General features: G+C 64.9%; 58 protein-coding genes and 1 tRNA gene (1 of these 59 only partly in view). 40 read left to right on the top strand and 19 right to left on the bottom strand.

The window, feature by feature from the left end:
* On the top strand, positions 1-1,220 hold the 3' portion of the coding sequence (locus UNPA324_RS07715) for a chloride channel protein (protein WP_141934291.1). Its footprint begins 109 nt before the window's first position; only the last 1,220 of its 1,329 coding nucleotides appear in the window; its start codon lies off the left edge, out of view; it ends in the stop codon at positions 1,218-1,220.
* A 3-nt stretch (positions 1,221-1,223) separates the two neighbouring features.
* Here UNPA324_RS07715 and UNPA324_RS07710 read toward each other — a convergent pair whose 3' ends face one another.
* A complete protein-coding gene (locus UNPA324_RS07710; protein ID WP_141934289.1) occupies positions 1,224-2,237 on the bottom strand; it encodes a zinc-binding alcohol dehydrogenase family protein in 1,014 nt (337 codons plus the stop codon).
* A 121-nt stretch (positions 2,238-2,358) separates the two neighbouring features.
* On the opposite strand from UNPA324_RS07710, the gene UNPA324_RS07705 reads away from it, so the two are divergent.
* The 3 genes from UNPA324_RS07705 (at position 2,359) to UNPA324_RS07695 (ending at position 5,673) form a co-directional block, all read left to right on the top strand.
* On the top strand, positions 2,359-2,742 hold the full coding sequence (locus tag UNPA324_RS07705) for a winged helix-turn-helix transcriptional regulator (protein ID WP_128919628.1): 384 nt from the start codon (positions 2,359-2,361) through the stop codon (positions 2,740-2,742).
* A 193-nt stretch (positions 2,743-2,935) separates the two neighbouring features.
* Entirely contained in the window at positions 2,936-4,342 is a 1,407-nt protein-coding gene (locus UNPA324_RS07700) for a DegQ family serine endoprotease (protein WP_181769327.1), read from the top strand.
* The gene (locus tag UNPA324_RS07695; protein ID WP_141934287.1) at positions 4,339-5,673 is read left to right on the top strand and encodes a replication-associated recombination protein A; all 1,335 of its coding nucleotides are present in this window, start codon (positions 4,339-4,341) and stop codon (positions 5,671-5,673) included. The genes UNPA324_RS07700 and UNPA324_RS07695 overlap by 4 nt, the downstream gene beginning before the upstream one ends.
* A 103-nt stretch (positions 5,674-5,776) precedes the next feature.
* On the opposite strand, the gene UNPA324_RS36075 is transcribed toward UNPA324_RS07695, so the two are convergent.
* A complete protein-coding gene (locus UNPA324_RS36075) occupies positions 5,777-6,007 on the bottom strand; it encodes a hypothetical protein (RefSeq protein WP_347338756.1) in 231 nt (76 codons plus the stop codon).
* Here UNPA324_RS36075 and UNPA324_RS36070 point away from each other — a divergent pair.
* The 4 genes from UNPA324_RS36070 to UNPA324_RS07675 are packed head-to-tail and all read left to right on the top strand — an operon-like array spanning position 5,966 to position 7,873.
* Positions 5,966-6,085 (top strand): type II toxin-antitoxin system RelE/ParE family toxin, encoded by a 120-nt coding sequence (locus UNPA324_RS36070; protein ID WP_347338752.1) that lies wholly within the window; start codon positions 5,966-5,968, stop codon positions 6,083-6,085. The two genes, UNPA324_RS36075 and UNPA324_RS36070, sit on opposite strands and share 42 nt — an antisense overlap.
* On the top strand, positions 6,085-6,375 hold the full coding sequence (locus tag UNPA324_RS07685; protein ID WP_128919630.1) for a helix-turn-helix domain-containing protein: 291 nt from the start codon (positions 6,085-6,087) through the stop codon (positions 6,373-6,375). The genes UNPA324_RS36070 and UNPA324_RS07685 overlap by 1 nt, the downstream gene beginning before the upstream one ends.
* Positions 6,372-6,638 carry a helix-turn-helix transcriptional regulator gene (locus tag UNPA324_RS07680; RefSeq protein WP_141934285.1) on the top strand — a complete coding sequence of 89 codons (267 nt, stop codon included), beginning with the start codon at positions 6,372-6,374 and terminating at the stop codon, positions 6,636-6,638. Before UNPA324_RS07685 ends, UNPA324_RS07680 begins: the two co-directional genes overlap by 4 nt.
* The gene (locus UNPA324_RS07675) at positions 6,635-7,873 is read left to right on the top strand and encodes an RluA family pseudouridine synthase (protein ID WP_141934283.1); all 1,239 of its coding nucleotides are present in this window, start codon (positions 6,635-6,637) and stop codon (positions 7,871-7,873) included. The genes UNPA324_RS07680 and UNPA324_RS07675 overlap by 4 nt, the downstream gene beginning before the upstream one ends.
* A gap of 187 nt (positions 7,874-8,060) precedes the next feature.
* Here the strand turns inward: UNPA324_RS07675 and UNPA324_RS07670 are convergent, their stop codons facing one another.
* Positions 8,061-8,507, bottom strand: coding sequence for a hypothetical protein (locus UNPA324_RS07670; protein WP_141934281.1), 447 nt, complete (start codon positions 8,505-8,507; stop codon positions 8,061-8,063).
* A gap of 89 nt (positions 8,508-8,596) precedes the next feature.
* Here UNPA324_RS07670 and UNPA324_RS07665 point away from each other — a divergent pair, with 89 nt between their 5' ends.
* The 4 genes from UNPA324_RS07665 to blaOXA all read left to right on the top strand — a co-directional run bounded on the left by UNPA324_RS07665 (position 8,597) and on the right by blaOXA (position 12,233).
* Positions 8,597-9,391 carry an ATP12 family chaperone protein gene (locus tag UNPA324_RS07665; protein ID WP_141934279.1) on the top strand — a complete coding sequence of 265 codons (795 nt, stop codon included), beginning with the start codon at positions 8,597-8,599 and terminating at the stop codon, positions 9,389-9,391.
* A 68-nt stretch (positions 9,392-9,459) separates the two neighbouring features.
* On the top strand, positions 9,460-11,079 hold the full coding sequence (gene fliK, locus UNPA324_RS07660; RefSeq protein WP_181769326.1) for a flagellar hook-length control protein FliK: 1,620 nt from the start codon (positions 9,460-9,462) through the stop codon (positions 11,077-11,079).
* A complete protein-coding gene (locus UNPA324_RS07655; protein WP_063195078.1) occupies positions 11,076-11,339 on the top strand; it encodes an EscU/YscU/HrcU family type III secretion system export apparatus switch protein in 264 nt (87 codons plus the stop codon). The genes fliK and UNPA324_RS07655 overlap by 4 nt, the downstream gene beginning before the upstream one ends.
* 36 nt (positions 11,340-11,375) lie before the next feature.
* Positions 11,376-12,233 carry a class D beta-lactamase gene (gene blaOXA, locus UNPA324_RS07650; RefSeq protein WP_502705449.1) on the top strand — a complete coding sequence of 286 codons (858 nt, stop codon included), beginning with the start codon at positions 11,376-11,378 and terminating at the stop codon, positions 12,231-12,233.
* A 195-nt stretch (positions 12,234-12,428) separates the two neighbouring features.
* Here blaOXA and UNPA324_RS07645 read toward each other — a convergent pair whose 3' ends face one another.
* The 3 genes from UNPA324_RS07645 to UNPA324_RS07635 all read right to left on the bottom strand — a co-directional run bounded on the left by UNPA324_RS07645 (position 12,429) and on the right by UNPA324_RS07635 (position 14,641).
* A complete protein-coding gene (locus UNPA324_RS07645; RefSeq protein WP_141934277.1) occupies positions 12,429-13,421 on the bottom strand; it encodes a dienelactone hydrolase family protein in 993 nt (330 codons plus the stop codon).
* A gap of 79 nt (positions 13,422-13,500) precedes the next feature.
* Positions 13,501-14,094, bottom strand: coding sequence for a hypothetical protein (locus UNPA324_RS07640; protein ID WP_141934275.1), 594 nt, complete (start codon positions 14,092-14,094; stop codon positions 13,501-13,503).
* Between the two features lie 142 nt (positions 14,095-14,236).
* Positions 14,237-14,641 carry a DUF4260 domain-containing protein gene (locus UNPA324_RS07635; RefSeq protein WP_141934272.1) on the bottom strand — a complete coding sequence of 135 codons (405 nt, stop codon included), beginning with the start codon at positions 14,639-14,641 and terminating at the stop codon, positions 14,237-14,239.
* 148 nt (positions 14,642-14,789) lie between these two features.
* Here UNPA324_RS07635 and UNPA324_RS07630 point away from each other — a divergent pair, with 148 nt between their 5' ends.
* Together UNPA324_RS07630 and UNPA324_RS07625 are read left to right on the top strand one after the other, a co-directional pair.
* Positions 14,790-16,322 carry an acyl-CoA carboxylase subunit beta gene (locus UNPA324_RS07630; RefSeq protein WP_128919639.1) on the top strand — a complete coding sequence of 511 codons (1,533 nt, stop codon included), beginning with the start codon at positions 14,790-14,792 and terminating at the stop codon, positions 16,320-16,322.
* A gap of 605 nt (positions 16,323-16,927) precedes the next feature.
* Positions 16,928-17,275 (top strand): hypothetical protein, encoded by a 348-nt coding sequence (locus UNPA324_RS07625; protein ID WP_141934269.1) that lies wholly within the window; start codon positions 16,928-16,930, stop codon positions 17,273-17,275.
* Between the two features lie 129 nt (positions 17,276-17,404).
* Here the strand turns inward: UNPA324_RS07625 and UNPA324_RS07620 are convergent, their stop codons facing one another.
* On the bottom strand, positions 17,405-18,061 hold the full coding sequence (locus tag UNPA324_RS07620; RefSeq protein ID WP_141934267.1) for a glutathione S-transferase family protein: 657 nt from the start codon (positions 18,059-18,061) through the stop codon (positions 17,405-17,407).
* Positions 18,062-18,191: 130 nt separating this feature from the next.
* Between UNPA324_RS07620 and UNPA324_RS07615 the strand changes: the two genes are divergently transcribed.
* Both UNPA324_RS07615 and UNPA324_RS07610 read left to right on the top strand, forming a co-directional pair.
* Positions 18,192-18,506: a hypothetical protein gene (locus UNPA324_RS07615; RefSeq protein WP_141934264.1), complete on the top strand. Its 315-nt coding sequence runs from the start codon at positions 18,192-18,194 to the stop codon at positions 18,504-18,506.
* Positions 18,507-18,622: 116 nt separating this feature from the next.
* A complete protein-coding gene (locus UNPA324_RS07610; protein ID WP_141934262.1) occupies positions 18,623-18,907 on the top strand; it encodes a twin-arginine translocation signal domain-containing protein in 285 nt (94 codons plus the stop codon).
* 163 nt (positions 18,908-19,070) lie between these two features.
* Here the strand turns inward: UNPA324_RS07610 and UNPA324_RS07605 are convergent, their stop codons facing one another.
* A complete protein-coding gene (locus tag UNPA324_RS07605; protein ID WP_128919642.1) occupies positions 19,071-19,319 on the bottom strand; it encodes a GCG_CRPN prefix-to-repeats domain-containing protein in 249 nt (82 codons plus the stop codon).
* A 462-nt stretch (positions 19,320-19,781) separates the two neighbouring features.
* Complete coding sequence (locus UNPA324_RS07600; RefSeq protein WP_141934260.1) at positions 19,782-20,480, bottom strand: winged helix-turn-helix domain-containing protein; 699 nt, start codon at positions 20,478-20,480, stop codon at positions 19,782-19,784.
* 146 nt (positions 20,481-20,626) lie between these two features.
* Between UNPA324_RS07600 and UNPA324_RS07595 the strand changes: the two genes are divergently transcribed.
* From UNPA324_RS07595 to UNPA324_RS07585, 3 genes are all read left to right on the top strand, one after another.
* Positions 20,627-20,935 (top strand): NIPSNAP family protein, encoded by a 309-nt coding sequence (locus UNPA324_RS07595; protein WP_141934259.1) that lies wholly within the window; start codon positions 20,627-20,629, stop codon positions 20,933-20,935.
* A 48-nt stretch (positions 20,936-20,983) separates the two neighbouring features.
* Positions 20,984-21,334, top strand: a complete 351-nt coding sequence (locus tag UNPA324_RS07590; RefSeq protein ID WP_128919645.1) for an antibiotic biosynthesis monooxygenase family protein — start codon at positions 20,984-20,986, stop codon at positions 21,332-21,334.
* Positions 21,335-21,426: 92 nt separating this feature from the next.
* Positions 21,427-22,236, top strand: a complete 810-nt coding sequence (locus tag UNPA324_RS07585; protein ID WP_128919646.1) for an isocitrate lyase/PEP mutase family protein — start codon at positions 21,427-21,429, stop codon at positions 22,234-22,236.
* 197 nt (positions 22,237-22,433) lie between these two features.
* Here the strand turns inward: UNPA324_RS07585 and UNPA324_RS07580 are convergent, their stop codons facing one another.
* On the bottom strand, positions 22,434-22,823 hold the full coding sequence (locus tag UNPA324_RS07580) for a hypothetical protein (protein ID WP_128919647.1): 390 nt from the start codon (positions 22,821-22,823) through the stop codon (positions 22,434-22,436).
* A 167-nt stretch (positions 22,824-22,990) separates the two neighbouring features.
* On the opposite strand from UNPA324_RS07580, the gene UNPA324_RS07575 reads away from it, so the two are divergent.
* On the top strand, positions 22,991-23,635 hold the full coding sequence (locus UNPA324_RS07575) for a trimeric intracellular cation channel family protein (protein ID WP_128919648.1): 645 nt from the start codon (positions 22,991-22,993) through the stop codon (positions 23,633-23,635).
* A 49-nt stretch (positions 23,636-23,684) separates the two neighbouring features.
* Here UNPA324_RS07575 and UNPA324_RS07570 read toward each other — a convergent pair whose 3' ends face one another.
* Positions 23,685-24,908 (bottom strand): c-type cytochrome, encoded by a 1,224-nt coding sequence (locus UNPA324_RS07570; RefSeq protein WP_141934257.1) that lies wholly within the window; start codon positions 24,906-24,908, stop codon positions 23,685-23,687.
* Positions 24,909-25,190: 282 nt separating this feature from the next.
* Here UNPA324_RS07570 and UNPA324_RS07565 point away from each other — a divergent pair, with 282 nt between their 5' ends.
* The 10 genes from UNPA324_RS07565 to UNPA324_RS07520 all read left to right on the top strand — a co-directional run bounded on the left by UNPA324_RS07565 (position 25,191) and on the right by UNPA324_RS07520 (position 40,035).
* A complete protein-coding gene (locus UNPA324_RS07565; protein ID WP_141934255.1) occupies positions 25,191-28,682 on the top strand; it encodes an indolepyruvate ferredoxin oxidoreductase family protein in 3,492 nt (1,163 codons plus the stop codon).
* A 244-nt stretch (positions 28,683-28,926) separates the two neighbouring features.
* On the top strand, positions 28,927-29,937 hold the full coding sequence (locus UNPA324_RS07560; RefSeq protein WP_246667135.1) for a hypothetical protein: 1,011 nt from the start codon (positions 28,927-28,929) through the stop codon (positions 29,935-29,937).
* A gap of 800 nt (positions 29,938-30,737) precedes the next feature.
* The gene (locus tag UNPA324_RS07555; RefSeq protein ID WP_141934251.1) at positions 30,738-31,895 is read left to right on the top strand and encodes a thiolase family protein; all 1,158 of its coding nucleotides are present in this window, start codon (positions 30,738-30,740) and stop codon (positions 31,893-31,895) included.
* On the top strand, positions 31,895-32,284 hold the full coding sequence (locus UNPA324_RS07550) for a Zn-ribbon domain-containing OB-fold protein (protein WP_141934249.1): 390 nt from the start codon (positions 31,895-31,897) through the stop codon (positions 32,282-32,284). The genes UNPA324_RS07555 and UNPA324_RS07550 overlap by 1 nt, the downstream gene beginning before the upstream one ends.
* Before the next feature lie 142 nt (positions 32,285-32,426).
* Positions 32,427-33,287 carry a MaoC family dehydratase gene (locus UNPA324_RS07545; RefSeq protein ID WP_141934247.1) on the top strand — a complete coding sequence of 287 codons (861 nt, stop codon included), beginning with the start codon at positions 32,427-32,429 and terminating at the stop codon, positions 33,285-33,287.
* 165 nt (positions 33,288-33,452) lie between these two features.
* Complete coding sequence (locus UNPA324_RS07540) at positions 33,453-34,331, top strand: SDR family oxidoreductase (RefSeq protein ID WP_128919655.1); 879 nt, start codon at positions 33,453-33,455, stop codon at positions 34,329-34,331.
* Positions 34,332-34,460: 129 nt separating this feature from the next.
* Complete coding sequence (locus UNPA324_RS07535) at positions 34,461-35,414, top strand: dihydrodipicolinate synthase family protein (protein ID WP_141934245.1); 954 nt, start codon at positions 34,461-34,463, stop codon at positions 35,412-35,414.
* A gap of 4 nt (positions 35,415-35,418) precedes the next feature.
* Entirely contained in the window at positions 35,419-36,234 is an 816-nt protein-coding gene (locus UNPA324_RS07530; protein ID WP_141934243.1) for an NUDIX hydrolase, read from the top strand.
* A gap of 75 nt (positions 36,235-36,309) precedes the next feature.
* Positions 36,310-37,224, top strand: a complete 915-nt coding sequence (locus tag UNPA324_RS07525; RefSeq protein ID WP_141934241.1) for a DMT family transporter — start codon at positions 36,310-36,312, stop codon at positions 37,222-37,224.
* Positions 37,225-37,347: 123 nt separating this feature from the next.
* The gene (locus UNPA324_RS07520; RefSeq protein WP_141934238.1) at positions 37,348-40,035 is read left to right on the top strand and encodes a PAS domain S-box protein; all 2,688 of its coding nucleotides are present in this window, start codon (positions 37,348-37,350) and stop codon (positions 40,033-40,035) included.
* On the opposite strand, the gene UNPA324_RS07515 is transcribed toward UNPA324_RS07520, so the two are convergent.
* A complete protein-coding gene (locus UNPA324_RS07515) occupies positions 40,036-40,389 on the bottom strand; it encodes a GrlR family regulatory protein (RefSeq protein ID WP_164936279.1) in 354 nt (117 codons plus the stop codon).
* A 258-nt stretch (positions 40,390-40,647) separates the two neighbouring features.
* On the opposite strand from UNPA324_RS07515, the gene UNPA324_RS07510 reads away from it, so the two are divergent.
* Positions 40,648-41,145, top strand: a complete 498-nt coding sequence (locus UNPA324_RS07510) for a hypothetical protein (RefSeq protein ID WP_128919660.1) — start codon at positions 40,648-40,650, stop codon at positions 41,143-41,145.
* A gap of 49 nt (positions 41,146-41,194) precedes the next feature.
* On the opposite strand, the gene UNPA324_RS07505 is transcribed toward UNPA324_RS07510, so the two are convergent.
* The gene (locus tag UNPA324_RS07505) at positions 41,195-41,581 is read right to left on the bottom strand and encodes a VOC family protein (protein ID WP_128919661.1); all 387 of its coding nucleotides are present in this window, start codon (positions 41,579-41,581) and stop codon (positions 41,195-41,197) included.
* Between the two features lie 179 nt (positions 41,582-41,760).
* On the opposite strand from UNPA324_RS07505, the gene UNPA324_RS07500 reads away from it, so the two are divergent.
* The 3 genes from UNPA324_RS07500 (at position 41,761) to UNPA324_RS07490 (ending at position 43,232) form a co-directional block, all read left to right on the top strand.
* Positions 41,761-42,333, top strand: a complete 573-nt coding sequence (locus tag UNPA324_RS07500) for a hypothetical protein (RefSeq protein ID WP_181769325.1) — start codon at positions 41,761-41,763, stop codon at positions 42,331-42,333.
* Positions 42,334-42,493: 160 nt separating this feature from the next.
* Positions 42,494-43,003: a hypothetical protein gene (locus UNPA324_RS07495; protein WP_141934234.1), complete on the top strand. Its 510-nt coding sequence runs from the start codon at positions 42,494-42,496 to the stop codon at positions 43,001-43,003.
* Positions 43,004-43,155: 152 nt separating this feature from the next.
* Positions 43,156-43,232 (top strand) — tRNA-Arg (locus tag UNPA324_RS07490).
* 81 nt (positions 43,233-43,313) lie between these two features.
* Here the strand turns inward: UNPA324_RS07490 and UNPA324_RS07485 are convergent.
* Together UNPA324_RS07485 and UNPA324_RS07475 are read right to left on the bottom strand one after the other, a co-directional pair.
* Positions 43,314-44,282 (bottom strand): AraC family transcriptional regulator, encoded by a 969-nt coding sequence (locus UNPA324_RS07485; RefSeq protein WP_164936281.1) that lies wholly within the window; start codon positions 44,280-44,282, stop codon positions 43,314-43,316.
* Positions 44,283-44,734: 452 nt separating this feature from the next.
* On the bottom strand, positions 44,735-45,022 hold the full coding sequence (locus UNPA324_RS07475; RefSeq protein WP_128919665.1) for a hypothetical protein: 288 nt from the start codon (positions 45,020-45,022) through the stop codon (positions 44,735-44,737).
* A gap of 240 nt (positions 45,023-45,262) precedes the next feature.
* Between UNPA324_RS07475 and UNPA324_RS07470 the strand changes: the two genes are divergently transcribed.
* Together UNPA324_RS07470 and UNPA324_RS07465 are read left to right on the top strand one after the other, a co-directional pair.
* Positions 45,263-45,673, top strand: a complete 411-nt coding sequence (locus UNPA324_RS07470) for a DUF3775 domain-containing protein (RefSeq protein WP_128919666.1) — start codon at positions 45,263-45,265, stop codon at positions 45,671-45,673.
* Between the two features lie 39 nt (positions 45,674-45,712).
* Positions 45,713-46,174, top strand: a complete 462-nt coding sequence (locus UNPA324_RS07465; protein WP_128919667.1) for a host attachment protein — start codon at positions 45,713-45,715, stop codon at positions 46,172-46,174.
* Between the two features lie 17 nt (positions 46,175-46,191).
* Here the strand turns inward: UNPA324_RS07465 and UNPA324_RS07460 are convergent, their stop codons facing one another.
* Positions 46,192-46,455, bottom strand: coding sequence for a hypothetical protein (locus tag UNPA324_RS07460; protein ID WP_141934232.1), 264 nt, complete (start codon positions 46,453-46,455; stop codon positions 46,192-46,194).
* 290 nt (positions 46,456-46,745) lie between these two features.
* On the opposite strand from UNPA324_RS07460, the gene UNPA324_RS07455 reads away from it, so the two are divergent.
* Together UNPA324_RS07455 and UNPA324_RS07450 are read left to right on the top strand one after the other, a co-directional pair.
* A complete protein-coding gene (locus UNPA324_RS07455) occupies positions 46,746-47,192 on the top strand; it encodes a hypothetical protein (RefSeq protein WP_141934230.1) in 447 nt (148 codons plus the stop codon).
* Between the two features lie 98 nt (positions 47,193-47,290).
* The gene (locus UNPA324_RS07450; protein WP_141934227.1) at positions 47,291-48,163 is read left to right on the top strand and encodes a DMT family transporter; all 873 of its coding nucleotides are present in this window, start codon (positions 47,291-47,293) and stop codon (positions 48,161-48,163) included.
* A 57-nt stretch (positions 48,164-48,220) separates the two neighbouring features.
* On the opposite strand, the gene UNPA324_RS07445 is transcribed toward UNPA324_RS07450, so the two are convergent.
* Positions 48,221-48,526: a histone gene (locus UNPA324_RS07445; RefSeq protein WP_141934225.1), complete on the bottom strand. Its 306-nt coding sequence runs from the start codon at positions 48,524-48,526 to the stop codon at positions 48,221-48,223.
* Positions 48,527-48,594: 68 nt separating this feature from the next.
* Positions 48,595-50,040: a cryptochrome/photolyase family protein gene (locus UNPA324_RS07440; RefSeq protein WP_181769650.1), complete on the bottom strand. Its 1,446-nt coding sequence runs from the start codon at positions 50,038-50,040 to the stop codon at positions 48,595-48,597.
* Between the two features lie 115 nt (positions 50,041-50,155).
* On the opposite strand from UNPA324_RS07440, the gene UNPA324_RS07435 reads away from it, so the two are divergent.
* The gene (locus UNPA324_RS07435; protein WP_141934223.1) at positions 50,156-51,886 is read left to right on the top strand and encodes a methyl-accepting chemotaxis protein; all 1,731 of its coding nucleotides are present in this window, start codon (positions 50,156-50,158) and stop codon (positions 51,884-51,886) included.
* A 122-nt stretch (positions 51,887-52,008) separates the two neighbouring features.
* Here the strand turns inward: UNPA324_RS07435 and UNPA324_RS07430 are convergent, their stop codons facing one another.
* Positions 52,009-52,668 (bottom strand): peroxiredoxin, encoded by a 660-nt coding sequence (locus tag UNPA324_RS07430; RefSeq protein WP_128919671.1) that lies wholly within the window; start codon positions 52,666-52,668, stop codon positions 52,009-52,011.
* A gap of 393 nt (positions 52,669-53,061) precedes the next feature.
* Between UNPA324_RS07430 and UNPA324_RS07425 the strand changes: the two genes are divergently transcribed.
* On the top strand, positions 53,062-53,628 hold a 567-nt coding region (locus tag UNPA324_RS07425; RefSeq protein WP_141938740.1), incomplete at its 3' end, for a hypothetical protein.

Genomic DNA, 53,628 nt, shown 5'->3' with positions numbered 1-53,628 from the left:
CGGTGGCGCTGGCACAACTCGCCGATCTTGCGCAGCATGCCTTCGCGCTGCTGCTCGCGAAGTCCCGCTATGCCGTGCTGGCCGTGACGCCGCTCGGCTTCGTGCTCTCGGCCTATCTGACCATTCGTCTGTTCCCGAACGCGCAGGGCAGCGGCATCCCGCAGGCGATCGCCGCACGGCATCTGACCGATCAGAGCGCGCGCGAGAGCCTGGTCTCGATCCGGATAGCGATCGGAAAGACGATCCTCACTCTGCTCGGTCTGTTGTGTGGCGGCTCCGTTGGCCGGGAAGGGCCGACGGTGCAGGTCGGCGCGTCCATCATGTTCGCGCTCGGCCGCGTCTCGCCGCGCCGCCAGCCCGGGTTGATTCTGGCCGGCGCCGCCGCAGGCGTTGCCGCAGCGTTCAACACGCCGCTGGCCGGCATCGTTTTCGGCATCGAGGAGATGAGCCGCGCTTTTGAGACCCGCACGTCCAGTCTCATCATCGCGGCCGTGATTGCGGCCGGCCTGACCTCGCTGGCGCTGGCGGGCAATTACGCCTATTTCGGCAGCAGCGCGATGTCACTGGCACGTGGCACGGACTGGCTGGCCGTTCCGCTCTGTGGTGTGGCCGGCGGCCTCGCGGGCGGCCTGTTCAGCCGCATCGTTATCGCGATGGCGCGCGGGTTCAAGAATCCGCTCGGCTACGCGATCAAAGACCACCCACTCTGGTTCGCATTCGCGTGCGGCATCGCTGTCGCGATCTGCGGCCTGGTGTCCGGCGACACGATCTACGGCACGGGCTATGTGCAGGTGAAGACGGCGCTGGAGCACAGCTCGCCGTTGCCGCCGGACTTCGGCGTGCTCAAGCTCCTGGCGACGACCTTTGCTGCGATCAGCGGCATACCGGGCGGCATTTTCTCGCCGTCGCTCGCCGTGGGTGCCGGCATCGGCAGCAACATCGCCTCGTTCTTCCACGATGCGCCGCTCGGCGCGATCATGCTGCTCGGCATGGTCTCGTATTTTGCCGGCGTAGTGCAGGCACCGATCACGGCGTTCGTGATCGTAACCGAGATGACCGACAATCACGGCATGGTCGTGCCCCTGATGGCGGCCGCGCTGATTGCGCATGCAACTTCGCGAATGATCTGCGAGGAGGGCATTTATCATGCCCTGGCCAAAGGCTTTGTCGAACGGGCGACGCGTCCGCAGGGAGCGAAGGCGCCGCACGCTTCGAACTGAAGCCTACCACCCCTCCAGCACGATCTTGCCGCGCGATTTGCCGCTCTCGAGCAGCGCATGCGCGCGCTTGAGATTGGCGCCGTTGATCGTGCCGAAGGTCTGGTCGAGCGTGGTGCGCAGCACGCCCTTGTCGATGAGGTCTGAGACGTCGTTCAGCAGATGATGCTGCGCGATCATGTCCGCCGTCTGGAACGAGGAGCGCGTGAACATCGATTCCCAGTGCACCGAGATCGCCTTGCCCTTGAATGTGCTCATGATGAATTCCGGGGGATCGTCGATCAGGCCGAACTTGCCCTGCGGGGCCATGAGCTCGGCGATCGCCTTGTAGTGCTGGTCGGTGAAAGTGAGGCTCGCCACCAGCGCGACCGGCGGCACCTTGAGCTTCTCGATTTGCTCCTTCATCGGCTTGCCGTGGTCGATCACGGCATGCGCGCCGAGATCGAGGCACCATTTTTGCGATTCCGGCCGCGTCGCCGTGGCAAGCACCGTGAGGCCCGTGAGTCGGCGCGCGAGCTGGATCAGGATCGAGCCGACGCCGCCGGCGCCGCCCGTGATCAGCAGCGTGCGCGGATCGACGCTCTTGCCGGGCACCGCGCCGAGCCGGTCGAACAGCAATTCCCAAGCGGTGATGGAGGTGAGGGGAAGGGCGGCTGATTGCGCGAACGACAGGCTCTTCGGCTTGTTGCCGACGATGCGTTCGTCGACCAGGTGGAATTCGGAATTGGTGCCCTGGCGCAGGATCGAGCCGGCGTAAAACACCTCGTCGCCCGGCTTGAACAGCGTGACTTCGGGCCCGACCGCATCGACCACGCCGGCTGCGTCATAGCCCAGGATCTTGGTCTCGCCCTCGGGCGGCGCTGCGCGCTTGCGCACCTTGTAATCGACCGGATTGGCCGAGATCGCTTTTACGGCGACGCGGATGTCGCGCCCTTTGGGCTCGGGCTTTGCGGTCTCGAAATCGAACAGTGAATCCGCATCCTCGATCGGAAGCGATCTCTTGTAGCCGACGGCCTTCATGGCTTGTCTCCATCAGATGGCATGCTCGCCTGCCGTCCTAACTGTCGCCCTGGCTCCGATTTGGCAAGTACTGTAAATTCGGGGATATAGTCCCTGTTTGGATACTATTGGGAAAATACGCATGAAACGTCGCAATTTTGCCCGCCGTCCCGGCTGCTCGGTCGAGGCGACGCTGGACCTGATCGACGGCAAGTGGAAGGGCGTGATCCTCTATCACCTGCAGAGCGGCACCCAGCGCTTCGGCGAATTGCGCCGCCGGATGCCCGGCATCACCCAGCGCATGCTGACAAAGCAGCTTCGCGCGCTGGAGGAGGACAAGCTCGTCATCCGCAAGGTCTATGCCGAGGTGCCGCCGCGCGTGGAGTATTGCCTGTCCGAGTTAGGTGAGAGCCTCAAGCCTGTCATCGACATCCTGAAGGCCTGGGGCGAGAGCCATCAACGGCTTCTGCCCTGCGGGCCTGCGCCCGAAGTGGAGCCGGTCAAGAGGCGCAAGCGCGCAGCATAGGTCGGGGAACAGCCATCGCGCGAGAACGGATGCGCGGCAAGACGCAGTCATGGTTCGCGCGCGGCAAATGGTCGTTCCGCACGCGTGGCTTGCATGCTTCCGACGTCAGAGGAGGGCCGAATATTGCCGCCCGGCGCCCTTCTATTGGCGGACGAACGCGCCTATATTCCGGCGTCTTTTCCAAGAGGTAGGAATGTTTCGATCGATCTGGACCGCCGTCGTCACGGCCTTGTGCATAGCCTTTTCCGCCCAGTTCAATCCGGCTGCTGCGCAGGACCGTCGGGTCCCGTCCTCGCCGGTCGAGTTGCGGCTGTCCTATGCGCCGATCGTGCAGCGGGTTCAGCCGGCCGTGGTCAACGTCTATGCGGCAAAGGTGGTGCAGAACCGCAACCCGCTGCTGGACGACCCGATCTTCCGCCGCTTCTTCGGTGTGCCGGGCCAGCAGCAGGAGCAGGTGCAGCGCTCACTCGGCTCCGGCGTCATCGTCGATACGTCCGGCCTCGTCGTCACCAACGTCCATGTCATCGAAGGCGCCGACCAGGTGAAGGTGTCGCTGTCGGACAAGCGCGAGTTCGAGGCCGAGATCGTGCTGAAGGATTCCCGCAGCGATCTTGCGGTGCTGCGTCTGAAGGATTCGAAAGAGAAGTTTCCGGCGCTCGAATTCACCAATTCCGATGAGCTGCTGGTCGGTGACGTCGTGCTGGCGATCGGCAATCCGTTCGGCGTCGGCCAGACCGTGACCCACGGCATCATCTCGGCGCTTGCGCGCACGCAGGTTGGGATCACCGACTACCAATTCTTCATCCAGACCGATGCGGCGATCAATCCCGGCAATTCCGGCGGTGCGCTGGTCGACATGAACGGCCGGCTCGCCGGCATCAACACCGCGATCTACTCGCGCTCCGGCGGCTCGCAAGGAATCGGCTTTGCAATCCCCGCCAACATGGTGCGCGTCGTCGTCGCCTCCGCCAAGAGCGGCGGCAAGGCGGTCAAGCGGCCGTGGCTCGGCGCAAAGTTGCAGGCGGTGACGCCCGAGATTGCCGAGAGCCTCGGCCTGCGCTCGCCGACCGGTGCGCTCGTCGCGAGCGTGGTGTCGGGCGGCCCCGCGGCGAAGGCCGGCCTGAAATCTTCCGATCTCATCACCGGGATCGACGGCCAGACGGTGGATGATCCCAACGCCTTCGATTATCGCTTTGCCACCCGTCCGCTCGGCGGCACCGCGCAGATCGACGTGCAGCGCGGCGGCAAGCCGCTGAAGCTGACGGTGGCGCTGGAGACCGCGCCCGACGCGGGACGCAACGAGCTCGTCGTCACCGCGCGCTCGCCGTTCCAGGGCGCGAAGGTCTCGACCATCACGCCGGCGGTCGCCGACGAGCTGCATCTGGACGCCGACACCGAAGGTGTCGTGATCACCGATCTCGGCGGCGACAGCGCGGCCGCGAATGTCGGATTCCAGAAGGGCGACATCATCCTCGCAGTGAACAATCAGAAGATTGCCAAGACTGCGGATCTCGAGAAGATTGCTAAAGACACGCCGCGACTCTGGCGCATCACGCTGGTGCGCGGCGGCCAGCAGATCAACGTGACGCTGAGCGGATGAGTCCGAAGCGACCACAGCAGACGCCAACGCTCTTTGCCGCGGCGGGGCTCGATCAGGAGGCTCCGCATCCGCTGCCGGATCGCTTGCGCCCGCGCGCGCTATCGGAGGTCGTCGGCCAGGACCATATCCTCGGACCCGACGGCGCGCTGACGCGCATGCTGGAGACGCGCACCCTGGGCTCGTTGATATTCTGGGGCCCGCCCGGCACCGGCAAGACCACGGTGGCGCGGCTCTTGGCGGATGCGACCGACCTGCATTTCGAGCAGATCTCCGCGGTGTTCTCCGGCGTCGCCGACCTGAAGAAGGCGTTTGACGCTGCCCGCGCCCGCCGCGAGATGGGCAAGGGCACGCTCTTGTTCGTCGACGAGGTGCACAGATTCAACCGTGCCCAGCAGGATTCGTTTCTGCCCGTGATGGAAGACGGCACGGTGGTGATGGTCGGCGCCACCACCGAGAACCCGTCCTTCGAGCTGAACGCGGCGCTTTTGTCCCGCGCGCGCGTGCTGGTGTTTCGCTCGCTCGATGCGGCCGCGATCGAAAAGCTGTTCGCGCATGCCGAGGCGGTCGAGGGCAGGAAGCTGCCGCTTGATGAAGAGGCGCGCGCCGTGCTGGTGCGCATGGCCGACGGCGATGGCCGCGCCTCGCTGACGCTCGCCGAAGAGGTCTGGCGTTCGGCCCGGGCCGACGAGATCTTCAATGCCGCGCAGTTGCAGGAGATCCTGCAGCGCCGCGCCCCGATCTACGACAAGTCGGCGGACGGCCATTACAACCTGATCTCGGCGCTGCATAAGTCGGTGCGCGGCTCCGATCCCGATGCGGCGCTGTATTATCTCGCGCGGATGTTGGACGCCGGCGAAGACCCGCTGTTCCTAGCCCGCCGCGTCGTGCGCATGGCGGTCGAGGACATCGGGCTGGCCGACCCGCAGGCGCTCGTCATCGCCAACGCGGCCAAGGACGCCTTCGACTTCCTCGGCCATCCCGAAGGCGAACTCGCCATCGCGCAGGCCGTGGTCTATCTCGCCACCGCACCGAAATCGAACGCCGTCTACACCGCCTTCGGCACGGCGATGCAGGTCGCAAAGCAAGCCGGCTCGCTGCTGCCGCCCAAACACATCCTCAATTCCCCGACCAAGCTGATGAAGTCGGAGGGCTACGGCGCAGCTTACGAGTACGACCACGACGCCCCCGATGCCTTCTCCGGACAAGACTACTTTCCGGAAGCCTTGGGCCGCCAGACCTTCTACGACCCGCCGGAGCGTGGCTTCGAGCGCGAGATCAGGAAGCGGCTGGACTATTGGGCCAAGCTGCGCAAGGAGCGGGGCGGGACGTAGGTTCTGCGGCCCCAAACGAAGGCTTGCATTTGCGTGTCAAAAATGACACATGAATGCGACCGAATGATCGATCGTGCGAAGAAGCCTCCCGCCAGATTTTATGTCAGCTCGACAGGTCGAAATCCTGTTCGCGAGTGGATATTGGAATTGACTCCGGAAGATCGTCGAACTGTCGGGAAGGATATTCAGAAAGTCGAATTCGGTTGGCCGATAGGACGCCCGCATTGCGCTTCGCTTGGGAGGCGGATTGTGGGAGGTCCGGAGTGATCTCGACAGCAACCGAATTGCGCGAGTGATCTTCTGTCTGGAAGGCGGCCAGATGATCCTGCTTCATGGCCTCATCAAGAAGACGCAGAAAGTGCCAAAGCAGGATCTCGACCTTGCGCTGAAGCGCAGACGGGAGGTGACGTAATGGCGAAGAGAAAAGTGCGCGTGAGCGAAGAGACGTTCGACGAGTTTCTTGCCGAGCAAGGTATCCTTGGGGCGTGTGAGGAGCGTGCCATCAAGGAACTCATTGCCGAGCAACTCACGGAAGCAATGAAGACGCAGGGAATTACGAAGACGGCGATGGCGGAACGTATGAAGACGAGTCGTCGCCAACTCGATAGACTTCTTGATCCGACGACGCCCTCCGTGACGCTTGATACCTTGCAGCGTGCGGCGAGCGCCGTGGGACGGACGCTGAAAGTCGAATTGGTATGACATTGCCTTTATCCCGAGTGACCGCGCGCGGGACATCCATTCATCCCGGTGGGCACCTCGCCGAAGAACTGCGCGAACTCGGCATCACCGCTGACACGGCGCTGCGCCTGGGTCACTGGTTCGGCACCAGCCCGCAATTCTGGATGAACCTGCCACAGCCATATGAGCTGCGGCTGGCGGAGAAGGAGGTCGGCGCGCAGCTAGCGTCGCTGCCCCGCCGCGCCAACGCCCAGTCGACACGAAAGCTTGGAAAGACCGCATGAGCCGCCGCATCAAGAGAATGAACCCAAAGCCCCGTTCGCGGGACGAGCGCGACGACTCACGTCCGCATCAGGCACGCGGCGCGAAGAAAGCCGGCCCGCGTTCGGGCGGCAAGCCCGGCGGCAAGCCGCCGCGCTTTGCCGGTGAGCGTGCCGAGCGGCGTGCCCCCGAACGCGCCGAGCGGCGGCCGCCCAAAGCTGCACAGGAACGGCCTGTGCCCGAAAAGCCCGTCGAGGCGCTGCTGCCGACCAAGGTGCAGACCGTCAAGGTGACGGCGGACGAGAACAACATGCGGGTCGACCGTTTCCTTGAAGCGCGCTTCCCCGGTCTGTCGTTCTCCCACATCCAGCGCGTCGTCCGCAAAGGCGAGCTGCGCGTCGACGGCAAGCGTGTCGACAGCAAGGACCGGTTGGAGGAGGGACAGAGCGTCCGCATCCCGCCGCTGAAGCTCGACGCGCCCAAGGTGGTCGGCGAGCTCTCGGAGGCTGCGCAGAAGACGCTCAAGGCGCTCAAGGAGATGACGATCTTTGAGGATGACGACGTCCTCGTTCTCAACAAGCCCGCCGGCCTTGCCGTGCAGGGCGGCTCGGGCATGACGCGGCATATCGACCAGATGCTGGAGGTGATGCGCGATGCCAAGGGCCAGAAGCCGCGCCTCGTGCACCGTATCGATCGCGAGACCTCGGGCTGCTTGCTGATAGCCAAGACACGCTTTGCGGCCTCGCATCTGACCGGCGCGTTCCGCTCGCGGTCGGCGCGAAAAGTCTATTGGGCGCTGGTGCCGGGCCTGCCGAAGCCGAAGCAGGGCCGCATTTCGACCTTCCTCGCGAAGGAGGAGAGCGAGGACGATACCATCATGCGCATCGCCCAGCACGGTGACGAGGGCGCGAGCCACGCGGTGACCTACTACGCAGTGGTCGAGACCGCCGGCAACAAGCTGACCTGGGTGTCGCTGAAGCCGGTGACGGGCCGCACCCACCAGCTGCGCGCCCACATGGCCCATATCGGCCATCCCATCGTTGGCGATCCCAAATATTTCAACATCGAGAATTGGCAATTGCCGGGTGGCCTGCAGAACCGGCTGCATCTGCTCGCGCGCCGCATCGTCATTCCGCATCCGCGCGGCGGCGTGATCGACGCCACCGCGCCGCTGCCGCCGCACATGCAGCAGTCGTGGAATCTGCTCGGGCTCGATGCAAGCCGGTTTGATCCGATCGAGAACGCGCCGGAGGAGTAGGGCGCTCAGCTCGCCATATACCCGGTGTCATCGCCCGCCTTGTGCGCACTTGCGCACTGGGGCGGGCGATCCGGTATTCCGGAAGCCGGCATTTGAGAGTTCGCTCTCACGATGTCCGCCGCGGCGTACTGGATGCCCCGGTCAAGCCGGGGCATGACAGCGGTGGTTGGGTTGCCAACTCCACTCCTCACTTCCGAAACTGCTCCAGAAACATCCGCAAGCTGTCATGCGGGCTCTCGACATCCGTGATCAGCCAGCCCTCCGGTCCGTTGACCAGGATGAAGTTCAGCGTCACGGCCTTGCCGCGGTTATCGAAGTTCGCGACGACATAGGTCTTGTCATATTGCCTGCGGACGACCGTGATCGCGACCGGGCCGAGCTTCCAGCTCCGGCTCTGCACCAGGAAGTCGTAGGGCTCGATTCGCGGCGCGCTCCAGGCCCTGCGCACGGGAGGATCAAAGAACTGGCGGGCGGTCGCCGCATCCCGCGGCAGTCCGTTGGACAGCTCCGGCGCGCCGTCTCCGTAATGGGCATAGACGTTGCGGACCAGCGATTCCGGGGTGCGAAAACCGGCCTCCGCCGCGGCCGGCCAGAGCCCGGCTAACAGGGCCCCAATGCCCGCAAGTTCCCTCATGCCCGCCGCTCGCTTTATCGGCCTTAAGTCTTGGCTTAAAACCCTTATCTTAGAAGCCTAGCATCCAGCGACCGGAACCCAAAACTCACATGCGCGAATTGTTCGAAGAAGCCGCGGGGCAAACCCCGCCCGATCCGCGGGAATCGGCGCGCGCGTCCGCGCGCACGCCGCTGCGCAAGCGCTTCTACAAGGAGGCCGGTGTCACTGATGCCGAGGGCGGTTTTGCCATCACGCTCGATGGCAAGCCGATCCGCACGCCGTCTGGCCGCCAGGTGGTGATCCCTGCGCGGACGCTCGCCGGTGCCGTGGCCGCGGAATGGGCGGCCCAGGGCGAGAGCATCGACCCGGTGAGCATGCCGCTGACGCGAATTGCAAATAGCGTGATCGAGGGCGTCGTCGACCGCGTTGGGCTGGTCAGCGACGACCTCGCAAGATATTTCGAGTCCGATCTGCTGTTCTATCGCGCCGGTCATCCCGAGGGGCTGGTTGCGCGCGAGGCCGCGCATTGGGACCCTGCGGTGTTCTGGGCCGCGGAGACGCTGGGGGCGCATTTCATTTTGTCCGAGGGCGTCATGCACGTGAAGCAGCCCGACGAGGCGCTGAAGGCGGCCCGCGCCGCGCTGCCCGAGGACGCCTGGTCGGTCGCCGCGCTCCACATGGTGACGACCCTGACCGGCTCGGCACTGCTGGCCTTGGCGCTGGCCCATGGCGTGCACGATGCCGGTCAGGCCTGGGCCGCCGCCCATGTCGACGAGGACTGGAACGCCGAGCAATGGGGCGTGGACGAGGAGGCTGCCGCCCGCCGGGCCACGCGCCTGCGGGATTTCGAGGCTGCCGTGACGGTGTTGGCGGCGGTCAAGGCGCCTGTGGCCAAAGGTCCTTAACGAGAGGTTTACGACGAAGGCCTTAGGGTGGGGCGTGCTCGCTCCCGTGCTCCCTTGGGCCCCCTGAGATGCCGACGCCCGTCACTTCCATCCTTCCCGTCAGTGCCGCCAGCCCCGCGGCTGGTGCGACGACGCCCGATCTCGTGCTTCAGGCCGGCAGCGTCGTGGACGCACGCGTCGTCAGCGTGATGGCCGACAATCTGGTGCGGATCGCGATCGCCAACCTCTCGATGGACGTGATGTCGGAGGTGGCGCTGACACCGGGTCAGAATCTGCAGCTCGCAGTGTCGCAGAGCGACGGCACCATCCGCCTTGCGGTCATGAGCGGCGCAGGCGAGGCAACTCCCGATCAGGTCACGCTGACGCCCCGCGCCGCCTCGCTGGTGGAAAGCCCGCCGCTCGCGCCGTCCGCGAGCGCGCCGCGCAATACGCTCACTCCGTTGGAGCAGGTCGCCGTCACCGCAGCCTCGGCCGAGGCTGCGGCAAAGCAGGGCAGCCAGGCGCCGCTGTTCGCCAATCTGGCGGCAATCGTCACCGGCAGCGATTTGCCGGCGGGCTTGAAGCAGGCGGTGCTGGACGTGCTGGCACAGCAGACGACGCTCAACAGCGCCCTCGATGGCGGCGACATCGAATTCGCCTTCCAGAAGTCAGGACTGTTCCTCGAGGCGTCGCTGGCCGCAGGCACGACGCCGTCCTCCGGTGCCGTTCCGGATTTGAAAGCTGCGCTGCTGGTGTTGCGCCAGACGCTGGCCACGATCGAGACGGTCGCGCCGCAGAGCCAGGGCGCCACGATTCCGGCCAGCACCACGGCGATGCCGCAGGTCGCCGCCGCGCCGGCTCAGCCGGCAGGTGAGGTCGCGCAGGCCGTATCGCCGTCAATCGCCCCCGAGATTGCCCAACAGCCGCAAATGCCGCGCAATGCCAATCTCGCGGCCGCGGTGCTGGCCGACATGGCGGCCGACGCGCCTCAGACGGCGACACCCAGGACCATGTCCGCTGGCCTTGCCGCGAGTCTGCTGCAGGAGGTCACGCAAAACCTGCCGCGCCTGACCGGCAATGTCCCCGGCTCCAACAAAGTCGTGCCCGATGGCCACATCCTCGAGGCAGCGGCGCGCGCGACACCGCCACCGTTCCGCGGCGCGCTGCCATCGGCGCAGTCGATCGCCTCGCCATCGCTCGCGCCGGATACGCCGCTCTCTGCGACCGTGCATCGCCTGCTTGACGAGACCGATGCCGCGATTGCGCGGCAGACCCTGCTGCAGGTCGCATCGCTCCCCGATCGCACCGACGCCAGCGGTCACCGCGTTGATCCAAGCGTGCCGCAGTGGAATTTCGAGATTCCCTTTGCAACGCCGCAAGGCACCGCGATGGCGCAGTTCGAGATCTCGCGCGACGGTGCCGGCGAATCCGCCGATTCGGCCAAGCAGGCCTGGCGCGCGCGCTTCACGCTCAATGTCGAGCCGGCAGGCCCCGTCCACGCGCTGATCACGCTGAGCGGCGACAAGACCTTCGTGCGGATGTGGGCGGAGCGGCCGGCAACGGCGCAGCAGCTCCGCGCCGGCATCGGTGAGCTCAGCCAGGCGTTGACGAGGGCCGAGCTCAAGCCCGGCGACATCCTGGTTCGGGACGGCACGCCACCTCAACCGGCGCCGGCCCGCGCCGGCCACTTCCTGGATCGCGCCACATGAGCGACCCGTCCAAGCTCGCGATCGCGCTGCATTACGAGAAGGGTTCTGGCGCGCCGGTTGTCGTCGCCAAGGGCAAGGGCACGATCGGCGAAAAGATCGTCGAGATCGCCAAGGCCCACGACATCCCGATCGAGGAAAACGAGGTCTTGGCCGGCGCGCTGTCCAAGGTCGAGCTTGGCGAGGAGATTCCGCCGGACCTCTACAAGGCCGTCGCCGAGGTCCTGGTGTTCGTGCTGCGGCTGTCGGGCCGGGGGCGGTAGGTCCTACCTGTCATCGTTTCACCATGGAGCGGCTGCATGGTCGCGCCCGCTTTCATCACTCAACGGACATCGCCCTTGCTGACCCGCCGTTCCACCCTCGGCCTTCTTGCTGCGGCCGCCACCATGCCGCAGCGCGCGCTCGCCCACGTCGCGCCGCCGCGCAACGAGATCCGCGAAAGCCTGTCAAAGCGCTTCGCCGATCTCGGCACGTCAGGCACCTTCGTCGGCTACAAGGTCGAGGACTATCTGATCGTCGCCAGTGACAAGGAGCGCTCGGGCGAGGGCAAGCTACCAGCCTCGACGTTCAAGATTCCGAACTCGCTGATCGCGCTCGAGACCGGCGTGGTCGCTGACCCCGACAAGGACGTCTTCCCGTGGGACGGCGTGAAGCGTCCCATCGAAGCCTGGAACAAGGATCACACGCTGCGCAGTGCGATCGCGGTGAGTGCGGTGCCGGTCTATCAGGAGATCGCGCGCCGCATCGGGCAGGAGCGCATGCAGAAATATGTCGACGAGTTCGACTACGGCAACCGCGACATCGGCGGCCGCATCGACCAGTTCTGGCTCACCGGAGCCTTGCGCATCGATCCGGTCGAGCAGATCGATTTCGTCGACCGGCTGCGCCGCCGCACGTTGCCGGTCAGCAAGCGCAGCCAGGATCTGGTCGCCGACATCCTGCCGGTGACCAAGGTCGGCGATAGCGTCATCCGCGCCAAGTCCGGCCTGCTCGGCGCCGAGCGCGGCGAGCCGTCGCTCGGCTGGATGGTCGGCTGGGCCGAGAAGGGCGAGGCGCACACGGTGTTCGCGCTCAACATGGATTGCAAAGAGCCGCGCCACATCAGTGAGCGCATGCCGCTGACGCAGGCGTGCCTTGCCGAGATCGGCGCGATCTAGCGCTATCGGATAAGCCTTGAAGCCGCGAGAGCCGTCGGGCTCGTCATTGCGAGGAGCCCTTGCGACGAAGCAATCCAGAAATGTGTCTGCGGAAAGACTTCTGGATTGCTTCCGCCTTCGCCAAGGCTTCGGCGGACAAGTCGCTGCGCTCGCAATGACGGAGTATGTAGCGTCGACGCCGGAGCGCAGACGCGCCTATCCCAGCTTGAACAGCACCTGCAAGAACGCCTCCACGGCCTTGCGCGACTCCGCAGCCGTCTTCGGATTGCCGCCGACATGCGGGTTGAGCTCGACGCAGGCATCCTTGTAGGTGAAGGGCGCGTTGGTATCACCGTTCATGAGCACGCCGCCGTCACCTTCCTTGATGCGGCAGTTGCGCACGGTCTGCGCGTTGGCGGACACGGCAACAGTGGTGACGCCGAGCAGGCCGCTGTCAAAGCCGTGCGCGCTGTCAGGATATTCCGTCAACGCCACGTCGCGGCCCGCGGCCTTGAGCCGCTCGACAAAGGCCTTGCAGCTCTTGACGGGATTGTAGTCGTCGGGCGCGCCGTGGAAGATGCGGATCGGGCGCGCGGCGACCTCGGCATCGCCCTGATACGTCGTCGAGCAGTCCGGATAGAACGGGATGTAGGCCGCGAACTGGATGCCGGACTTGTTCCAGAGCTTGTTGAAGCGCTCGAGGCTCGCATAGAGGGTCGCCTGTCCGCCCCGGGAAAAGCCCATCAGCACGATGCGATCAGGATCGACGCGCGGGTGTTTCGCCAGGATCTCCAGCGAGCGGTAGATGTCGACGATCAGATTGAGCCGGCCGAGCAGCGCCTGGTTTGGTCCCACCACCGTCAGCCCGCGGCCGGTGAAGCCGTCGATCACGAAGGTGGAGATGCCCATGGCGTTGAAGGCGTGCACCCAGGCCTCGGTGGTGGCGCCGACGCCGCTGGAGCCGTGCATCAGCACCACGACGGGGAGTTTGCCGGTGCCTTGCGCGACGCGGAATTCGCCCGCCACCGTCACCGCCTTGCCGGCCGCCGCATCGCCGCTGAGGAATTGCTGGTCGGTGAGGGTGAGCGAGGGGATTGGGTAGATCTCGGCACGGGTGGCGACTTCCCTCGGCAGGGATTGCGCATGGGCGAGCACAGTGGAAACGCAGAGCGCAATGAGCGCCATGGCGGCGCGAAATGCCGTCGGCATCAGATCCTCCCTTATGACTTTGAGGGAGTAGAACAACGGAGCCGCGCGCTGTCAATTTGACGCAGGCTGTCGGCTCGTCTCAGGCGGTGTCCGTCTTCTTTGCCGTCAGCGCCTGGTCGATCGCAAAGCCGCCGATCTCGCTCATCGCCTGCGAGATCACGTCACCCCTGTAGGCAAAGCCGCTGGAGAGATAATCGAACTGCGTCCGCGCCAGCCGCAGTACCTCGATCGGCACCGAGACCGCGGTCTCGTTGAAACTGTCGACGGAGGCGCGCAAGCTGTCCAGCTCGGTCGTCAGCTTGACGATATGGCTCTCGGCATTCTGCATCAGGCCGATCAGCTTGCCGCGCTCGGCATCGAAGGCGGCGCGCTCGGCTGCGGATGCCGCGGTGACCTCGGCAAGCTGCGCCCGCAGCGCCTCGCTCTGGCTGACCATGGCATCGGAGGCGAGCTCGGCGGCCTCGCGCAGCTCGGCGTTGCGCGTGCTCTCGATCTGCTGCTCGTGATAGAGCCGCTCGGCCGACATCGCCCGCCGTGCCAGCGACTCGATCAGCCTGGCCGCGCGCAGCAGCATCTCGCCGTTCCGCCCCGACACCATGCTGGCCATCCGCCGCAGGAAGTCGATGGTTTCGGACGATGCGTTCGGCGGCAGGGGGACGACCGTCGCGGACATGTGTGATGCCTAGGCCAAGGCGTGGTGACCGCCGCCGTACCGACTGGGCTCACGCAACATTCGGCGCCTGATCGCAAGCGCGAAGCAAGCCTGAATCGGCAGGCCGGGTCAACCGGGCGGAGCTGCAAATGTGCGGGCAGGATCAGGCGTCCTTCTGTCGGCCGATCCGCCCCAGATGGGTGAAGCCGAACCCCGCGGAATATTTCAGGCCGTAGCCGAGCGCCCGGTCGATGCCGATATGGGCCAGCCAGATCAGGGCGATCGAGAGGGTGAGGGGCGAGGCGAGGCCGAAGCCCAGCGTCAGGAGCGCCACCGGCGCCATGTAGCTGTGGGCGGCGTTGTAGACCAGCACGCCGAACCGGGGGCCGGAGAGATAGGCGAGGAAGCTCAGATCGGGGACGAAGAACAGCAGGGCAAAGACCAGCCAGGAGCCATCCCAGGCCCAGTACAGCACCACCATGCCGACGAACAGGGTGAGGCCTTCCAGCCGTAGCAGGATGTTGACGCCGCCCGTCACTGAGCCTGTCCCGGCTATTCCTTCGGTCATCGCTGCCTCCCAACAAAACTTTGGAATTCCTTACGCTTTCCCGCTGCTTCAGGGCAGCCCTGCGGCGCGGAAAGGCGCTTTCCGGCTTGCAAAATGCCGTGTTAGAACCCCCGGCAATCGCATTTAGGCTAAGAACTGGCGGGAGCAAATGAAACACATCCTGGACGCCCTTGAAGATCGTCGTGCCGGTGCCAAGCTCGGCGGCGGGGAGAAGCGCATCGAGGCGCAGCACGCCCGCGGCAAGCTGACCGCGCGCGAGCGCATCGAGCTGTTGCTCGACAAGGGATCGTTCGAGGAATTCGACATGTTCGTCGAGCACCGCTCCACCGAGTTCGGGATGGAGAAGACAAAGGTACCCGGCGACGGCGTCGTCACCGGCTGGGGCACCGTCAACGGCCGCAAGACATTCGTCTTCGCCAAGGATTTCACCGTGTTTGGAGGCTCGCTGTCCGAGACCCACGCGCTGAAGATCACGAAGCTCCAGGACATGGCGATGAAGGCGAGGGCGCCCATCATCGGCCTCTATGACGCGGGCGGCGCGCGCATCCAGGAAGGCGTCGCCGCGCTCGCCGGCTATTCCTACGTGTTCCGCCGCAACGTGCTCGCCTCCGGCGTGATCCCGCAGATCTCCGTCATCATGGGCCCCTGCGCCGGCGGCGACGTCTATTCGCCTGCGATGACCGACTTCATCTTCATGGTGAAGAACACCAGCTACATGTTCGTCACCGGCCCCGATGTGGTGAAGACCGTGACCAACGAGGTCGTCACGGCGGAAGAGCTCGGCGGCGCCTCGGTGCACGCCACGCGCTCCTCGATCGCCGACGGCGCCTTCGAGAACGACGTCGAGACGCTGCTGCAGATGCGACGCCTGATCGACTTCCTGCCGTCCAACAACACCGACGGCGTGCCGGAATGGCCGAGCTTCGACGACATCGGCCGGGTCGACATGTCCCTGGACACGCTGGTCCCCGACAATCCGAACAAGCCCTACGACATGAAGGAGCTGATCCTGAAGGTCGTGGACGAGGGCGACTTCTTCGAGATCGCGGAAGCCTTCGCCAAGAACATCGTCACCGGGTTTGGCCGCATCGCGGGCCGCACGGTGGGCTTCGTCGCCAATCAGCCGATGGTGCTGGCCGGCGTCCTCGACTCGGACGCCTCGCGCAAGGCGGCGCGCTTCGTCCGCTTCTGCGACGCCTTCAACATCCCGATCGTCACCTTCGTTGACGTGCCGGGCTTCCTGCCGGGCACCGCACAGGAATATGGCGGCCTGATCAAGCACGGCGCAAAGCTCTTGTTCGCCTACTCGCAGTGCACCGTGCCGCTGGTGACCATCATCACCCGCAAGGCCTATGGCGGCGCCTTCGACGTCATGGCCTCCAAGGAAATTGGCGCCGACATGAACTACGCCTGGCCGACTGCCCAGATCGCGGTGATGGGCGCCAAGGGCGCGGTCGAGATCATCTTCCGCTCCGACATCGGCGATCCCGACAAGATCGCGGCGCGCACCAAGGAATACGAAGACCGCTTCCTGTCCCCCTTCATCGCCGCCGAGCGCGGCTACATCGACGACGTCATCATGCCGCACTCGACAAGGAAGCGGATCGCAAGGGCGCTGGCGATGCTGAAGGACAAGAAGGTGGAAGCGCCGGCGAAGAAGCACGACAATTTGCCGTTGTGAGGGAAGGGAACGTCGATGGCACTTTGGCGTCGACGCTCGAGATTATGGCAGAGCGCCCGTCGATCGCGCGAGCTGATCTTGGGCGTGTTGTCCGCGGTCCTGACGATGGGCATATCGTGTTTCGCACAGGGCAGCGAGACGACCGTTACCGCTCGGGGGGCAGAAGAGACCGTTATCGAAGGCTACGCCGACGCCGACAATACGTGCGCGCCGGTCGAGCTTCCCCGGCTCCTGCTCGTGAAGACACCAGAACATGGGAGCGTCTGTTATCGTATTGAGGATTTCGAGGTGGCGGGCGACTCTGGAAGCGATCGATCTTGTGTCGGGCGCTGGGTCCGCGGCATCAGCGTTTTCTACTCGGCTCGGGCTGATTACAGCGGGCCCGATAATCTCCGATACGAAGCGATCACCGATCGAAGGCAGGACCGAGTCGCTGTTCGCTTGAAGGTCCTGCCCGGCCCTACAGACGATTCCCACGCAGCGACCAACCCTGGTGGTTCTTCGGGCGAGCAAGCTATGTCGATTGGGCCAATCCCTGCTTGCGTTGTGCCGGTGTCCTAGGCAGCTGAATTTCGTTTATCCCTCGATCTGCTCACTCAAATCCAATGACTGAAGACGATCCGGCCGACGAAATCTCCGACATCGAAGATCGGATCGAGGCTCTGGCCGAGATCGCCGAGCGCTGCCGCAAGTACATCCTGGCGTCCAAGATCGCGATCGGGGGCGGGGCGGCGCTGCTGTTGGTGACGATCCTCGGTCTGTTCGGTTTCGGTCAGACTGCCGCGCTTGGATCCATCGCCCTGGTGCTGGGCGGGATCGTGTCGCTCGGCTCGAACGTCTCGACGCTGCGGCAGACGGACGATGCCATCAGTGCTGCGGAGGCGCGCCGTGCGGCGTTGATCGGCAACATCGATCTTCGCGTCGTTGCCGATGCGCCGCGGAAGCTGGTGTGACGCGCGCGCGTCTTGGATGCGTAGGGTGGGTTAGCGTTAGCGTAACCCACCTTTTTCTTTCCGCGGCGGCAGAATTGGTGGGTTACGTCCAGCGGACTGCGCTTTGCGCAGCTGCAAGGCTAACCCACCCTACGAGGTCCCGCGCGTCTTATCCGCCGCAGCGAAATGCGCCAGCTGGTCCGCGTGCGCCTTAGCGAACGCCGGGCGGCCGGTGGCGCGCGCGACGTAGGCGCGGCAGGCGGGACTGTCCGCCAGCCCGTCGAAACCATCAACGACCCGCAGCACGTCCGACATCAGGATGTCGGCCACGGAGAAGGCGCCGGCTAGCCATTCGTGGCTGGCCAACACCGGCTCGAGATGCCTCAGCCGAAGCTTGAGGAAGTCGTCCACGAATTTCCACGCCGCCGTGTCGGTCGGATGTCCCATGAACTTCGACATTCCCCAAGGTAGGCTCGCCATCTCCACCGAGTTGAGCGCCGCGAACACCCATTCCGTCGTCTCGGCGCGGCCGCGCGGATCGGATGGCATCAGCTTATCGCTGCGCTCGCCGAGATGCAGCAGGATGGCGCCGCTCTCGAAGATCGAGAGGTCGCCGTCGGTCAGCCACGGCACCTGGCCAAAAGGCTGGTGCGCGAAATGCGCAGGCCCCCGGTCGCCGAACGGAGCGCTCGCGACGCGATAGGGCAGCGCGGCCTCTTCGAGCGCCCAGCGCACGCGAACGTCGCGCACGAAACCCCTGGGCTTCTCGGGAACCCAATCGAAGGTGGTCAGCGTGAGGTCGGCCATCGTGCATCTCCTCGTCCCGGGTCAGAGCAGAGGACGAGCGACGGGCGCGCGTTCCGACATCGGGTCCAGCTCTTTTTGTCGCCGGCGACTTGAGCGGTTAGTCTCGCGCCAAGCAACAGGAGGAAACCCGATGCCGTCAGCCTTCTTCGTCGTCCGCGCCGCCGTCTCCGATGCCGAAAAGCGCGCCGCGTTCGACAGATGGTATGAGACGGAACATCTGCCCGACGCCGTGAAGGCATTCGGTGTGAGCAAGGCGTCGCGGTTCTGGAGCCTCGACGATCCCTCGCTGGACCAGGCGATGTATCAGTTCGACGACGATGCCAAGCTCATGGCGATGCTGAAGGGTGACGCGCTGCAAGAGCTCGTCGCCGATTTCAACCGCGACTGGCCGGAGGTAAAGCGCTCGCGCGAGACGATGGTGCTGACGCAGGAGTTTTCGACGTAGAGCACATCGAACCGTCGCTTCGCAGCGAATCTGAACACCTGATTCAGCCTTGGTTCATGTCGTGGCCGCGACACTTCCTCTGGCATCACGGGCACGATGATTGAAGAGGAAGAGCCATGGAGCGCCGGAACTTTTTGAAACTTGCATTGGGACTGACGGCGGGCGCCGCCGCCTTCGCCGCGACCGCGCAGGCCGCGCCGCTGTCACCGCAGCCGCTCGGTGATCCCGCTCGCATGCCGCAAGGCAATCCCGACGCTCATCCGGCCGTCACCAGCAGCGAGGAAGCCGCCAAGCTGACGCCCGAGCAGGTGCACTGGCATGGCTATCACCGCCACTGGGGCTGGCGACGCCGTCATTGGCGCCGGCATTACCGGCGCTGGCACCGCCGCCATTACTGGTAAGCTCGCCGCAGCGAGTGAATTGGACGGGGATCGCAGCCGGCGGTCCCCGTTTCGATTCCGAGGTGCTCCAATTTTTCGTGGCGGACGAATAGCCGCCAGCGCCCCCGAAACGAAAATGGCCGCGCAGGCTAATCCCGCGCAGCCATCTTGCGATGCGAAGAGATCAGAACGGGCGGCAGCGGCCGGCGTACCAGTGGAAGCCATAGGGGCACACGCGCGCACGGGGCACGACGACAACCGGCGGAGCCACCACCACGGGGCCGGGGCGCACCACGACCGCGCCGCGCATCGGGCGGCAATTGCCATAGCGACCGCGATAGAAACCGGGGCCGCAGCCCTCAGCGGCGCTGGCCGCCTCGCTGAAACCGACGACCGCGCTGGCAAGCATGGCAGCGGCGAACAGGTATTTCATTTGATCTTCCTTCTTGTCCTTGGGGCAAATCTTTGGGGGGGCGGCGCTCGCGGCGCACAATGAATCAAAAAACGCGATTCGACATGTCAAATCTTGCAACACATCGGCACGGCGCGTTCCCAACCTGCCAATCATGACCTGAATGCGGTATGAACGTTCCCCGCATGCGGCCTGGCACGACAGAAGCTGGCGCTGGCGGCCGGAAACATCCAGCACCGGCTCCACATTGGGCCGTTACATATGGGGCAATTTCTGTGCGGCCATCCTTCGAGACGCCCGCCGTTGGCGGGCCCTCAGGATGAGGACCGGGTGTGCTGCGGTGATTTCAACGATCACCGATGCTACTTAGTCTCATCCTGAGGAGACCGCGAAGCGGTCGTCTCGAAGGACGAGGCGCGCGCCCAGGTCGTGCAAAATGCCGTATGGATGGCCTGCAGCTCCCATGCCGCTGCGAGCGCGCGGTCAGTCCTTTCCGTTGCCGAACAGCGCGGCAAACTGCTTCTCGCCGGTGCGGGTGAAGTTCACGACGCGGCTGCCGGGGGTGGCGTCGCGTGCCGCCCATTTCAACTCGGCGAAGCGCTGCATCATGGCGGCGCCCAGCGTGCCGGCGAGGTGATGCCGCCGCTCGCTCCAGTCGAGGCAGGCCTTGCAGACCGGGCGGCGCGGATGGGCGAGCATGTCGGGCGAGATCTGCAGATGTTTGGCGAGAAAGCGCTCGCCCTCGGCCGTCAGCTCGATATCCTGCTTCTTCTGCCTGACCAGATTCCGCTCGCGCAAGGAATCGAGCATCTGCACGCCGAGATCGCCGGCGAGATGGTCGTAGCAGATCCGCGCGCGCCGCAACGCCGGATCCTTTGGTCCGGTGCGCACCCGCATATGGCCGGTGCGCGCCGCAAGACCGGCGAGGCCTTCGAGCACGCCGGCGACGTCGTCGTCGGTGAGGCGATAATAGCGGTAGCGGCCCTGCTTCTCCGGCTCGACCAGGCCGCCGGCCTCGAGCTTTGCCAGATGTGAGCTCGCAGTCTGTGGCGTGATGCCGGCCTCCTGCGCCAGCTCGCTCGCGGTCAGCGCGCGGCCGTTCATCAGCGCGGTGAGCATGTTGGCGCGGGCGGGGTCGCCGACCAGCGAAGCGACCATGGCGATGTCGGGTCCTGATTTCATGCTTCGATGTTAGCCGAAGCATCGTGGTCGGGCAAGGCTGTAGCGTGCTTCTGCAAACACGTCATTGCGAGCGACGCGAAGCGATCCAGATGCTTCAGCGGCGACGGTGTTGCTTGCGCCTTTCGCAGGAAAATTGGGAGTCCACCATGTCCGTCACCGTCTTCATCCGCTACCAGCTCGATCCCTTCAAGCGCGCGCAGTTCGAGGAATATTCGAGACGCTGGCTCACCATCATCCCCAAGTGCGGTGGTGATCTGATCGGCTATTTCATGCCGCACGAGGGCACCAACAACATTGCGTTTGCGCTGATCTCCTTCGAGAGTCTCGCCGCCTATGAAGCCTATCGCGCCCGGCTGCGGCAGGATGCCGAAGGCATGGCCAATTTCCATTTCGCCGAGGACCACAAATTCATCCTCGCCGAAGAGCGCACCTTCCTGCGCCAAGTGGCCTTATAAGTGGTCTCTTAAGTGGTATTGTAGGCCAAATAGCAGCAGGAGATGCCCATGATCGCCGTGATCTTCGAGGTCTGGCCCAAGCCGGAACACCGCCAGGATTATTTCGACCTCGCAGCCGACCTGAAGCCGATCCTGCAAACCATCGACGGCTTCATCTCGGTCGAGCGCTTCGAGAGCCTGACCGAGAAGGGCAAGATCCTGTCGGTGTCGTTCTGGCGGGACGAGGCGGCCGTTGCGGCCTGGCGCAACACGATGGAGCACCGCCGCACCCAGGCCAAGGGCCGCGCAAAGATCTTCGCCGATTATCATCTGCGCATCGCCAGTGTCGTCAGGGACTACAGCATGAATGATCGCGAGCAGGCGCCGAAGGACAGCCGGGCGGTGCACGACGCGCACTAGCGCTGCCCGGCGCGCTCTGGTGCTGCCCGGCGCGCTCTGGCGCTGCCGTGTGAGCGCGCCTATCTGTGCGCGGCCAACAAGGGAGAAGAAACATGCACGTCACGACGGCGGACAAGCGCGCCACCTTCAAGCAGATGCACGAGAGCGGGTGCTTCATCCTGCCCAATCCGGTCGACGTCGGCAGCGCCAAGGCATTGCAGCATCTCGGTTTCAAGGCGATCGCCTCGTCGAGCGCGGGCTTTGCCTGGACCATCGGCAAGGCCGACAATCACGTCACGGTCGAGGACGTCTGTCAGCATCTGGCAGCATTGAGCTCGGCCGTCGACATCCCCGTCAACGCCGATTTCGAGGGCGGCTTTGCGGTCGAGCCGGACAGGGTCGCAGACAATGTCGAGCGCTGCGTGCGCACCGGCGTTGCCGGCCTGTCGATCGAGGATTCCACCGGCGACAAGGACAATCCGATCTACGAGCGCGCGCTCGCGGTCGAGCGCATCAAGGCATCGCGCAAGGCGATCGGCGACAGCGGCACGTTGCTGGTCGGCCGCTGCGAAGCCTATTTGTGGGGCGTGACCGATCTCAAGCTGGTTATCGACCGGCTCACCGCTTATGCCGACGCCGGCGCGGACTGCCTTTATGCGCCGGGCCTGAAGTCCCGCGAGGACATCAGCGCCGTGGTGAAGGCGGTCGCACCAAAGCCGTTCAACCTGTTGATCGGTGCGCCCGGCCTGTCGTTGCAGGAAGCCGCCGACCTCGGCGTACGCCGGATCAGCGTCGGCGGCTCGCTTGCCCGCGCCGCCTGGGGCGGCTTCATGCGCGCGGCGAAAGAGATGGCGGAGAAGGGCACTTTCACCGAGCTCGGCAACTCTTATCCCGGCGGCGAGCTCAACAAGATGTTCAGCTGAGCGAACGACAACTCAGGAAACGAAGAGCGGCGAGACATGAGTCCGCCGCTCTCTCATCCTCTCCGTGTCGTGCCCCGCGCAGGCGGGCCATCCAGTACGCCGCGGCCTTTCGATTCAATCACGACTGTCTCGGAGTACTGGGTCGCCCGGTCAGGCCGGGCGATGACAGTTGTGCGTGAAGCGAAGACGGTCGCCTGTTACTTCGCGCCGTCGGACGGCGCCTGGGTATCCGGGGCCGGCTTGCTCGGCGCCGCGCCCGTGGTTACGCCCGGTCCGGTGTTGGTGCGTGGCGTCACGTCACGCATGCCGGGAGGCGCGGCCGGATTGGTGGGCTGCGTCTGTGCGGTCTGCGAGGTCGGTGGGTTGCTGGCCTGATTGGTCGTGCTGGTATTGTTCAGGCCGTAGAACACGGCACCCAGCACCAGTGCAATCGCAACGGCGAACAGCGCAATCTTGCCGCTGGAAGCGGGGCCTTCGCCAAGCTCGGGATCGGCCTGAAGGTCGGCATCCCGGCGCGCCGCGCGAAGGTACTCATCGTCGGCGAGGTTCGGGCGGTACGGATCGTTGGGAAAACGGTCGTCAGCCATCGATTGGGTCTCCTCGGTTATGACGCCCGGACAACCCGTGGATGCGAGATTCTGTTCCGCGCTCCCTAATGCTTTCGTCGCATGTTGCCCTTGTGGCGGGAATCGGGAACCTGTTCGGACGCGAACCCCAGCGTAGGTTCCATCGTCAAGCGGAGGGAACAAAGCGAATGTGGAACCTGCCGCCGAGCGATACGGTGCTGCATGTGCTGTCGTTGGTCGCCTTGGCCGCGCAGGGTATGACGGCCGCGCTGGCTGCGGGGCGGCGCAGCATGGACTGGTTAGGGGTCTGCTTCCTCGGCTGCATCACGGCGCTCGGCGGCGGCACGTTGCGCGATCTCTTCCTTGGGCACTATCCGCTGGTCTGGGTTGCCAACCCGATCTATCTCGCGCTGGCCGGCGGTGCCGCCTTCCTCACCATCCTGTTCGCGCGTCTCGTGCACCGGCTGAAAGTCGCCTTCATCGTGCTCGATGCCATCGGGCTCGTCGTCTTCACCATGGCGGGCTGCGACGTCGCCTGGCAGATGGGCGCCTCGCTGCCGATCGTCATCGTCTCGGGCATGGTGACTGGCTGCGCCGGCGGCGTGTTGCGCGACGTGCTCTGCAACGACGTGCCGCTGCTATTCCGCTCCGAGCTTTACGCCAGCGTCTCGGTGGTGACGGGCCTGTTCTACGCCACCGCATTCAGCCTCAAGCTCAACGCCGAGCTCTCGACCGTCTTGACCTTCGCACTCGGCATCAGCTTCCGCCTGCTGGCGGTGCGCTACAAATGGGAGATGCCGAAATTCGTGTTCACGGGGGATGAGGAGCGGTAGGGCTCTTCCTCGTCAGCAAGCGCGCAGCTCTATCCACGACGACAGGCGACTAAGGCTCCTTCCTTGCCTTCGCGACCTGCGCCGGCGTCACCAGCAGCCCCGCATTGCCCCAGGAATTGCGGATGTAGTTCGTCACTGCCGCGATCTCCTCATTGGACAATTGCTTGGCATAGCCCGGCATCTCGCCGGTGTTGGGTGCACGCGGCGTGGTCACGGTGTGGGCGCCGTCGAGCATGATGCGCAAGGTGGAGGACGGATTGTTGGATTGCAGCAGCGCATTGCCCGGCAGCGGCGGATAGATGCGCGGGGCACCTGTGCCGTCGGCCTCATGGCAGGCGATACAGAGTTTTGCGTAGACGGCCTGGCCGGCCTTCATCTCGGCGTCGTCAGGCGGCGTCACGATGGTCTCGCGCCGGGCTGGCGGCAGGCTCTTCAAGTAAACCGCGATCGCGCGCATATCGGCTTCGCTCATCCTGGAGGTCGAGTTGACGATGACTTCCGCCATAGGTCCGCCGGCATGGCTCCTGGCGTTGCGTCCGCTCTGCAGATATTCCGTGATCTCCGCCTCGCTCCACGATTTCAGTCCCGTGCGCGCGGCGCCATCGAGCCGGGGAGCAAACCAGCCCGCGACCTCATTGCCCGACAGTGCCTGCGCGTCCCTGTCCGCGCCAAAATAGTTCTTCGGCGTATGACAGGCGCCGCAATGACCGAGCCCGGTGACGAGGTAACCGCCTCTGTTCCAGGCCGCGCTCTTGCTCTGGTCCGGCTCGAATAGGCCGGGCTTGAAATACACGGCGTTCCAGACCCGCATCAGGCCGCGATAGCCGAACGGCCAGTGCAGCTCCGGCGGCTTGTTGCGGCTCACGACAGGCGCGAGCGTGCCGAGATAGGCGCGGATCGCCAGCGTGTCGTCCTTCGTCATTCTCGTGAAGTAGGGATAGGGGAAGGCCGGGTAATAGTTCGAGCCGTCAGGCGCGACGCCGGTGCGCACCGCGCGCACGAAGTCGGCGTCCGTCCAGGCGCCGATCCCGGTGTCGCGGTCCGGGGTCAGGTTGGGCGCATAGATCGCACCGAAGGGCGTGTCGATGCGCTTGCCGCCGGCGAAGGGCTTTGCCGGATCAGCAGTGTGGCAGCCCGCGCAGCCGCCGGCCTCGACCAGCGTCTTGCCGTAGGCGATCAGCTCCGGCGACGGCTCGGCGGCGCAGGCTGCGCTTCCAACCGCACTGCACAACGCCAAGCCCGCAACAGCCAAGCCAGTCAGAATCGTCCGCATCCAAAGCTTCTCCTGCGACCAATCGACCTCACCGACGTCGGCGGGACGTCAATTCATTTCGCCACAGTGGGGGTATGGTGACACAAATTGAAAATGCCCAGCGTGTTTCAGGCCACGAAATTGCGATTTTTACCCGGCGCTCCCTTTGGTCCAGATTTGTGATGCGGATCGTGAAATATCCGACATAGAGTGGCGCAATTGGTCGGCGCGCCCTAGCTAAAAATAACGGGAAGGCAACGGCTTAAGTCGGCATGACCGGAACAGGGCGGTAGCGAGGACAGCATGGGCATCAACCAGGGTCCGATCAGTCTCGATCAAAAATACACCCAGGAAACCGGGCACGTCTTCACCACGGGCATCCAGGCCCTGGTCCGCCTGCCCATGGCCCAGATCCGGCGCGACCGCGCTGCGGGACTGAATACCGCGGGCTTCATCTCCGGCTATCGCGGCTCGCCGCTCGGCGGCTACGACCAGCAGCTCTTTGCCGCCCGCAAGCATCTCGAACAGTACAACATCAAGTTCCAGCCCGGCGTGAACGAGGATCTGGCGGCCACCGCGGTGTGGGGCTCGCAGCAGCTCAACCTCTCGCCCGGCGCCAAATATGACGGCGTGGTCGGCATCTGGTACGGCAAGGGCCCCGGCGTCGACCGCTGCGGCGACGTGTTCCGCCACGGCAATGCCGCAGGCTCGGCCAAGAACGGCGGCGTGCTGTGCCTCGCCGGTGACGACCACGGTGCAAAATCCTCCACCGTCCCGCATCAGTCCGACCACGCCTTCATGTCGGCGCTGATGCCCTATCTCTATCCCTCGAGCATCCACGAGATGATCGAGATGGGCCTGCTCGGCATCGCGATGTCGCGCTATTCCGGCTGCTGGGTCGGCATGAAGGTGATCACGGAGACGGTGGAGACCACCGCGGAGATCGACCTCACGGACGAGATGAAGCCCTTCATCATCCCCGCCGATTTCGAGCTGCCACCCGGCGGCCTCAATTTGCGCTGGCCCGACGACCGTTTCGAGCAGGACCGCCGGCTGCAGGACTACAAGGGCTTTGCCGCCATCGCCTTTGCGCGCGCCAACAGGGTCAACCGCGTCACCATGGACTCGCCGAATGCCCGCTTCGGCATCATGGCGTCGGGCAAGAGCTATGAGGACGTCCGCCAGGCGCTGCGCGAGCTCGGGATCACCGAGGAGGTCGCGGCCAAGATCGGCATGCGCCTCTACAAGATTGGGATGCCCTGGCCGCTGGAGCCGGAAGGCGTGCATGAATTCGCCGTCGGTCTCGAAGAGATCTTCATCGTCGAGGAGCGCCGCGAGATCGTCGAGAACCAGGTCAAGCAGGTACTGTTCAACTGGCGCGATGACGTCCGTCCGCGCATCGTCGGCAAGATGGACGAGCACGACAAGCGCTTCCTGACCTTCGCCGCTGAGCTCAGCGTCGCCTCGCTCGCGACCTCGCTCACCGAGCGACTTCTCAGGCTTAATCTCAATCCTGAAATTGCGGAGATGCTCCGCGTCAAGGCCGACTGGTTCAACGGCCGCCAGGCGACCCAGATGCAGGCGGTCGCACCCGTCTCCCGCACCCCGTATTTCTGCTCCGGCTGCCCCCACAACACCTCGACGAAAGTCCCCGAAGGCAGCCGCGCGCTCGCCGGCATCGGCTGCCACTTCATGGCGCTGTGGATGGACCGCTCGACCGAGACCTTTACCCATATGGGCGGCGAGGGCGTGCCGTGGGTCGGCATCGCGCCGTTCACCAACGAGAACCACATCTTCGCCAATCTCGGCGACGGCACCTACTTCCACTCGGGCATTCTCGCAATCCGCCAGGCGGTCGCCTCCAAGGCCAACATCACCTACAAGATCCTCTACAACGACGCGGTGGCCATGACCGGCGGCCAGCGCCACGACGGCGATCTTTCGCCGCAGCAGATCACGCACCAACTCCACGCCGAAGGCATCCGCGAGATCTACCTGGTCTCGGAGGCACCTGACTCCTATCCGGCCGATACCATCGCGCCCGGCGTGAAGAAGTATCACCGCGACGAGCTCGACAACGTCATGAAGATGTGCCGCGAGTTCAAAGGCACCTCGGCGATCGTGTTCGTGCAGACCTGCGCGGCCGAGAAGCGCCGCCGCCGCAAGCGCGGGCTGATGGAGGATCCGGCGCGCCGCGTCATGATCAATCCGGCCGTCTGCGAAGGCTGCGGCGACTGTTCGGTGCAGTCGAACTGCATCTCGGTCGAGCCGTTGGAGACCGAGTTCGGCCGCAAGCGCGCCATCAACCAGTCCTCCTGCAACAAGGATTATTCCTGCCTGAAAGGCTTCTGCCCGTCCTTCGTCACCGTGGACGGCGGCAAGCCGCGCCACCGTGCGCCGGCGGAGCTCGCCGACATCGGCGAACTTCCCGAGCCCGCGTCGCGCCCGACGCTCGACAAGCCTTACAACATTGCGGTCGGCGGCGTCGGCGGCACCGGCGTGCTCACCATCGGCGCGCTGCTCGGCATGGCCGCCCATATCGAGGGCAAGGCTTCGATGATCCTCGACATGTCCGGCCTCGCACAAAAGGGCGGGGCGGTGCTCAGCCACGTCCGCCTGTCGGATCATCCGGCGGAGGTGACCTGCTCGCGCATCGTCACCGGCACGGCCGATCTGGTGCTTGCCGCGGACGAGGTGGTCGCAGTCGCCAAGGACACGATCTCGCTCTGCGACTCCAGCCGCACGCGCGGCATCATCAACAGCCACGTGATCCCGACCGCCGACTTCGTGCTCAACCGCGACTTCAACTTCCAGACCCGCAAGCTGAACGCGGTGCTGGAGACGGCGCTGCACAAGGACTCCGTGTTCTTCGATTTCACCAAGCCGGCCGAGCAGCTGCTCGGCGATGCCATCGCCACCAACATGATGATGATGGGCTATGCCTATCAGAAGGGGCTGTTCCCGCTGTCGGCGGAAGCGATCGAGAAGGCCATTGAGGTCAACGGCGTCTCGATCAAGATGAACAAGGAGGCCTTCCGCCTCGGCCGCCTCGCGGTCGCCGATCCCAAGCGCCTTGCCGACATGCTGAAGGGCACGGACGAAGTTGTTGCGCCCAAGACCCTGGATGCAATGAGCCTCGGCGAGGTCATAGAGCATCGCGCCAAGCATCTGACCGCCTATCAGAACAACCGTCTGGCCAAACGCTACCGCAAGCTGGTCGACCAGGTCCGCGACGCCGCGGTGAAGGGCGCCTATGGCGATGCGCTGCCCCGTGCGGTCGCGGTGAATTACGCCAAACTGCTGGCCTACAAGGACGAATACGAAGTCGCGCGGCTCTACACCGACGGCGCCTTCGAGCAGCAGCTTCGCGACCAGTTCGAGGGCGATTTCAAGTTCAACTTCAACCTCGCGCCGCCGATCCTGGCGAGCGGCGTCGACGCGCTCGGCCGCCCCAAGAAGCGCGCCTTCGGCCCGTGGATGCTGAACGTGCTCCGCGTGCTGGCAAAGTTCAAATTCCTGCGCGGCACCCCGCTCGACATCTTCGGTCGCAGCGCCGACCGCAAGCTCGAGCGCGACCTGATCGCCGGCTACGAGAAGGACGTCGCCACCGTGCTCGGCCTGCTGTCACCTGTTACGATCGACACCGCGGTCGAGTTGCTCTCACTGCCCGACCGCATCCGCGGCTACGGCCCGGTGAAGGAGAAGGCGGTGGCCGATGCCAAAGCCCGCTACGCCCAGCTCGCTGCCGACCTCGCGAGCCCGCCGTCGGCACCGCGGCAGATCGCGGCGGAGTAGGGCGCTTTCGTAGGGTGGGCAAAGGCGCAAAGTGTCGTGCCCACCATCTCGTCGGGTATGCACCAAAGACATGGGCAGCTTCCGCCTTCGCTCTCCGAGCTACGGCGAACAAGTCGCTTTGCCTGCCTATAAACTCCGCGCGATGCGCGTTTGACATCAGTTGTGGCGCTGCGATATCAACAACCTTCGATGGTGAGGCAGCGCGCCGGTTGATGCGGTCGTGCGCCATGCAGGGCGGCGATCGATGTCATTGCGCAATGGGCTGATCGTGTTTCTGGTCGTCGGCGTGTTGGCGTCGTTGGGGATGTACTGGAATCAGCATTCCATCGAATACGTCATGCGTGACGGCTATGCCACCACGGGCAAGATCACGTCCGCCGCAATCATCTCGTCTCGGTTTCCGTTCGTCTTCGACGGAGTCTGGCCCCGCTATGTCGACGAGAGTTTGGCGGTCGGACTGCAATGGACCGGGAAGGACGGCGTTCAGCGCGAACACAAGGGCATTGCGGTCAGCGCCGCCTATGCGGCCCGGATCATGGTCGGCAATCAGGTCAGGCTGCTGACGATCCCCATTGAGGTTATCGACGATGATTCGTCGCTTCCTGTGATTGTCGAGGATCTCGGCGACCACCTGAACCATGTCCGATCCATGTTCAAGTTCATGCTGGGAGGCACAGGAATTTGCGCCGTGCTCCTGGCGCTCGTGATCGGGTGGCAGACATGGTCGGCGCATGGACGCGGGCCGGGGCGTACCTCAGCCGCCCCCGGATCGCGGCGTCCCGTTCCGTTCAGCCTCGCGGTGCTCGCCATCGCGATGGTCGTGTTCGGCGGGTACATGATGGTCAACTCCTATGCCGAGCAAAGGACATTGAATGAAATTCTCGAACACGGCGATGAAGCGACCGCTGATCTCACGCGCGCCTACGGTGAAGTGAACAAAGCCGGCGAGGCGCCGAGCTATCTCGTCACCCTGGCGTGGACCGATGGAAACGGACAGCGGCGGACCTATGGGCCGACCCATATCAGCCCGGCCTTCTGGGGGCAGATCACGCGCAACGGCGTCCAGACCGTCCGCCAAGCCAGGATCCGATATCTTCCCGGCAGGCCTGATGCGCGGCCTCTGATCGTCGACGACGCAGCCGAACACCAGTACCAGGATGGTATCGGCGTGAAGGCAGGCGCGGTTTTTCTGGCCTTCGGCCTGCTCCTGGCCGGAGTGATCGGGCTCCGCTATCGCGCACGGCCGAGCGCGTAAGGTGGGACAAGGCGCAAAGCGGCGTGCTCATCATCTCACCACGATGAGCCAGTAATCTCGTAGGGTTGGCAAAGCGAAGCGTGCCCAGGTCTTCCGGACTGATCTCGGGGCACGGCGCGTTGCGCCTTTGCCCACCCTACGACAGCTACGACACCATCCCTAGCGTCGCCCGCCGGGCAATACACCCACGGCGTGGGTCAATGCCCACCGGCAAAAACATTCCACTTTACCGAAATTCGGAATTGTCGTATCACGCTGCCACCTCATCCCCCTCAGAGGGGCGTATCGCGATCGTCACGAAACGCGGGATGGGCAGCGGTGGACGCGGGCTCCGTCGCACGGGCAATCGTCTCGTGCATACGACAGGCGCGGTCCTGCGTACGGCAAAATCGTGTGGTCCTGACGCATTTCGCGCACAGCGGACCGTGGGTGCCCAGCCGGCACCCGGTCTTCCCTGCGCCCTCTGTTTCGAGAGGGAGCAAGACGGAAGCAAAGCTCGGGCGAGAACCGCCGCGAGGATGCGTGGGCGTGTCTCAAGGCTCTCGTGCCCCGGACGCAGCGCAGCGCCTCTTAGCGGTGCGCTGCAGAGCCGGGGCCCATGTCGCAACGATGTGCGCGGCCGCTTGGGCCCCGGCTCTGCGCAGCGACGCTAAGGCGTTGCAGCGCGTCCGGGACACGAGAGCATCGCCCACTTGCGCTCACCCGCTGCCCTCTCGCGGGGCGGAATATTTCCGCGCTTGCCAATCAGGCCAGTGCGGTTCAGAAAAAAGAGCCAAGAAGAAACGCGAGCGGAGACTGTTTTGACCATCAAGGGCAAGGCCTACATTGCCGGGATCTACGAACACCCGACCCGGCATGCGCCGGACAAATCCACCGCCCAGCTCCACGCCGAGGTCGCCAAGGGCGCGATCGAGGATGCCGGGATCAGCAAGGACGATGTCGACGGCTATTTCTGCGCGGGCGATGCGCCCGGCGGCGCTTGGCCGATGGTCGATTATCTCGGCCTCAACACCAAGAAACTCCGCCATGTCGATTCCACCGAGACCGGTGGCTGCTCCTACATCATCCATCTCGGCCATGCCGCCGAGGCGATCGCCGCGGGCAAGTGCTCGATCGCGCTGATCACGCTGGCCGGCAAGCCGCGCACCGGCGTGATGCCGCCGCGCGCGGCCGGCGCCGAGGTCGATTTCGAGTCCGCTTACGGCGCGACCACGCACAATGCCTATGGCATGTGTGCCATGCGCCATATGCACGACTACGGCACCACCTCGGAGCAGCTCGCCTGGATCAAGGTCGCGGCCTCGCATCACGCGCAATACAATCCGCATGCGATGCTCAAGGACGTCGTCACCGTCGAGGACGTGCTGAACTCGCCGATGATCTCCGATCCGCTGCATCGCATGGATTGCTGCGTCGTCTCCGACGGCGGCGGCGCGCTGATCGTGACGACGCCGGAGATTGCGAAGAGCCTGAAGAAGCCGCTCGTGCGCCTGATCGGCCATGGCGAGGCCATGAAGGGCCCGCGCGGCGGCAAGGATCTCGACCTCACTTATTCCGCCGGCATCTGGTCCGGCCCGCGTGCGTTCGAGGAAGCCGGCGTCACGCCGAAGGATATCAAATACGCCTCGATCTACGACAGCTTCACCATCACGGTGCTGATGCAGCTCGAGGACCTCGGCTTCTGCAAGAAGGGCGAGGGCGGCAAGTTCGTCGCCGACGGCAATCTGATCTCGGGCGTCGGCAAGCTGCCGTTCAACACCGACGGCGGCGGCCTCTGCAGCAACCATCCCGTCAACCGCGGCGGCATGACCAAGATCCTCGAGGCTGTACGTCAGCTGCGCGGAGAGGCGCATCCGAAGGTGCAGGTTAGGAATTGCGACCTCGCCATCGCCCACGGCACCGGCGGCCTTTTGGGAGTTCGCCACGCCGCCTCGACGGCCATTCTGGAGCGCGTGTGATGAGCGAGACGAAGAAATATCCGGCCCCGGTGACCAACCCCGAGACCGCCGCGTTCTGGGACGCCGCCAAGCAGGGCAAGTTCATGATCAAGCGCTGCACGGCGTGCGGCGAGGCGCATTACTTCCCGCGCTCGATCTGCCCGTTCTGCTACTCCGACAAGACGGTGTGGGAGGAAGCCTCGGGCGAGGGCACGATCTACACCTGGAGCCTGATGCGGAAGTCGCCGACCGGTCCTTACGCCATCGGCTACGTCACGCTGAAGGAGGGGCCGTCGGTGCAGACCAATTTCGTCGACTGCGATCTCACGACGCTGAAGATAGGCCAGAAGGTGAAGGTGGTGTTCAAGCCGACCGACGGCGCGCCGCTGCCGTTCTTTACGGTGGCGTAGACGGTCCTCATCCTGAGGAGCTTGCGAAGCAAGCGTCTCGAAGGATGGCCACTGCAAGAAGCGTTTCGGGCATCCTCATGATTCGAGACGGCGCAAGAGCGCCTCCTCACCATGAGGATGAGAACCAGAGGAAACCAGAAAAATGTCCGCCAGATACGAAGAGCTCAAAGGCCTCAAAAACCTCGGCCAGAAATACGCCTACACCGATCGCGAGGTGATGCTCTACGCCTATGGCATCGGGCTCGGCGCCGATCCCATGGACGAGAAGGAGCTCGCCTTCGTCAACGAGGGCACGTTCACGCCGCGGCCGCTCAAGGTGGTGCCGACCTTCGCGTCCGTTGCGGCGTGGGGCTCGGGGCCGGGCGAGATGAACCTCAACCGCGTCATGGTGGTCGACGGCGAGCGCGACATCACCTTCCACCAGCCGCTGCCGGTGGCCGCGAACATCACCGCGGACTCCTCGGTGCTCGAGGTCTACGACAAGGGCAAGGACAAGGGCGTCGTCATCGTTCACCAGACCGTGCTGAAGAACGAGAAGGGCGAGAAGCTCGCGACACTCGTCGCCTCGCGCTTCGCCCGCGGTGACGGCGGCTTTGGCGGGCCGAACCTGACCCAGCCCGATCCTCACAAGATCCCATCGCGCAGCCCCGACAGGACCATCGACATCACCACGCGCCCCGACCAGGCGCTGGTCTACCGCCTCTGCGGCGACCGCAATCCGCTGCACTCCGATCCCGAGTTCGCCAAGAAGGCCGGCTTCCCGCGCCCGATCCTGCACGGCATGTGCACCTACGGCATCACCTGCCGCGGCGTGCTCCAGACTTATGCCGATTACGATGCGAGCGCGTTCCGCCAGCACGTCGCGCGGTTCTCGTCGCCGGTCTATCCCGGCGAGACCGTGACCATGGACCTCTGGAAGGACGGCGACGTGATCTCGTTCGAAGCCAAGGTGAAGTCGCGCGGCGTCACCGTGATCAAGAACGGCAAGACGGTGCTGGGTTAGATCGGTCTCGCGCCCCGGACGCAGCGCAGCGCTTCTTCAGCGGTGCGCTGCAGAGCCGGGGCCCAGCATACGTCGCAAAGAACTGGGTCCCGGCTCTGCGACGCAGCGTTTCACGCTGCATCGCGTCCGGGACACGAAAGAACAAGAAAACAGGGAGAAGCCACCATGGGACTACTCGACGGCAAGGTTGCGCTGATCACCGGTGCGGGCGGGGGACTCGGTGAGGCCTATGCGAAGCTGTTCGCGCGGGAAGGGGCATCGGTCGTGGTCAACGACCTCGGCGGGCCCCGTGACGGCTCCGGCGCCGACACGTCGATGGCGCAGCAGGTCGTGGACGCGATCAAGGCCGACGGCGGCAAGGCCGTCGCCAACGGCGCCGACATCTCCACCATGGAGGGCGGCCAGTCGGTGTTCGACGACGCCATCAAGCATTTCGGCCGCGCCGACATCCTGGTCAACAATGCCGGTATCCTGCGTGACCAGACCTTTCACAAGGCCTCCGAGGCCGACTGGGACAAGGTCATCAAGGTCCATCTGAAGGGCACCTTTTGTTGCACCATGCCGGTGTTTCGCTGGATGCGGGAAAACGGCGGCGGCGTCATCGTCAACACCTCCTCGACATCAGGGCTGATCGGCAATTTCGGCCAGACCAATTACGGCGCAGCCAAGGGCGGCATCTGGGGCCTCTCCAATGTGCTGGCGATCGAGGGCCGCAAGTACAACATTCGGATCTGGACTCTGGCCCCAGGCGCGCTGACCCGCATGACCGCAGACCTGCCCCGCTATAAGGAGAACCCGGGGGCGGCGCTGGGGCCGGACGGCATCGCGCCGGCCGTGCTATACATGGTCAGCGACTTGTCGGGCGACCAGACCGGCAAGGTGCTGGGCGTGTCCGGGCCCCGCGGCGTGCGCGAAATGCGGATGATGGAAATGGAAGGCTGGAAACCGCCGCACACGGGCTGGAAGGCCCAGGACATCGCCGATCATGCCAAGGAGATCTTCTTCTCCGAGGAGCAGATCAAGATGGGCGCGCGGCGGTTTTAGCCACACTGTCATTCCGGGGCGCGACGAAGTCGCGAGCCCGGAATCCATAACCCCGACTTGTGGTTATGGATTCCGGGCCTGTCCCTTCGGGCCATCCCGGAATGACGAAGAGAGAGACAAGGAAAGACGATGAAACTCACCGCCGACGCCAAGGGCACTTTTGCAATCGCGCCGACGCCGTTCCACGACGACGGCCGGATCGACGAGCGCTCGATCGACCGCCTGACCGATTTCTACGAGGAGGTCGGTTGCGACGGCGTCACGGTGCTGGGCATTCTCGGCGAGGCGCCGAAGTTGGATGCCGCTGAAGCCGAGCAGGTGGCGGTGCGCTACGTCAAGCGCGCCAAGAAGATGCAGGTGATCGTCGGCGTCTCCGCGCCGGGCTTTGCCACCATGCGCTCGCTGGCCAAGGCCTCCATGGATGCCGGCGCGGCTGGCGTGATGATCGCGCCGCCGCCCTCGCTTCGCACCGACGATCAGATCATCGGCTATTTCAAGCAGGCGGCCGAGGCGATCGGTCCGGATGTGCCCTGGGTGCTCCAGGACTATCCGCTCACCTTGCAGGTCGTGTTCACCCCTGCCGTGATCCGCAAGATCGTCATGGACAATCCGAACTGCGTGATGCTCAAGCACGAGGACTGGCCGGGACTGGAGAAGATCACGACGCTCCGCGGCTTCCAGAAGGATGGCTCGCTCCGGCCGCTGTCGATCCTATGCGGGAATGGCGGCACCTTCCTGGACTTCGAGATGGAGCGCGGCGCCGACGGCGCCATGACCGGCTATGCGTTCCCGGAGCTTTTGATCGACGTCGTCAACCTCTCCAAGGCCGGCAAGCGCGATGCCGCGCATGATCTGTTCGACGCGCATCTGCCGCTGATCCGCTACGAGCAGCAGCCTGGCGTCGGCCTGACCATACGCAAATACGTCCTGCAGAAGCGCGGCATCATCGCCTCCAGCGCGCAGCGCAAGCCGGGCGCGACGATCACGGCGACAGCGAAGGCGGAGGTCGAGTACCTGCTGTCGCGCGTTGCCCGTTTCGACAAGCGCGCCAATCTCGGCCCGCAATCCAGCGCCGCAGGCTAGTTGAATGGCTGAGATCGCAGCATCACGCCCGGCCTCGACGATCCTCCTGCTGCGCGATGGGACGCAGGCCGACGGCAAGGGCCGCGGCGAGATCGAGGTCTTCATGATGGTCCGCCATCATCAGATCGAGTTCAATTCGGGTGCGCTGGTGTTTCCCGGCGGCAGCGTCGATGCTGGCGACAAGGAGATCGTCGCCCGCTCGGACCTGTACTCAGGCGGCGAAGGCTTGGGCGAAGCGGACCGCGGTTTTCGCATCGCCGCGATCCGCGAGACTTTTGAGGAAAGCGGCATCCTGCTGGCGCGGTCGAAGGCGACGGGGGCGCCAGTCGATGCCAGTCGTGCCGGCGAGATCGCAGACGCGCATCGCGTCGCGCTCAACGAGCACAAGGTCAGCTTCCTGAACATTCTCGCCGACAACGACCTCCAGCTCGCGCTCGACACGCTGGTGCCGTACGCGCACTGGATCACGCCGGAAGGCATGCCCAAGCGTTTCGACACCTGGTTCTTCCTTGCGGCCGCGCCGCCCGATCAACTCGGCGCCCATGACGGCCGGGAGTCGACGGACTCGATCTGGGTTTCGCCGCGCGAGGCGGTGGAGGGCGGCGAAAGCGGCCGCTTCAAGCTGCCGTTCCCGACCACGCGCAATCTGATCCGCCTCGCCAAACAGGGCAGCGTGGACGCGGCCCTGGACCATGCCCGCAGCCTATCCATCATCACCGTGATGCCGGTCATGACCAAGACCGAAACCGGCCGCCAGCTCCGCATCCCCCGCGAGGCCGGCTATGACGGTGAGGTGTTCGAGGTCGGGGCGCTGGGCTAATACACTTCGACGCCGAGCGAAGTATTGAGGGCCGCGGCCGCGCTAGGTTCCGTCCATCGTGGGACGGAGCGGGCGATGGACACCAGACAGGACACCAACATCGCCGTCGAACTGGCGCTGCTGGTCGCGCTCGCAACGCTGTGGGGCGGCTCCTACACTTTCATCAAGCTCGGCGTCGCCACCATTCCTCCGATCACGCTGATTGCGGCGCGAACCACGATCGCCGGCCTGCTGCTGCTCGTCGTCATGGGGGCGCGTGGCGTCAGGATGCCGACGGATGGCGCGACGTGGCGGCGCTTCGCCTTCCAGGCCGTGCTCAACAGCGTCATCCCCTGGACGCTGATCGCCTGGGGCGAGCGCCATATCGATGCCGCGCTCGCCACCATCCTCAACTCGGCCGCACCGATCTTCACCTTCCTGCTCACCGCCGGCGTCACCCGCCATGAGGCGACGCCCCCGCGAAAATTGTTCGGCGTCGCGGCGGGGATGGCCGGCATCCTGCTGATCGTCGGCGTCGATGCCTTCCACGACGTTGGCAGCGGCCTCCTCGCAGAGGCCGCCATCGTCGCTGCCACCATCTGCTACGCCTGCGCCGCGATTTTCGGCCGCAGCTTTGGGGGCCTCGACCCCATGGCGCCGGCCGCCGGCTCGCTGCTGGCCGGGGCCGCCGTCCTGATCCCGGCCTCGCTAATGGTCGAGCAACCCTGGACGCTCTCGCCCTCGCTCAGCTCCGTGCTGGCGTTGCTCGCGCTCGCCGTGTTCTCGACGGCTGCGGCGTTTGCGATCTACTTCCGCCTGATCCAGACCCTGGGCTCGGTCGGCACCACCGCGCAGGCCTATCTCCGTGTGCCCATTGGCGTCGCCATCAGCGTCGTCTTCCTCGGCGAGAGCCTGAGCCGGACGGCGTGGGTCGGGCTGGCCTGCGTCGTCCTCGGGGTCGCCGCCATGACCATCCCGGCCAGGCGGCCGGCCATTGTGAAATCGCCATAAAGGCAAGGCGGACCAAGCGGCAGGCGCACAATATTAAGGATATTCGGCGGCCCGTGGCATGTTTCCCCAAGGGTACAATACGTCGTATATTGGGCCTCCAAATATCCCGGTCCTCGAAGCCCAATGTCCGCCGAATTGACGCCGATCCCTGAGAAAAAGCGAACCTTCTCGCTCTCCATCGGCCAGCTCACCTTCGGCAGTTTTCTGCTCGTGCTGGCGGTGATCATCGTCACCTCGACCGCGAGCGTGATCGCGATCCGGCACATCGACACGACCTTCGCCGAGCTGCAGCGGCTCCAGAGCGTCGGCGACCTCGCCGAGGACATCGACCGCCGCATGAACGAATTGCGCCTCGCCGCGCGCGACTTCGTCACCGATCCCGGCGCCGGCATCCAGTTCAAGCAGGTGGGCGAGGCGGCCTCCACGCTCAGCGACATCCTGAAGAAGACCCGCATCGAGCTCGCGCCCGAGCAGCAGGACATGATCGATGGGGTCACTGAGCGCCTGGCGACCTATCGGACCGGCCTCGAGCGGATCTCGACCCTGATCGACCGCCGCGCCCAGCTGCTGGCCGGCCTGCCGCCGCTGCGCGACCAGTTCGATGTGGCCGTCTCCGGCACCGCCGACCGTGAGCTGGCCTCGCGCCTGTCGGAGGCGCAGAGCCGCATCGCGCTCGGGCTGCTCGCGCGCAACCCGTCCGCGGCGGAGCAGGCCGCCCAGAACATGCGGGCACTGAACATTGCCGATGCCAGGTTGAGATCGGCGGTGAACGACTATGCCGAGGCCATCATGGCCGTGGCCGTCCGCGAGCGGCAGATCGCCGACATCGACCGCGAGGTGCTGGGAACCGAGGGCCGGCTGATCGGCCGCGTCACCGAGCTCCTGCGCGAAGTCAGCGACCGGCGCGGCCACGTGCTGTCGCGCGACTTTGCCCGGACGCTGACGGAAGCGCGATGGCAGAGCATCGTGCTCGGCACCATCGGCGTCCTGATCGGCATTCTCGCGGCCGGCTTCGTAGTGCGGCGGACGGTTCGTCCGCTCGCCCAGATCGCACGCTCCATTCGCGCGCTTGCGGCGGGCCAGAAGAACACCTCGATCCCGTCTGCCGACCTCGACAATGAGATCGGCGACATCGCGCGTGCCGCGGAAGTATTCCGCCGCGCGCTGGAGGAGGCGGACACGGCGCGCGAGGCGGCGGTGCGCGCGCTTACCGAGCAGCGCCTCGCCGAAGAGAGCTACCGAAAACTGTTCGAGGGCTCGATCGACGGCATCTATGTGACGACGCCGGCCGGCGATCTCCTCAACGCCAATCCGGCGCTGGCGCGAATGATGGGCTACGACAGCCCGCAGCAGCTGATCGACAGCATCAGCGACATCGCCCACACCATCTACGTTCATCCCGAGGCGCGCGCCGAATACCAGCGGCTGATGGCGCGCGACGGCATGGTGCGCGAATTCGAGTATCAGGTGCGCCAGCGCAGCGGCGACATCCTGTGGCTCTCCGACAGCGCCACCGGCGTGCGGGACGAAGCGGGCAACATCGTCCGCTATGAGGGCACGCTGCGCGACATTACCGATCAGAAGCGGGCGGAAGACGCCATTGCCGAAGGCCGGCGCCTGCTCCAGCAGGTCATCGACACCGTGCCCGCGGTGATCAACGTCAAGGACCGCGACCTGCGCTACGTGCTGATGAACCGCTACATGGCGGGCATCTTCGGCATCGAGCCCGGCGACGCGCTCGGCCGCACCACGGCGGATCTGATGTCGCGCTATGGCGCGGCCAAGACCGACGAGAACGACAAACGCGTGCTCCAGCTTCGCAAGGGGCTCGGCTTTTACGAGGAGGAGTACAAGGACGCCGCCGGCAACATGCGGCAATGGCTGGTCAACAAGCTGCCGCTGCTCGATGCCGAGGGCGAGATCGAGCGGATCGTGACCGTCGCGCTCGACATCGGCGAGCGCAAGCGCGGCGAGCAGGAGATGCGCAAGGCCAAGGAAGCCGCCGAGACGGCGCTGCGCAATCTGCGCGAGACGCAGGCCTCGCTGATCGAGGCCGAGAAGCTCGCCGCGCTCGGGCGCCTCGTTGCCGGCGTCGCACACGAGGTCAACAACCCCGTCGGCATCAGCCTCACTGTCGCCTCTGCCCTGGAGCGCAAGACCGCGATATTCACCGCCGAGGTCGAGCGTGGCGAGCTCCGCCGCTCCACGCTCAACGATTTCCTCAGCACCAGCCGCGATGCGTCCTCGCAGCTCGTCTCCAATCTCAACCGCGCCGCCGAGCTGATCCAGTCGTTCAAGCAGGTCGCCGCCGACCGCAACTATTCGGACCAGCGCACTTTCGATCTCGGCGACCTCACCGAGCAGGTGGTGCTGAGCCTGCGACCGGGCCTGCGCAAGCACAATCTGACGCTCAATGTCGAGTGCCAACCCGATCTCACCATGAACAGCTATCCGGGCCCGTACGGCCAGGTGCTCACCAATCTGTTTCTCAACTCGGTGGCGCACGCCTTCCCGGACGGCCGGCCGGGGACGATCGACATCCAGGTGCGGGAGTCCGGCAAGGACAATGTCGAGATCATCTTCTCCGACAATGGTTGTGGCATGTCGCTCGACGTTCGTCGCCGAGCCTTCGATCCGTTCTTCACGACGCGACGCGACCAGGGTGGCACCGGTCTCGGATTGCACATCGTCTACAGCATCGTCACCAATCGGCTCGGCGGGCGGCTCGATCTCGATTCCGAACCGGGCAGCGGCACGCGCATCCAGATCATCCTGCCGCGCGTGGCGCCGCTGGAACAGGCCGCGGAATAGCTAGTCGACGTCAGCGAGCTTATGCAGCGTTGCGCCGAAGATCAGGCTGGCCTTGCCGACCAGCGCCGTGCCTGTCATCTCCGCGCGGGTATCCGTGTAGGTCCCGCTGACACCGATGCCGACCGGGGCAGGACCGCCGAACAGCGGATTGTCGTCGCCCCGCGGCGAGGTGTGCCGTTGCACCAGCACTTCGCCTTTGAAGGTGGTGTCGTCCTTCACCACGTAGCTGCCGGTGTAATAGAGATAGGCATCGCCGCCAAGAATCTTGCCGTCGCGAAAAAGGATCACGCCGCTACCCTTGCCGACTCGACCATCGAGCAGGGTCACGTGAATCGAATAAAGGCCGTTCTTCATAACGTCCCACGGGCCGGCCGCCATCGCCCAATGGCGTAACCGGTCCGGATTTTATGCCAAAGCGTATCGCCTCGCGCAACGCGGCAGTTTGCCGGCCGGCCGCGGGAAGTTGCCACCGCGAGCCGTATTTGTCCCGACTTGTGCGTGACGCCTCATGACGGCCTGATGATGGGGCGAGGCCGGCCGCCTGCGAATCGAGGTTGGCCCGCGAAATGCACAGCAATAGCTGCACCGGCCGCGGGGTGCTGGAGCAAGACGATGAGCAACTGGATCGATTCCGGCGGCGATGAGCCGCGCCTGTACAATGCGCGTCCCACGAATTGCAAAAGCGAACGACGACGTTCCGGCGGCGCAACTCGCTGGCGAGGCGTGACGCGACTGGCAGCGGCCCTGGTCCTGGTTGGGCTCGCAGCCCCCATCGGCCATGCGCGCGACCGCGGCCAGTTCGCCAACACCAATGCGGATTTGAAAGCCTGGTTCGATGGCCTGCGCAGCGGCAAGGGGCCGTGCTGCTCCGATGCCGACGGCTCGGCGCTCTCGGATACCGACTGGGACAGCAAGGACGGGCACTATCGCGTCCGCCTCCCGCGCTACGGCTCCGGGCTCGAAGGACAGCCGCAGGAACTGGTCTGGGTCGACGTCCCCGAGGAGGCCGTGATCTCCGAGCCGAACCGGGTGGGGCGCACCATGGTATGGCCGATCTACGGCTACATGGGCGTCACCGTCCGCTGCTTCATGCCGGGTAGCATGACTTAGCCGCGCCGGGCGGCGTGTCGTCCGGTGCGTTGACGCGGCATGCGCCGCGTCAGGTATATTTCTTGTCGCGCTCGAGCAGCTCGATGGAGATGCCTTCGGGGCCGCGGATGAAGCAGATGCGCACGCCGGGCCGGATCGTGGTCGGCTCGCGCGTGAAGGTGACGCCCTTGGCCTTGATCTCGGCCGCGACGGCATCGATGTCCTTCACCGTCAACCCGAAATGGTCGAGGCCCTGATGCGGGTGCGGAGGCGGCGGGTTGACGGCGCTGTCGCCTTCGAGCGGCGCGATGAATATCCTGGCACCGCCAAGGTTCACGTCGATCCGTCCCGGCGCGTGGACGATCTCGCCACCGAGGATGTCCCGCAGCCAGGCCGCCGTGGCCTCCGGGTCGGGGCTGCGCAGATGGACGTGATCCCAAGTGACGGCGACTGGCATTTCATGTTCTCCCAACGGGGCTTTGATGTTGCAGTGCATGTTAGCGGCCGTGGCCGGTGATCACCACCGCCCTTGCCGATTCGCAACTGCGCGGGAACCTTAGGTCGTCTTCCGGATTAAGGTAAGCAGTGGCCCATTCCGTCGTTGGACGGGCTTCGGCCGCGATCGGTGATCCAACCATGAACGCCAGGCTCGACCGGATCGGATGGGGGCGCTTTGCCGGGACCGGCGAACGAGTGGCGCGGGCCGTCACGATCGCAAGCGTCTCATTTGGCCGCAGCCTTCTGTGGCTGCTGGCCGCCATCATCGTCGGCTGCGGCGTCTGGATGCTGCTGCCTCCCTCCAAAGGCAATAGCGCTGAGCAGGTGAAGTCGGAAGTGGCAGCCGTCGAGACGGCTCCTTCGGGCGATCCGGCAGCATCGGCATCGCCGGCTGCCGAAGCTCAGGTACCGGCCGTGGTAGACCTCGGTCGTCTCAGGATTTCGTCGCAGACGTGGCGCCGCGGCGGTCTTGGCTCAAAAGCCCTGGTGACGTTTACGCTGCGAAACGACAATGACTATGCCGTAAAGGATCTGGAAATCGTCTGCGCGTTTGTGCGGCGTGACGGCAGCCATCTCACCGATCGCCGTCGCGTGCTGGCAGATCCGGTCAGCATGAAGAGCCGCAAGACCTTTGCGCGGATTTCCGTAGGCTTCGTCAACGTGAATGCCGATCAGTCGAAATGCTCGCTGGTTGCAGCGCGCCGCGCGTAGCGGCGGCATGTTCCGGTAGCGGAAAAGTTACCCTCCTTGGCCCTTGGCGAAAAAACCTCGCATCGCCATTTGAACCGAACGGCTGGGCTAGGAACCAATTAAAAGATCGCCTGTTGAGGCGAAGAGCCCACGCGGGGATGCGGGGGGCGGAGCGTGGCCAATGCCCATCTTTCGCTATTTCGTCTATGTCGGTGGAGCTTTGCTCGCACTGCTATTCGCAGCAGACTTCGTTCTGCCATCGCAGCCGGTTGCTCAGGCCGTCGCCACCGTAAGCAATGATCAGCCGCTGATCCGGATCCGCTCCGATCGCCATCTGCCCGAGCGTGTCGTGCTCGACACCACCCAGCCCACGATCGTCCCGCCTGCGGTGAAGACAGCCGCTGTCGTCGCGCCTCAGCCGCCGGTGCAGGACAGCGCGTCAGCCGCTCTCGCGGAAATGTCGGCCAAGGCGCGGGTGCGCGAGACGTTCGCCCAGTTCACGCCGGGCTCGAAGGCCGACGCCGCAGCAGCCGGAAGGAGCGATGGCAGGTCTCAGGCCCAGGCGCCTCCGGCTTCTCCGCCTCAGCCCAAGCGCAAGGTCGTGAGGGCGCATTCGGCCCCGCCGCCCGGCCGGCCGATGATGCTGGTCGCGCAACAACCGCATTTTGGCCTCTTCAACACGACCTGGTGAGAGCGCCTTCGATCCGCCCCGAAACGAGGCGGGGAGGGCTTTTTATTGAGCGGCCTCTCTGCTAATTCGAATCCCTCCGAACGCTGTCCGGTGGGCTGGCTTGCCAGCATTGGTCCGGCGTATCGGTTTGCGGCCCGGTTTTCCGGGCCAGGGCGCTCGTAGCTCAGCTGGATAGAGCATCGGATTTCGATTCCGAGGGTCGGAGGTTCGAATCCTTCCGAGCGCGCCACTTCTGCGTTGCGTCCAGCCCGTTCCAGATATGTTCCGAACCGGCGCTGAGGCCGGGTCACTATCGCAAGGGCTGGCTGCGTCAGTCAGCCTGACGGACACCGCTTTGCCGCCCGCGGGCCAGCGTGTCGGAAGGCGTCTCGTGGAATGTCGCGCGGTAGGCTGCGGCAAATTCACCGAGATGATGGAAGCCCTGGGCGCGCGCGCATGTGGCAACGGTGGCGCCGCCGCCCTTGAGGAGACGGGCGCGGGTCGCCCACAGCCTCTTGAGGCGGATGTACTGATGCAGGCTCATGCCCCGCACCTTGCTCACCGCGCCGCCGAGCGTCCGGGTCGAGACGCCGAACTCGCCGGCGAGATCGGCGGTATAGATCGGCGCGGTCGGACGGGCCGCGACGTAATCGTCGATCCGCTGCACGAGCTTGATCGAACGCTCGCCCTGGACCGAGGCGCAGCGATCCGACATCGGATCGATCTGAAACAAATCGTCGAGCGCGAGCAGCAGTCCTTCCTGGAGATGGGCCGCCACCTCGGTGGTTTTGAACAAGAGCGGCTGCACCGAGGCGGTTCGCAGGATGTCGAGCAGGAGTTGCCGCGTGTGGAGCAGGGCGGGCCGGTTCGCGACATGGGCCCGTAAATCGTCGGCGTGATCGAACCAGCCCCGGTCTTTCAGCTCAGGGGAGAAGATGATCATCGCATGATGATTGGTTTGCGGCTCGACGAAATGGCATTCGTCGTTGCCGCGGAGCGTAACGAAGAAGCGCGCATCGAGATCCAGGCCCTTGAGGTTGACCTGGAGGTCGTCGGTCATGGACAGGATCACCATCCCGCCCGGCATCCTATAGGCGGTATCGAGGATGCGCGCGAACGATCGCATCATGATGATGCGGCACGCCGGAAGGGAGACGACGGCGCGGGCCGCGGCGAAGTTCGGGATGTCGAGCGGAATGCTTCGCGCATCCTCCATCGACTCGACCGGCCGAAACGCGTCGACATTGGCAAAGCCGATCAGCTGAAGCGCGGAGGATGGAGCGAGAGCGTCGAACAACATGGGTCTGGCCGGCTACTGAAATGTGACAATCAAATGGACGTCGATGTACCGCCATCAATGGCGAAACATCGCGTTTCAGTAAATCGAATTTCAGGCCGTAGTATTGCGGACATCATGCCATGACGTCCGTCGGACCGATGCCACCGTCAACGTTCTCGGCTCATCGGCTTTCCGGAAGCGAGGTCGATGAAGTGCAGCCGCGTGCAGGCGGGACAGGCAAAGGACGCAAAGCTTCGTCCCTCCGTTCTCTCCTGCTTCTCCAGATGCGTCTGCACGTTCATGCCCGTCTCAGGGCATCGAAAGACGATAAACTCGGCCATGGCCGCAGAATGACGGTGTGGGCGGCCTTCATCTTTGATCTAGATCAGTTTTGGAATCGCTCCAACCTGGCGACAACCGCGCAAGTCGTGATCTCGCAAATGCGAAGGGGCCCCGGGGGGCCCCTTCAGATATTACCAGCCGCGATAGCCGTAGCCATAATAGCGCGGGCCGTAATAGCGCGGCGGCCCATAATATCGAGGCCCGTAATATGGCCGCGGCCCGTAATATCCATAGTAGTTCGGGCGCCACCAGCAGCGCCCCCAGGCGTTGCAGACCATGCGCACCTGCTCGACGCCGGCGATATCCGGTGTTGCAGGCGCCGGCGCGATAGGCATGGCAGACGCCGCCGGCGATGCCGCCAGGGCACCCAGCATGGCACTGAACAGGCCTGCGGCGACGAGGCCGATCTTGCGAGTCATGATGTCTTCCTCCGCTTAGGCGGAACAGGATATCGAAGTTGTTCTGATCAAATTGTGGCGGAGCCGAAATGTAATGCTGATGAACGGATCTTCAGCAAATCCGCCCGGCGGGCTGGCTTTGGCCGCATGGCCAATGCCGTGCCATAGACCTTGATCCTGCGCAATTCGCAAGTCTGCCTCGGCTCATAGTGTTGCTGCGTGGTAGCAGCATGGGGCTCGCTGCCGGGCAGGGTGAACAGGATGCGAGTCATTCCAAATCTGTCGATCTCGCCGGAGAAGGTCTTCTTCGTCATCTCGAAATCGCGCCGGTCCGACAGCGAGGCGGCCGGAGGTGGCGTCATCCTGGAGTTCGGCGACGACGACATGAGCTACGGCCGCAATGGGCGCGGCGGGACCACCGACCGTGCGGAGCTCGCGGGCTTTATCCGCGATCTCAACGTCGACGAGCAGATCGACCTCGTGGCGTTGACCTGGCTTGGTCGCGGCGACGGCGATCTTTCCAATTGGAGCGAATTGCATACCCAGGCCGCGCAGGCGCACAACCAGCGCACGGCTTCCTACCTGATCGGCACGCCAATGCTCGCTGACTATTTGGAGGAGGCGATGACGCAGTTCGGCAAGTCCTTCGAGGAATTCGAAGAACATCTCTGATGCCGGACGCGGCGTCGATAAGTTTCAAGGAGAGTTGCAATGGATAAAATGAGAATCGACAAGGGCGACTGGCTGGTGGTGTGCGACGGGCGCAAGGCGCTGATTCTGGAAAACCTCGGCGACGAGATGTTTCCTAACCTTCACACCAAGGAGGTGCACGAGCAGCCCAATCCCTCGACCAGCGCGCAAGGGAGCGACGCGCCGGGGCGATTGCATGCCGCTACCGGGGGCGCCCGCAGCTCGGTCGAGCAGACCGATTGGCACGACGAGGCCGAGCGCGCCTTCCTGCGAAGCCTGGCCGGCCGGCTCGATGCCGCCGTCAGCTCCGGCGAGACCACCGGCCTGACCATGGTGGCCTCACCGCGCGCGCTTGGCATGATCCGCGCCGATTACTCGGACCTCCTGCGCAAGGCGATCCAGAACGAGGTCGGCAAGGATCTCGTCAAGCTGCCGGTCTACGAGATCGAGAAGCAATTGCTGCTGTCAGGCGCTGCCAAATAGAGGCGCCCCGCAGGGCATCAGTAGCAGGGGTGCCGGCGGCGATCCTGGCCGACATAGGCGGCCGCGCTCTGGTAGCAATGGTTGGTCGACGGGCCGTCGTAAAAGGCGAAAGTGCCAGGGGTGATGCCGGGCCCGTAATTGTGGAGGTAGCTGATCGGGTAGGGCAGCGGATTGGCGTAGGCGCGGTAGTGCCGGTGATGGCCCCGCGCCTCCGCCAGGCCAGGGGTTAGGATTGCGGCCGACAGGGCAGCAACCGCGGCGACTAGCGTCAACTTGCTCATCTTGATTCTCCGGAGCCCGCGCGAATAGGTCCGCCATCTATAGCCACTTCGAGCCGCCGGGGCACCGGTTCGATGCCTGGAAAGCCGGGCCGATCCCGCAGATTCCCGGGTGGGTGTGACAGAATTGCCGGAGGCCCCCCAGGCCTGCCCATTTTTGGCCTTTTCGGGATGCTTAACGAATTCCCCACACAAGTATGACCAAAGACTATTCGGTTAAGAATCCTGACGCCGGCCTTTGGGGGCTCCTGCGAGGCCGGTACATTCCTGAAGGCTGTAGCCGTCACCTCGCCATGCGCATCACGCTTTTGAGCCTGCTGTTGCTCTGCCTCGCCGCCGCCGCGCCGGCGCGGGCCGAGCTGCACATCACCCGCGACCACGGCGGCTATGTCGAGGAATACAAGGCCAAGTACAAGCGCGTCCGCGAGAAGGGCGAGCGCGTCATCATCGACGGCATCTGCAATTCGGCCTGCACGCTGGTGCTCGGCATCGTGCCGATGAACAAGATCTGCGTGACGCCGCGCGCAAGCCTCGGCTTCCATCAAGCCTATTACGACAAGGCCTTCACCTTCGGCATCAAGGTCACCAGCTCCGAGGGGACGTCCGACCTGATGTCCTACTATCCCGACACGGTGAAGGACTGGATTCGGCGCAATGGCGGGCTCACCACCGACATGAAGAAGATCAAGAACGGCGTCGAGCTCTGGAAGATCATCGACCCCTGTCCGGAAGAATGGTGAGCGGCTGAGCTGAGCCGCAATCGTCCGTCGCAACGCAACATCGTCCCGGACGAAATTCGCATTGCCGCATGGCCCCCGCTGGGGCAATGAGGGCGGCAATGAATCATAATCAAGAAGCCCTGACCGCCCGCGCCGCGCCGATCCTGTTCGTCCTGCTCTGGAGCACCGGATTCATCGGCACCAAATACGTCGTCAACAACGCCGATCCCTTGACCTATCTCGCCATCCGCATGGCGATCGTGGTCGGCCTGATGGCGATCATTGCCGGCCTTGCGCGGCCGAAATGGCCCGACCGGACCGGCATCGTGCACAGCGCGGTCGCCGGCATCCTCGTCCATGGCTTTTATCTTGGCGGCACCGCGATCGCGATCGCGCATTCGATCCCTGCCGGGCTCTCCGCCCTGATCCCGGGCCTTCAGCCGATCCTGACCTCGACCATTGCCAATCGTTGGCTCGGCGAGCGGGTGACGCCACTGCAATGGGCCGGACTCGTGCTTGGCCTCGGCGGCGTGGTGATGATCCTGCACAACCGTCCCATGACCGGCGAAGCCGGGCTTGGCTGGCTCGCCTCGGTGGTGTCGCTGATCAGCATCACGCTCGGCACGCTCTATCAGCGCCGCTACTGCAACCAGATCGACTGGCGCGCCGGCAATCTCGTGCAATATGTCGCGGTCACCATCTTCTTCGCGATCGGGGCCTTCCTGTTCGAAGACCGCGTGGTGCACTGGACGCGGGAGTTCGTGCTCGCTCTCGCCTGGCTCGCGGTGGCGCTCTCGATCGGGTCGATCGGGCTGCTCTACTGGCTGATCCGCCACGCTGCGGCGACCTCGGTCGCGAGCCTGTTCTATCTCGTGCCTGCCGTGACTGCGCTGATGGCCTACATGCTGTTCGGCGAGAAGCTCGATGCACTGGCGATTGCCGGCATGGCGATGTGCGCGGCTGCGGTGTTCGTGGTCAACCGGCGCTTCTAGCGCGAGGACAGGTCTCCGGACGCGCTCGCATCCGGAGACCCGATCTGAGCGCTTCGATCAGCGCTTCGCCTTCTTGGCCTTCTTCTTTGTCTTTGCAGTCTTCTTGGCGGCCTTCTTCGCGGTCTTCTTGGCCGCTTTCTTCGAGGATTTCTTGCTGGCCTTCTTGGCGGCTTTCTTCGAAGTCTTCTTCGGGGCCTTTTTGGCCTTCTTCTTGGAAGCCTTCTTCGGCGCTACTTTCTTCGCGACCTTCTTGGCGGCTTTCCTGACCTTCTTGACGGCGGTGACTGCCGCGTCCTTGGTCGCTTCCACGGCGCTGGTGATCGTCTCCATCGCCTGTTCGGTGATCGGCTTATCGTCGTCCATATCGTGTCCCCCACGGTTTGTATGGAGCGGTGACGATAGCGCGTTTCATAATTGTGTCAAAGCAACGCTCAACCTTTGCGGATCTTCGCGTAGGCGGCGAGCGCGCGCTCGCGTCCCCTCGCGTGATCGATGATCGGGTGCGAATAGGTCTTGCCGAGCGTGATGCCTGAGCTCGCGAGCTCGATCGGCGTTGCCTGCCAGGGCCGGTGGATCAGCTTGGCCGGCATCTCTTTCAGCTCCGGCACCCAGCGCCGGACATAGGTTCCATCCGGATCGAACCTCTCGCCCTGCAGCTGCGGATTGAACACGCGGAAATAGGGCGCGGCGTCGGCGCCGCAGCCGGCGACCCATTGCCAATTGGCGGGATTGCTGCCGGCGTCCGCATCGACCAGGGTGTCCCAGAACCAGGCTTCGCCCTCGCGCCAGTCGATCAAGAGGTGCTTGACCAGGAATGAGGCCACCACCATCCGCACCCGGTTGTGCATCACCCCGGTGTGCCAGAGCTCGCGCAGGCCGGCATCGACGATCGGATAGCCGGTGCGGCCGCGCTGCCAGGCGGCGAGCGCCTTGACGTCGCGCTTCCAGGGGAAGCCGTCGAAATTTGCTTGCAGGTTTTCGCTGCCGAGGTCGGGATGATCGTGGAGCAGGTGGCGGCAGAACTCGCGCCAGCCGAGCTCGCTGAGGAATTTTTCGATGCCCGGCCCCAGTGCCGGGTCTTCCTCCGCGGCAAACCGCGCCGCATGCCAGATCTGGCGCGCGCTGAGCTCGCCGAATCTCAAATGCGGCGACAGGCCTGAGGTGCCTTCACGATCCGGGCGGTCGCGGTCTCCGACATAGGCGCCCGCGGTGTGTCTGAGGAAGTCGCGCAGGCGCTCTTGTGCTGAGGCCTCGCCCGGGGTCCATGTCTCCCGCAGGCCGCCCGCCCAATCCGGCTTGCCCGGCTCCAGCCCCCAGCTCTCCAGCACATCGCCGGCGATCTTCGGCGCGGGGCGCAGCTGTTTCGGAGCAGGCAGCGGTTTTGCCGGATCACCCAGCGACAGCACGCGCCGCCAGAACGGCGTGAACACGCGCAAGCCGCGGCCTTCCTTGGTGCGGATGGCGGAGGGCGGGACCAGGAGATCGCCGGGGAAGGTTTGCGAGTCCACGCCAAGCTTTGCCAGTGTCGCCTCGAGCTGGCTCTCGACGGCCTGATGCGGCGCCTGCGCAATTCCATTCCAGTAGACGGCGCGGGCGCCGCTTTCGCGTGCCAGTTCCGGGATCACCCTGGCCGCCGGTCCCCGGCGCAGGACGAGGGATCCGCCGCGCGCAGCGATCGCTGTACCGAGCGCTCGCAACGACTGCGCCAGCCACCAGCGCGTTGCCGCGCCGGGCGGACGTCCGATGCTGTCGTCGAGGACGTGGAGGCCGAGCACCGGCGCACCTGATGTCGCGGCGGCGTGCAGGGCGGGATGATCGGACAGGCGAAGGTCGTCGCGAAACCAGACGATGATGGGCGGCACGCTTGGCGGGGTCAGGGTGGCCTCGTTTACGATTTGGAAAGCATGTCGGGCGCGGCGACGGGAACCCGTCGTTAATCGGACCGTAAGGCGGCTGCACGAATATGCAGGGATTACGGGGGTGGTTCCATTCATGTCCAGGGTCTTGACCGGGAAGTCCTTGCCGCAGTTCAAGCTCGGCACCAAGGCGGTTCTGTGCGCCGTGTTGCTGATCGCCGTGAACACGGCGCTCGTGGTCGGCGCCGGCTATTGGTCGCTGACCTCCGCCTTCAACGATCGCGCATTGCGCGACATCGAGGTCAACCTGCGCACGCTGGCGCTGGCCTTCACCGAGATCGTTCCGGCCGTCAAGATCACGATGCGCGATGGCTCGGTGGTGCGCGCCGAAATCCCCAAAATGCCCGACTTCAGGGATCACGCCATCGTCGACCGCGCGGTGTCCTATGTCGGCGGCAACGCGACCCTGTTCGTGTTCGACGATGCGAGCGGGCAGTTCGTCCGCCGCTCCACCAACGTCAAAAAGGAAAACGGCGACCGCGCCGTCGGCACCCAGCTTGCCGCCGACCATCCGGGGCAGGCGCCACTGCGCCGCGGCGAGGCCTATAAAGGCCCGGCCACGCTGTTCGGCAAGTCGTTCATGACCGCCTATTTCCCGGTTCTGGACGCGGCCGGCAAGGTCGTCGGCATTCTCTATGTCGGCATCCCGATGATCCAGTACGAGAGCATGCTGGCCCATGCGATGGAGAGCATGGCCGCGGCCGCCGGACTTGCCGCGCTGCTGGTGCTGGCCCTGACCCTGCTGATCGTCCGCCGCGTCACCCGGCCGCTCACCTCGGTGACGCACTCGCTCACCGCACTTGCCAACGGCCAGAGCGACGTTGCGATCGAATGCGAGGATCGCGCCGACGAGATCGGCGAGATCGCGCGCACCGTCGCGGTGTTCAAGAGCAATTCGCTGGAGCGGGCGCGCATGCGCAGCGAGCAGGCGGCGGCCTCGGCCGCAGCGGTCGAGCAGCGCAAATCCGACCTGCGCAACTTCGTCGAGGAATTCCGCGGCAGCGTCGGCGGCATCCTCGACAAGGTGCTGACGTCGTCGGGCGAGTTCGAGCGCGCCGCGCGACAACTGACCGACGTCGCACGCTCCACCGCCGATCTGTCGGCGCAGTCCGCGGGCGCTTCCGAAAATGCCTCCGAGCACGTGCGTTCGGCGGCATCGGCTTCCGACGAGCTGTCTCAATCGATCTCCGAAATCGCGCGACGGGTGCAGGAATCGAACGCGATTTCCGCCGAAGCCGTCCGGCAGGCCGAGGCCACCGACCAGCGCATCGCGCAGCTCTCGGAAGCCGGCGCGCGCATTGGCGATGTCGTCAAGCTGATCACCTCGATCGCTGAGCAGACCAACCTGCTGGCGCTGAACGCCACCATCGAGGCCGCGCGCGCGGGCGATGCCGGCCGCGGCTTTGCCGTGGTGGCTCAGGAGGTCAAGACGCTGGCGGGCCAGACCGCGAAAGCGACCGACGAGATCTCGAACCAGATCGAGAGCATGCAGCTCGCGACCGAGGAATCGGTGTCCGCCATCAAGGCGATCAGCCAGACGATCGAGCGCATCAGCGGGATTGCCGGCTCGATCTCGGCTGCGGTCGAGCAGCAGAAAAGTGCGACCCACAACATCGTGGCGAGCGTTCGCGCGGCGGTCTCAGGCACGGCCGAGGTGGCCGTCAACGTCCGACATGCCGCCAAGGACGCCAGCGAGACGGGCGAGACGTCGAGCCGGATGTTTGCCTCGGCCCAGGCACTGTCGGGCGAGAGCCTGCATCTGAAGGCAGAGGTCGACGGCTTCCTCGACCGCGTGCGGGCGGCTTAATCCAGCGTCGTCATCCCGGGGCGGTCCGTAAGACCGAGCCCGGAATCTCGAGATCCCGGGTTCGATGCTGACGCATCGCCCCGGGATGACCTTTTGCGGTCGCTATGCGCGACCGCAAAAAGTCATTTCGGCTGCGGCACGATGCGCAGGTAGGGCTTCGGCTCCTTCCAGCCCTGCGGATAGATCGTCTTGGCCTCGTCGTTGGAGACCGAGCCCGCGATGATGACGTCGTCGCCCTGCGACCAGTCGGCCGGCGTGGCGACGCGATGCTTGGCGGTGAGCTGGAGCGAGTCGATGACGCGCAGGATCTCCTGGAAGTTCCGCCCGGTCGTCATCGGATAGACCAGCACCAGCTTGATCTTCTTGTCCGGCCCGATGATGAAGACGTTGCGGACCGTCTGGTTGTCGGCCGCGGTACGCTTGAGGGGATCGCCCGAAATGGCGGCCGGCAGCATGCCGTAGAGCTTCGAGACGTTGTAATCGGTGTCGCCGATCATCGGGTAGTTCGGAGCTGCGCCTTGCGTCTCCTTGATATCCTCCGACCAACGGGCGTGGTTGTCGACGGGGTCAACCGAGAGCCCCATCAGCTTGACGCCGCGCTTGTCGAATTCTGGCTTCAGCTTGGCGAGGGCGCCGAGCTCGGTGGTGCAAACCGGCGTGAAGTCCTTGGGGTGCGAGAACAAGAGCACCCAGCTGTTGCCGATCCAGTCGTGGAACTTGATCTTCCCTTCGGTGGTCTCGGCTTCGAAGTCGGGTGCGGTGGTGCCGATCGGAAGTGTCATGATTTTACCTCATCGCATTGAATCTACTTGGAAATTCTTCCCTGGCCGTCCGCCTCAGTATAGGGGTCTTACAAGGCCAAGTGAACGCAAACTGAACCGGCTCAAGTAAAATGTGAATTCCTGCCTTGAAGGGCAGATTTTCTAGCAACTTATTGTTACGGCGGCACCTGCGGCGAAACAGCTCCACCCGGGGTCACACGGTCTCGCTCGCCCCGATAAAGCCTTTTATGACTTCCATCACGCTCGCCCGGCGCGTCCTAGAACCAAAACGGTCCTGACAGCGACCAATTGGCAACCATCTAGAAAAGTCGCGATCCCCGTATCGAATCGTTAACCACCCCTTTACGCCGGCATGAAAATGCTGGCCGATCGGAAGAAGTCTGGAAGTGAACTATGTCTGCCGCTGCACCTAAATCTGTCGAGTCCTCGTCCCTCGAACCGTCCTGCCGCGATACCGCAGCCCATGCACTCTCCATCGTGCGCGACGGCGTGATCACCGGCGAAGGCCCGACCACCAAGGGAAGGGTGCATTTCTCCCGCTCGCTCGATGCCGACGACACCGCCTGGTGCACGCGGATCCTGACGGCCACCGCCGTCAACGACCAGCCGGTCAGCCGCGCCGAGGCGGAAGTCCTGTTCGAGATCAACGAGGCCGCAACCGAGCGCACCGATGGCGGCCGCTTCGACGACCTGCTCGCCAAGGCCGTTGCCCATTATGCCGCAAGCGCCTCCGGCCTGAAGGTGCCGCCGCGCAGCGTCGCGCTGTCGGCCGAGACCGACATCGAGAGCTGGGCGCCGTCCTATGCCTCCAAGGTCAATAGCGAGATGCTGGAGTGGATCGCGGGCCAGATGCGCGGCAAGCGCCACAACAACCGTCGCCTGACGGCGATGGTGGCGACGTTCCTCGGCGCCACCGCGCTGCCTCTGGCGGGCCAATTGCCGAACGTGTTCGACATTGGA

This window comes from Bradyrhizobium sp. UNPA324, from assembly GCF_006658635.1.
In the GTDB taxonomy this organism is placed as follows: Bacteria; Pseudomonadota; Alphaproteobacteria; order Rhizobiales; family Xanthobacteraceae; genus Bradyrhizobium; species Bradyrhizobium nanningense.
The sequence above is the reverse complement of the archived record's forward strand: the minus strand, read 5'-3'. Positions and strand labels throughout refer to the sequence as shown.

Coding starts and splice junctions, on each gene's coding strand:
- UNPA324_RS07710 (WP_141934289.1), bottom strand. CDS start 2,237: ATGAAGGCCGTCGGCTACAAGAGATCGCTTCCGATCGAGGATGCGGAT.
- UNPA324_RS07705 (WP_128919628.1), top strand. CDS start 2,359: ATGAAACGTCGCAATTTTGCCCGCCGTCCCGGCTGCTCGGTCGAGGCG.
- UNPA324_RS07700 (WP_181769327.1), top strand. CDS start 2,936: ATGTTTCGATCGATCTGGACCGCCGTCGTCACGGCCTTGTGCATAGCC.
- UNPA324_RS07695 (WP_141934287.1), top strand. CDS start 4,339: ATGAGTCCGAAGCGACCACAGCAGACGCCAACGCTCTTTGCCGCGGCG.
- UNPA324_RS36075 (WP_347338756.1), bottom strand. CDS start 6,007: ATGAAGCAGGATCATCTGGCCGCCTTCCAGACAGAAGATCACTCGCGC.
- UNPA324_RS07685 (WP_128919630.1), top strand. CDS start 6,085: ATGGCGAAGAGAAAAGTGCGCGTGAGCGAAGAGACGTTCGACGAGTTT.
- UNPA324_RS07680 (WP_141934285.1), top strand. CDS start 6,372: ATGACATTGCCTTTATCCCGAGTGACCGCGCGCGGGACATCCATTCAT.
- UNPA324_RS07675 (WP_141934283.1), top strand. CDS start 6,635: ATGAGCCGCCGCATCAAGAGAATGAACCCAAAGCCCCGTTCGCGGGAC.
- UNPA324_RS07670 (WP_141934281.1), bottom strand. CDS start 8,507: ATGAGGGAACTTGCGGGCATTGGGGCCCTGTTAGCCGGGCTCTGGCCG.
- UNPA324_RS07665 (WP_141934279.1), top strand. CDS start 8,597: ATGCGCGAATTGTTCGAAGAAGCCGCGGGGCAAACCCCGCCCGATCCG.
- fliK (WP_181769326.1), top strand. CDS start 9,460: ATGCCGACGCCCGTCACTTCCATCCTTCCCGTCAGTGCCGCCAGCCCC.
- UNPA324_RS07655 (WP_063195078.1), top strand. CDS start 11,076: ATGAGCGACCCGTCCAAGCTCGCGATCGCGCTGCATTACGAGAAGGGT.
- blaOXA (WP_502705449.1), top strand. CDS start 11,376: ATGGTCGCGCCCGCTTTCATCACTCAACGGACATCGCCCTTGCTGACC.
- UNPA324_RS07645 (WP_141934277.1), bottom strand. CDS start 13,421: ATGCCGACGGCATTTCGCGCCGCCATGGCGCTCATTGCGCTCTGCGTT.
- UNPA324_RS07640 (WP_141934275.1), bottom strand. CDS start 14,094: ATGTCCGCGACGGTCGTCCCCCTGCCGCCGAACGCATCGTCCGAAACC.
- UNPA324_RS07635 (WP_141934272.1), bottom strand. CDS start 14,641: ATGACCGAAGGAATAGCCGGGACAGGCTCAGTGACGGGCGGCGTCAAC.
- UNPA324_RS07630 (WP_128919639.1), top strand. CDS start 14,790: ATGAAACACATCCTGGACGCCCTTGAAGATCGTCGTGCCGGTGCCAAG.
- UNPA324_RS07625 (WP_141934269.1), top strand. CDS start 16,928: ATGACTGAAGACGATCCGGCCGACGAAATCTCCGACATCGAAGATCGG.
- UNPA324_RS07620 (WP_141934267.1), bottom strand. CDS start 18,061: ATGGCCGACCTCACGCTGACCACCTTCGATTGGGTTCCCGAGAAGCCC.
- UNPA324_RS07615 (WP_141934264.1), top strand. CDS start 18,192: ATGCCGTCAGCCTTCTTCGTCGTCCGCGCCGCCGTCTCCGATGCCGAA.
- UNPA324_RS07610 (WP_141934262.1), top strand. CDS start 18,623: ATGGAGCGCCGGAACTTTTTGAAACTTGCATTGGGACTGACGGCGGGC.
- UNPA324_RS07605 (WP_128919642.1), bottom strand. CDS start 19,319: ATGAAATACCTGTTCGCCGCTGCCATGCTTGCCAGCGCGGTCGTCGGT.
- UNPA324_RS07600 (WP_141934260.1), bottom strand. CDS start 20,480: ATGAAATCAGGACCCGACATCGCCATGGTCGCTTCGCTGGTCGGCGAC.
- UNPA324_RS07595 (WP_141934259.1), top strand. CDS start 20,627: ATGTCCGTCACCGTCTTCATCCGCTACCAGCTCGATCCCTTCAAGCGC.
- UNPA324_RS07590 (WP_128919645.1), top strand. CDS start 20,984: ATGATCGCCGTGATCTTCGAGGTCTGGCCCAAGCCGGAACACCGCCAG.
- UNPA324_RS07585 (WP_128919646.1), top strand. CDS start 21,427: ATGCACGTCACGACGGCGGACAAGCGCGCCACCTTCAAGCAGATGCAC.
- UNPA324_RS07580 (WP_128919647.1), bottom strand. CDS start 22,823: ATGGCTGACGACCGTTTTCCCAACGATCCGTACCGCCCGAACCTCGCC.
- UNPA324_RS07575 (WP_128919648.1), top strand. CDS start 22,991: ATGTGGAACCTGCCGCCGAGCGATACGGTGCTGCATGTGCTGTCGTTG.
- UNPA324_RS07570 (WP_141934257.1), bottom strand. CDS start 24,908: ATGCGGACGATTCTGACTGGCTTGGCTGTTGCGGGCTTGGCGTTGTGC.
- UNPA324_RS07565 (WP_141934255.1), top strand. CDS start 25,191: ATGGGCATCAACCAGGGTCCGATCAGTCTCGATCAAAAATACACCCAG.
- UNPA324_RS07560 (WP_246667135.1), top strand. CDS start 28,927: ATGTCATTGCGCAATGGGCTGATCGTGTTTCTGGTCGTCGGCGTGTTG.
- UNPA324_RS07550 (WP_141934249.1), top strand. CDS start 31,895: ATGAGCGAGACGAAGAAATATCCGGCCCCGGTGACCAACCCCGAGACC.
- UNPA324_RS07545 (WP_141934247.1), top strand. CDS start 32,427: ATGTCCGCCAGATACGAAGAGCTCAAAGGCCTCAAAAACCTCGGCCAG.
- UNPA324_RS07540 (WP_128919655.1), top strand. CDS start 33,453: ATGGGACTACTCGACGGCAAGGTTGCGCTGATCACCGGTGCGGGCGGG.
- UNPA324_RS07535 (WP_141934245.1), top strand. CDS start 34,461: ATGAAACTCACCGCCGACGCCAAGGGCACTTTTGCAATCGCGCCGACG.
- UNPA324_RS07530 (WP_141934243.1), top strand. CDS start 35,419: ATGGCTGAGATCGCAGCATCACGCCCGGCCTCGACGATCCTCCTGCTG.
- UNPA324_RS07525 (WP_141934241.1), top strand. CDS start 36,310: ATGGACACCAGACAGGACACCAACATCGCCGTCGAACTGGCGCTGCTG.
- UNPA324_RS07520 (WP_141934238.1), top strand. CDS start 37,348: ATGTCCGCCGAATTGACGCCGATCCCTGAGAAAAAGCGAACCTTCTCG.
- UNPA324_RS07515 (WP_164936279.1), bottom strand. CDS start 40,389: ATGAAGAACGGCCTTTATTCGATTCACGTGACCCTGCTCGATGGTCGA.
- UNPA324_RS07510 (WP_128919660.1), top strand. CDS start 40,648: ATGAGCAACTGGATCGATTCCGGCGGCGATGAGCCGCGCCTGTACAAT.
- UNPA324_RS07505 (WP_128919661.1), bottom strand. CDS start 41,581: ATGCCAGTCGCCGTCACTTGGGATCACGTCCATCTGCGCAGCCCCGAC.
- UNPA324_RS07500 (WP_181769325.1), top strand. CDS start 41,761: ATGAACGCCAGGCTCGACCGGATCGGATGGGGGCGCTTTGCCGGGACC.
- UNPA324_RS07495 (WP_141934234.1), top strand. CDS start 42,494: ATGCCCATCTTTCGCTATTTCGTCTATGTCGGTGGAGCTTTGCTCGCA.
- UNPA324_RS07485 (WP_164936281.1), bottom strand. CDS start 44,282: ATGTTGTTCGACGCTCTCGCTCCATCCTCCGCGCTTCAGCTGATCGGC.
- UNPA324_RS07475 (WP_128919665.1), bottom strand. CDS start 45,022: ATGACTCGCAAGATCGGCCTCGTCGCCGCAGGCCTGTTCAGTGCCATG.
- UNPA324_RS07470 (WP_128919666.1), top strand. CDS start 45,263: ATGCGAGTCATTCCAAATCTGTCGATCTCGCCGGAGAAGGTCTTCTTC.
- UNPA324_RS07465 (WP_128919667.1), top strand. CDS start 45,713: ATGGATAAAATGAGAATCGACAAGGGCGACTGGCTGGTGGTGTGCGAC.
- UNPA324_RS07460 (WP_141934232.1), bottom strand. CDS start 46,455: ATGAGCAAGTTGACGCTAGTCGCCGCGGTTGCTGCCCTGTCGGCCGCA.
- UNPA324_RS07455 (WP_141934230.1), top strand. CDS start 46,746: ATGCGCATCACGCTTTTGAGCCTGCTGTTGCTCTGCCTCGCCGCCGCC.
- UNPA324_RS07450 (WP_141934227.1), top strand. CDS start 47,291: ATGAATCATAATCAAGAAGCCCTGACCGCCCGCGCCGCGCCGATCCTG.
- UNPA324_RS07445 (WP_141934225.1), bottom strand. CDS start 48,526: ATGGACGACGATAAGCCGATCACCGAACAGGCGATGGAGACGATCACC.
- UNPA324_RS07435 (WP_141934223.1), top strand. CDS start 50,156: ATGTCCAGGGTCTTGACCGGGAAGTCCTTGCCGCAGTTCAAGCTCGGC.
- UNPA324_RS07430 (WP_128919671.1), bottom strand. CDS start 52,668: ATGACACTTCCGATCGGCACCACCGCACCCGACTTCGAAGCCGAGACC.